The sequence below is a fragment of the Streptomyces sp. NPDC006294 genome (assembly GCF_042870895.1).
Classification (GTDB): Bacteria; Actinomycetota; Actinomycetes; order Streptomycetales; family Streptomycetaceae; genus Streptomyces.
This window is the reverse complement of the sequence record NZ_JBIAHV010000026.1, coordinates 1-57427: the sequence shown is the minus strand read 5'-3', so window position 1 is coordinate 57427 and position 57427 is coordinate 1. Positions and strand designations below refer to the sequence as shown.

General features: G+C 72.6%; 48 protein-coding genes, 1 rRNA gene and 5 pseudogenes (1 of these 54 cut by a window edge). 12 read left to right on the top strand and 42 right to left on the bottom strand.

Annotation, left to right across the window (positions count from 1 at the left end):
* A protein-coding gene (locus tag ACFYOP_RS32390) for a radical SAM/SPASM protein FxsBH, inactivated beta-hydroxylase extension form (protein ID WP_356898950.1) crosses the window boundary here: on the bottom strand, window positions 1-1683 show its 5' portion. It extends 507 nt beyond the left edge of the window; only the first 1683 of its 2190 coding nucleotides appear in the window; it begins with the start codon at window positions 1681-1683; its stop codon lies off the left edge, out of view.
* Between the two features lie 41 nt (window positions 1684-1724).
* On the bottom strand, window positions 1725-1889 hold the full coding sequence (fxsA, locus tag ACFYOP_RS32385; RefSeq protein ID WP_356898951.1) for an FxSxx-COOH cyclophane-containing RiPP peptide: 165 nt from the start codon (window positions 1887-1889) through the stop codon (window positions 1725-1727).
* A 249-nt stretch (window positions 1890-2138) separates the two neighbouring features.
* Here fxsA and ACFYOP_RS32380 point away from each other — a divergent pair, with 249 nt between their 5' ends.
* Entirely contained in the window at window positions 2139-3047 is a 909-nt protein-coding gene (locus ACFYOP_RS32380; protein ID WP_356898952.1) for a DUF4231 domain-containing protein, read from the top strand.
* A gap of 20 nt (window positions 3048-3067) precedes the next feature.
* Here ACFYOP_RS32380 and ACFYOP_RS32375 read toward each other — a convergent pair whose 3' ends face one another.
* The 5 genes from ACFYOP_RS32375 to ACFYOP_RS32355 form a co-directional block, all read right to left on the bottom strand.
* Window positions 3068-3547, bottom strand: a complete 480-nt coding sequence (locus ACFYOP_RS32375) for a hypothetical protein (RefSeq protein ID WP_356898953.1) — start codon at window positions 3545-3547, stop codon at window positions 3068-3070.
* 18 nt (window positions 3548-3565) lie between these two features.
* A complete protein-coding gene (locus tag ACFYOP_RS32370; protein ID WP_356898986.1) occupies window positions 3566-4585 on the bottom strand; it encodes a hypothetical protein in 1020 nt (339 codons plus the stop codon).
* Between the two features lie 293 nt (window positions 4586-4878).
* Complete coding sequence (locus tag ACFYOP_RS32365; protein ID WP_356898954.1) at window positions 4879-5787, bottom strand: S1 family peptidase; 909 nt, start codon at window positions 5785-5787, stop codon at window positions 4879-4881.
* Window positions 5788-6057: 270 nt separating this feature from the next.
* Window positions 6058-6843: a DUF1684 domain-containing protein gene (locus ACFYOP_RS32360; protein ID WP_356898955.1), complete on the bottom strand. Its 786-nt coding sequence runs from the start codon at window positions 6841-6843 to the stop codon at window positions 6058-6060.
* Window positions 6844-7043: 200 nt separating this feature from the next.
* Window positions 7044-8219: a DUF5685 family protein gene (locus ACFYOP_RS32355; RefSeq protein ID WP_356898987.1), complete on the bottom strand. Its 1176-nt coding sequence runs from the start codon at window positions 8217-8219 to the stop codon at window positions 7044-7046.
* Window positions 8220-8497: 278 nt separating this feature from the next.
* On the opposite strand from ACFYOP_RS32355, the gene ACFYOP_RS32350 reads away from it, so the two are divergent.
* Window positions 8498-8929 (top strand): cell division protein SepF, encoded by a 432-nt coding sequence (locus ACFYOP_RS32350; protein ID WP_356898956.1) that lies wholly within the window; start codon window positions 8498-8500, stop codon window positions 8927-8929.
* A gap of 70 nt (window positions 8930-8999) precedes the next feature.
* Here ACFYOP_RS32350 and ACFYOP_RS32345 read toward each other — a convergent pair whose 3' ends face one another.
* Together ACFYOP_RS32345 and ACFYOP_RS32340 are read right to left on the bottom strand one after the other, a co-directional pair.
* Complete coding sequence (locus ACFYOP_RS32345; RefSeq protein WP_356898957.1) at window positions 9000-10190, bottom strand: acyl-CoA dehydrogenase family protein; 1191 nt, start codon at window positions 10188-10190, stop codon at window positions 9000-9002.
* A 123-nt stretch (window positions 10191-10313) separates the two neighbouring features.
* Window positions 10314-12041 carry an MFS transporter gene (locus ACFYOP_RS32340; RefSeq protein ID WP_356898958.1) on the bottom strand — a complete coding sequence of 576 codons (1728 nt, stop codon included), beginning with the start codon at window positions 12039-12041 and terminating at the stop codon, window positions 10314-10316.
* 438 nt (window positions 12042-12479) lie between these two features.
* On the opposite strand from ACFYOP_RS32340, the gene ACFYOP_RS32335 reads away from it, so the two are divergent.
* Window positions 12480-13496 (top strand): phosphatase PAP2 family protein, encoded by a 1017-nt coding sequence (locus tag ACFYOP_RS32335; protein ID WP_356898959.1) that lies wholly within the window; start codon window positions 12480-12482, stop codon window positions 13494-13496.
* A 103-nt stretch (window positions 13497-13599) separates the two neighbouring features.
* On the opposite strand, the gene ACFYOP_RS32330 is transcribed toward ACFYOP_RS32335, so the two are convergent.
* From ACFYOP_RS32330 to ACFYOP_RS32320, 3 genes are all read right to left on the bottom strand, one after another.
* Entirely contained in the window at window positions 13600-13815 is a 216-nt protein-coding gene (locus tag ACFYOP_RS32330; protein WP_356898960.1) for an I78 family peptidase inhibitor, read from the bottom strand.
* Window positions 13816-14106: 291 nt separating this feature from the next.
* The gene (locus ACFYOP_RS32325; RefSeq protein WP_356898961.1) at window positions 14107-15078 is read right to left on the bottom strand and encodes a YafY family protein; all 972 of its coding nucleotides are present in this window, start codon (window positions 15076-15078) and stop codon (window positions 14107-14109) included.
* Between the two features lie 348 nt (window positions 15079-15426).
* Window positions 15427-16719, bottom strand: a complete 1293-nt coding sequence (locus tag ACFYOP_RS32320; RefSeq protein ID WP_356898962.1) for a glycosyltransferase family 4 protein — start codon at window positions 16717-16719, stop codon at window positions 15427-15429.
* Window positions 16720-17023: 304 nt separating this feature from the next.
* Between ACFYOP_RS32320 and ACFYOP_RS32315 the strand changes: the two genes are divergently transcribed.
* Window positions 17024-17800 (top strand): hypothetical protein, encoded by a 777-nt coding sequence (locus ACFYOP_RS32315; protein ID WP_356898963.1) that lies wholly within the window; start codon window positions 17024-17026, stop codon window positions 17798-17800.
* Window positions 17801-18067: 267 nt separating this feature from the next.
* The gene (locus tag ACFYOP_RS32310) at window positions 18068-18373 is read left to right on the top strand and encodes a hypothetical protein (protein WP_356898964.1); all 306 of its coding nucleotides are present in this window, start codon (window positions 18068-18070) and stop codon (window positions 18371-18373) included.
* Between the two features lie 75 nt (window positions 18374-18448).
* On the opposite strand, the gene der is transcribed toward ACFYOP_RS32310, so the two are convergent.
* The 5 genes from der to aroH form a co-directional block, all read right to left on the bottom strand.
* Entirely contained in the window at window positions 18449-19897 is a 1449-nt protein-coding gene (gene der / locus ACFYOP_RS32305; protein ID WP_356898965.1) for a ribosome biogenesis GTPase Der, read from the bottom strand.
* A gap of 58 nt (window positions 19898-19955) precedes the next feature.
* A complete protein-coding gene (locus ACFYOP_RS32300) occupies window positions 19956-20666 on the bottom strand; it encodes a lysophospholipid acyltransferase family protein (protein ID WP_388453749.1) in 711 nt (236 codons plus the stop codon).
* Complete coding sequence (cmk, locus tag ACFYOP_RS32295; protein ID WP_356898966.1) at window positions 20597-21307, bottom strand: (d)CMP kinase; 711 nt, start codon at window positions 21305-21307, stop codon at window positions 20597-20599. Before cmk ends, ACFYOP_RS32300 begins: the two co-directional genes overlap by 70 nt.
* Window positions 21308-21431: 124 nt before the next feature.
* The gene (locus tag ACFYOP_RS32290) at window positions 21432-22517 is read right to left on the bottom strand and encodes a prephenate dehydrogenase (RefSeq protein WP_356898967.1); all 1086 of its coding nucleotides are present in this window, start codon (window positions 22515-22517) and stop codon (window positions 21432-21434) included.
* Window positions 22514-22876 carry a chorismate mutase gene (gene aroH, locus ACFYOP_RS32285; RefSeq protein ID WP_356898968.1) on the bottom strand — a complete coding sequence of 121 codons (363 nt, stop codon included), beginning with the start codon at window positions 22874-22876 and terminating at the stop codon, window positions 22514-22516. The genes ACFYOP_RS32290 and aroH overlap by 4 nt, the downstream gene beginning before the upstream one ends.
* A 29-nt stretch (window positions 22877-22905) precedes the next feature.
* Here aroH and ACFYOP_RS32280 point away from each other — a divergent pair.
* From ACFYOP_RS32280 to ACFYOP_RS32270, 3 genes and pseudogenes are all read left to right on the top strand, one after another.
* Window positions 22906-23136, top strand: a pseudogene (locus tag ACFYOP_RS32280) (hypothetical protein); the annotation flags it as partial.
* A gap of 292 nt (window positions 23137-23428) precedes the next feature.
* Window positions 23429-23863, top strand: a complete 435-nt coding sequence (locus tag ACFYOP_RS32275) for a Rieske (2Fe-2S) protein (RefSeq protein WP_356898969.1) — start codon at window positions 23429-23431, stop codon at window positions 23861-23863.
* A 31-nt stretch (window positions 23864-23894) separates the two neighbouring features.
* Window positions 23895-24575, top strand: a complete 681-nt coding sequence (locus ACFYOP_RS32270) for a DNA polymerase beta superfamily protein (protein ID WP_356898970.1) — start codon at window positions 23895-23897, stop codon at window positions 24573-24575.
* Between the two features lie 16 nt (window positions 24576-24591).
* Here the strand turns inward: ACFYOP_RS32270 and ACFYOP_RS32265 are convergent, their stop codons facing one another.
* The 13 genes and pseudogenes from ACFYOP_RS32265 to ACFYOP_RS32205 form a co-directional block, all read right to left on the bottom strand.
* Window positions 24592-25623, bottom strand: a complete 1032-nt coding sequence (locus ACFYOP_RS32265; protein WP_356898989.1) for an ADP-ribosylglycohydrolase family protein — start codon at window positions 25621-25623, stop codon at window positions 24592-24594.
* Window positions 25620-26357, bottom strand: coding sequence for an NUDIX domain-containing protein (locus tag ACFYOP_RS32260; protein WP_356898990.1), 738 nt, complete (start codon window positions 26355-26357; stop codon window positions 25620-25622). Before ACFYOP_RS32260 ends, ACFYOP_RS32265 begins: the two co-directional genes overlap by 4 nt.
* A 349-nt stretch (window positions 26358-26706) precedes the next feature.
* Window positions 26707-27261 (bottom strand): annotated as a pseudogene (locus ACFYOP_RS32255) (adenylyltransferase/cytidyltransferase family protein); the annotation flags it as partial.
* Window positions 27258-27900: pseudogene (gene pnuC, locus ACFYOP_RS32250) on the bottom strand (nicotinamide riboside transporter PnuC). The pseudogenes pnuC and ACFYOP_RS32255, both read right to left, overlap by 4 nt.
* Before the next feature lie 140 nt (window positions 27901-28040).
* Window positions 28041-29150, bottom strand: a complete 1110-nt coding sequence (locus tag ACFYOP_RS32245) for a pseudouridine synthase (protein ID WP_356898971.1) — start codon at window positions 29148-29150, stop codon at window positions 28041-28043.
* Window positions 29150-29824 carry an SMC-Scp complex subunit ScpB gene (scpB, locus tag ACFYOP_RS32240; protein WP_388453767.1) on the bottom strand — a complete coding sequence of 225 codons (675 nt, stop codon included), beginning with the start codon at window positions 29822-29824 and terminating at the stop codon, window positions 29150-29152. Before scpB ends, ACFYOP_RS32245 begins: the two co-directional genes overlap by 1 nt.
* Window positions 29752-30837 (bottom strand): segregation/condensation protein A, encoded by a 1086-nt coding sequence (locus ACFYOP_RS32235; RefSeq protein ID WP_356898973.1) that lies wholly within the window; start codon window positions 30835-30837, stop codon window positions 29752-29754. The genes scpB and ACFYOP_RS32235 overlap by 73 nt, the downstream gene beginning before the upstream one ends.
* Window positions 30838-30885: 48 nt before the next feature.
* Window positions 30886-31422: a hypothetical protein gene (locus ACFYOP_RS32230; protein ID WP_356898974.1), complete on the bottom strand. Its 537-nt coding sequence runs from the start codon at window positions 31420-31422 to the stop codon at window positions 30886-30888.
* The gene (locus ACFYOP_RS32225) at window positions 31407-32624 is read right to left on the bottom strand and encodes a ParA family protein (RefSeq protein WP_388453744.1); all 1218 of its coding nucleotides are present in this window, start codon (window positions 32622-32624) and stop codon (window positions 31407-31409) included. The genes ACFYOP_RS32230 and ACFYOP_RS32225 overlap by 16 nt, the downstream gene beginning before the upstream one ends.
* Window positions 32625-32962: 338 nt before the next feature.
* A complete protein-coding gene (gene ald, locus ACFYOP_RS32220; RefSeq protein ID WP_356898992.1) occupies window positions 32963-34075 on the bottom strand; it encodes an alanine dehydrogenase in 1113 nt (370 codons plus the stop codon).
* Window positions 34076-34220: 145 nt separating this feature from the next.
* A complete protein-coding gene (locus tag ACFYOP_RS32215; RefSeq protein ID WP_388453764.1) occupies window positions 34221-36260 on the bottom strand; it encodes a tetratricopeptide repeat protein in 2040 nt (679 codons plus the stop codon).
* Window positions 36261-36937: 677 nt separating this feature from the next.
* On the bottom strand, window positions 36938-37564 hold the full coding sequence (locus ACFYOP_RS32210; RefSeq protein WP_356898975.1) for an NUDIX hydrolase: 627 nt from the start codon (window positions 37562-37564) through the stop codon (window positions 36938-36940).
* A gap of 88 nt (window positions 37565-37652) precedes the next feature.
* Entirely contained in the window at window positions 37653-39287 is a 1635-nt protein-coding gene (locus ACFYOP_RS32205; RefSeq protein WP_356898976.1) for a CTP synthase, read from the bottom strand.
* 545 nt (window positions 39288-39832) lie between these two features.
* On the opposite strand from ACFYOP_RS32205, the gene ACFYOP_RS32200 reads away from it, so the two are divergent.
* Window positions 39833-41635 carry a glycoside hydrolase family 15 protein gene (locus tag ACFYOP_RS32200; RefSeq protein WP_356898994.1) on the top strand — a complete coding sequence of 601 codons (1803 nt, stop codon included), beginning with the start codon at window positions 39833-39835 and terminating at the stop codon, window positions 41633-41635.
* A 46-nt stretch (window positions 41636-41681) separates the two neighbouring features.
* On the top strand, window positions 41682-43304 hold the full coding sequence (locus tag ACFYOP_RS32195; protein ID WP_356898977.1) for a PucR family transcriptional regulator: 1623 nt from the start codon (window positions 41682-41684) through the stop codon (window positions 43302-43304).
* 474 nt (window positions 43305-43778) lie between these two features.
* Here ACFYOP_RS32195 and ACFYOP_RS32190 read toward each other — a convergent pair whose 3' ends face one another.
* The 5 genes from ACFYOP_RS32190 to ACFYOP_RS32170 form a co-directional block, all read right to left on the bottom strand.
* Complete coding sequence (locus ACFYOP_RS32190; protein ID WP_356898978.1) at window positions 43779-44849, bottom strand: glycosyltransferase family 4 protein; 1071 nt, start codon at window positions 44847-44849, stop codon at window positions 43779-43781.
* A gap of 127 nt (window positions 44850-44976) precedes the next feature.
* Window positions 44977-46704, bottom strand: coding sequence for a DNA repair protein RecN (gene recN, locus ACFYOP_RS32185; RefSeq protein WP_356898995.1), 1728 nt, complete (start codon window positions 46702-46704; stop codon window positions 44977-44979).
* Window positions 46705-46828: 124 nt separating this feature from the next.
* A complete protein-coding gene (locus ACFYOP_RS32180) occupies window positions 46829-47767 on the bottom strand; it encodes an NAD kinase (protein WP_356898979.1) in 939 nt (312 codons plus the stop codon).
* Complete coding sequence (locus ACFYOP_RS32175; RefSeq protein ID WP_356898980.1) at window positions 47764-48579, bottom strand: TlyA family RNA methyltransferase; 816 nt, start codon at window positions 48577-48579, stop codon at window positions 47764-47766. Before ACFYOP_RS32175 ends, ACFYOP_RS32180 begins: the two co-directional genes overlap by 4 nt.
* Before the next feature lie 7 nt (window positions 48580-48586).
* Window positions 48587-48850, bottom strand: coding sequence for a hypothetical protein (locus ACFYOP_RS32170; protein WP_356898981.1), 264 nt, complete (start codon window positions 48848-48850; stop codon window positions 48587-48589).
* A gap of 42 nt (window positions 48851-48892) precedes the next feature.
* Between ACFYOP_RS32170 and ACFYOP_RS32165 the strand changes: the two genes are divergently transcribed.
* The gene (locus ACFYOP_RS32165; RefSeq protein ID WP_356898982.1) at window positions 48893-49240 is read left to right on the top strand and encodes an SCP2 sterol-binding domain-containing protein; all 348 of its coding nucleotides are present in this window, start codon (window positions 48893-48895) and stop codon (window positions 49238-49240) included.
* A 416-nt stretch (window positions 49241-49656) separates the two neighbouring features.
* On the opposite strand, the pseudogene ACFYOP_RS32160 reads toward ACFYOP_RS32165, so the two are convergent.
* The 4 genes and pseudogenes from ACFYOP_RS32160 to ACFYOP_RS32145 form a co-directional block, all read right to left on the bottom strand.
* Window positions 49657-50457, bottom strand: a pseudogene (locus tag ACFYOP_RS32160) (ABC transporter ATP-binding protein); the annotation flags it as partial.
* Window positions 50458-50522: 65 nt separating this feature from the next.
* Window positions 50523-51560, bottom strand: a complete 1038-nt coding sequence (locus tag ACFYOP_RS32155; protein ID WP_356898983.1) for an iron chelate uptake ABC transporter family permease subunit — start codon at window positions 51558-51560, stop codon at window positions 50523-50525.
* Window positions 51557-52606, bottom strand: a complete 1050-nt coding sequence (locus ACFYOP_RS32150; RefSeq protein ID WP_356898996.1) for an iron chelate uptake ABC transporter family permease subunit — start codon at window positions 52604-52606, stop codon at window positions 51557-51559. The genes ACFYOP_RS32155 and ACFYOP_RS32150 overlap by 4 nt, the downstream gene beginning before the upstream one ends.
* A gap of 64 nt (window positions 52607-52670) precedes the next feature.
* Entirely contained in the window at window positions 52671-53708 is a 1038-nt protein-coding gene (locus tag ACFYOP_RS32145; RefSeq protein ID WP_356898997.1) for an HAD hydrolase-like protein, read from the bottom strand.
* 90 nt (window positions 53709-53798) lie between these two features.
* Between ACFYOP_RS32145 and ACFYOP_RS32140 the strand changes: the two genes are divergently transcribed.
* Complete coding sequence (locus ACFYOP_RS32140; RefSeq protein WP_356898984.1) at window positions 53799-55079, top strand: DUF1015 domain-containing protein; 1281 nt, start codon at window positions 53799-53801, stop codon at window positions 55077-55079.
* A gap of 80 nt (window positions 55080-55159) precedes the next feature.
* On the opposite strand, the gene ACFYOP_RS32135 is transcribed toward ACFYOP_RS32140, so the two are convergent.
* From ACFYOP_RS32135 to rrf, 3 genes and pseudogenes are all read right to left on the bottom strand, one after another.
* Window positions 55160-56059 carry a tetratricopeptide repeat protein gene (locus ACFYOP_RS32135; RefSeq protein ID WP_356898998.1) on the bottom strand — a complete coding sequence of 300 codons (900 nt, stop codon included), beginning with the start codon at window positions 56057-56059 and terminating at the stop codon, window positions 55160-55162.
* A gap of 150 nt (window positions 56060-56209) precedes the next feature.
* Window positions 56210-57112 (bottom strand): annotated as a pseudogene (locus ACFYOP_RS32130) (hypothetical protein); the annotation flags it as partial.
* Window positions 57113-57335: 223 nt separating this feature from the next.
* Window positions 57336-57427: ribosomal RNA gene (rrf, locus tag ACFYOP_RS32125) — 5S ribosomal RNA — on the bottom strand; the annotation flags it as partial.

Below are 57427 nucleotides of genomic sequence, written 5' to 3'. Positions count from 1 at the left end.
GTACGGGTCGAGGTCGTCGAGCACGAGCTGCGGCCAGCCGTCGAGTACGGGCCGGTGCAGGGGCCGCCAGCCGTCCTCGGGCCTGTCCGGGCGCACGCGTGACGTCCCGCGCCCCGGGACACGGACGACCAGTTCCTCCGCGGTGCCGCCTACCTCCGCCTCGCACGGCCCGCCGTCGGCGGACAGCCGCAGTTCGCCCAGGGTGGGCAGGAAGAGCGTGCCGGTGGGGCAGCCGACCCGGACGGGGACGCCGAGCCCACCGCGTACGGCCGCGGCGGCCACATAGGACTCCAGGCGCAGGGCGAGTCCGACCGCGTCGGGGCGCCGTGCCCGCAGGGCTTCCAGGCAGGCGTGGAGCCAGCTGCGGGTGTACGGATGGGCGTAGATCTCGTCCAGGCCGAGCGAGGTCTCGTCGATCGTGGACGCCAGCTCCCAGGCGGCGGACCACCGTTCGCCCCCGCGGCCGTCGAGCTCCTCGTTGAGACCGGCGAGGGCGTAGCGGGTGAGGTCCTGCTGGAGGATGAGCAGCGCCTCCGGGTCGGTCACGGCCGGGGAGGCGGCGGTGTGCGCCGTGCGCCGCTCGATGCCGAGGATCAGCGCCTTGAGGTCGTCGCAGTACACCGAGGTGTTGTCGAAGCCGGAGCCGGTCGCGTACCGGTGGGTGTAGAGCCCGCCGCCGCAGGACCGGACGACCGGGCACTGACGGCATGTCGCGCTCACGCCTTCCAGGCCGAGTTGGCGGGCCACGACGCCGGGGTGGCGGGCCACCTCGTCGAAGGAGTGGCGTAAGACGTCGAAGCCGGTGGCGGCCGCGCCCTCGTAGGCGCTCTTCAGCGAGTCGACCTGCTCCAGGGTGCCGTCGGTCTCGACGACGACGAGGTCGGAGGGGGCGAGCCCGAGGGACTCGGTGAGGCTGGGGCCGCCGGCCAGGGTGGAGAACACGGAGTCGAAGAGCCGCACCGGCACGGGCCTGCCGCGGGCGTCCCAGCGGTCGAAGACGGCGAGGATCCAGTCGGCGTAGGCAGTGGGTGATCCGTCCGGCCGGGCCGGCGGGTCGTCCCAGGTGGCGTGCGGCAGCAGGAAGTCGATCCGCGGCGGCTCGAGCTCGGCGAGGGCGTCGTACACGGCGACCGGGTCGTTGGCCACGTCGATGGTGCACAGCAGGCCCAGATAGAGGTGGCGGTAGCGCTCCTGGCGCAGCAGGTCGACGGCCCGCAGGACGAGCGGATGGCTGGTGCGGCCGTCCGCGTAGCGGCGGTGGCGGTCGTTGGCGCTGCGGTCTCCGTCGAGGGAGATGCCGACCCGGACGTTGAATTCGTCGAACAGGTCGAGATAGCGGCGGCTCAGCTGAATTCCGTTGGTATGGATCCTCAGGTCCAGCGCGGCGACATTGTCGAGGGCCGCGGTGAGCTCCTCGCAGACGCGGCGCAGACGGGCGAGGCCCGCCAGCAGAGGCTCCCCTCCGTGCAGGATCACTGACACGGAGGGCAGGGCATGGCTCTTGGCATGCTCGGCCAGTCGCAGAGCTGTCCAGGAAATCGCTTCGTCAGAGATTGCCTTCGGGCGGGTTCGCCAGCTCTGATCAGCGTGTTCGTAGATGTAGCAGTGATCGCAGGCAAGATCGCACCTGCTGTGGACCTTCACAACGATCTGCTGGAAGGGGACCAGTCGGGGCCCTGTCATTCCACCAGTCTAGGCCCGTGGACAAGGCATCTGAAGCCGTGTCAGAGCGCCGAGTTGAACGTGGTGGCGCGCACGATGCGCTCTTCGGCGGCGGGCAGGACGCGGGCGAGCTTGCGGGCGGCGTCGTCACCGCGCACGTCGATCTGTGCCAGCGGAACGCGATTCTTCTTCGCAGCGGCGAATGAAGGGGAGGAGTGCAGAGTCATTGGGGGCCGTCCTTGATGTTGTGTCCAGCTCAATGCTGTACCAGCGGGGATACCATGCACCGTTGCGATGCCGGCGGCACGACTTTACCCTCATGGCCACTCGCAGCAACTCAAGCCTGGAACACCATGTCAAAAGAGTCGCATCCTATTCTCGCAGGGCACCGGGGAACAAGCGATTCCGCCTAATGTGCGATGTCAAAACCGCAGACGGGGGTGTGCATGAGCGAGCTTTCGAGTCCTTTGCAGAGCATGGTTCTCCACAATGCCGATCTACCGGTTCTCTACCACCGCACGGACGCCGTCGCCGTGTCCCGCCAGCGCGAGGCCGTCACCGGCACCCGGTACCGGCTCCTCCTGCTGGTCGCCGGAGCGGCGCTGGCGGCTCTGCCCACCTCGCTGCGGCTCGGCGGCTCCTTCCAGATCGCCGCGTTCCTCAGCGCTTTGGCGTACGGGGGCGTACTCGCCCTGGGATACCGCGCCACCCGCCGCAGAGCAAAGTCACATTGGCAACTGAACCGCTCCGCGGCCGAGTTCATCAAGTCGCTCTGCTGGCGCTACGCGGTCCACGGCGCGCCCTTCGACTCACGCCTCACGGGGGCGGCGGCCGATGATTTGTTCACCGCCCGTCTGGAGGAAGGTTTACGGGAGTTGGCCAAAGTCGGCTGGGAGGATCCCCGCGCCACGGACGGGGACGCCGCGGCCGGTGACCCGATCACCGCCCCGATGCGCCGGCTGCGGGCCAAGCCCTTCAGCGTCCGCAAGGAGACCTATGTCAGGGACCGGCTGATCGAGCAGCGCAACTGGTACCACCGGCGTACGGAGATGTCCCGGCGCGCGACCGCGCTGTGGTCCGCCTCGATCGCGCTGCTGACGCTCCTCGCCCTGTTCTTCGCCACGCTGCGCACCTTCTCCGTGGCGGACTCCATCCAGGTGCAGGGCGTGCTGTCGGCGGCGGCCGCCGCCTGCCTGGCGTGGAGCGAGATCCGCCGCCATCAGCCGCTGATAGCCGCCCACTCGCTGGTGGAGGAGGACCTGGCGGCCATGCACACCGCCATGGAGACGACGGTCACCGACGCCCAGTGGCCGTCGGCGGTCTACGAGACCGAGCGCATCGTGTCGCCGCAGCACACGGACTGGCTGGTGCGGCACCGCAGTTGACGCCCGACCCGCCCGACCGCTCAGTCGCGTTTCAGCCCTTCGCGCCAGATGACCGTCACGGGCTTTCCGAGGCCCCGGGCATAGCGCACGATGTCGCCGGTGCCGCCGTGGCCCCGGGCCGGGAGGCCGTCCCAGACGGCGAGCAGCCGGTCGCAGTGGTCGGCGATGTAGGCGCCGGCCGCGTAGTACGCCTCGTCGGTCGAGTACGGGAAGGACAGTCTCACCTCCCGGGTGGCCAGGCTCCGCAGCCGGCGGTAGCGGGCCAGTTCCTCGGGGGCGGTGAAGCCCTGCTCGTAGTCGCCGCTGGGGATGACGGCGGTCAGCTCGGCGCCGCAGTCCAGGGCGATGTCCGCGAACATCTGGTCGGCCCCCACGGCAAGGCTCGACAGCGCCTCCAGCGAACCCCGATGCCTGCTGAGCACCGCACGCAGCCCGGCGCTGACATGGCCCAGGGCCTCCGGCGGGATACCCCGGTGGCCGGTCACTCCGATGCGTTTCACGTCGCGCTGCAACCGTTCCTAGTCAGTGAGCAGGAGGGGGACTTGGCCCCATTCCTGCTCACTGCGGACGTCCCGAACGGTGTTGGGTGTCCTGATTGCCCGCGTACGCGCCGCGTCCGGCGGCACGCATCTGGTGCGTGGTCCGGGGATGCGGGGGCGGGGTTCCTCACGCCCGAGGGTGCCCGGGCCGGCCTGGACGGTCCGATGCCCGTGCACATCGCTTGGGTGTGCACGGGGCGGTGTCGTCCGTCGCCGGATCGGGTGCCCTTGGGCGCGTCTGCCGATCGCGGTGCTCGCCGCATCGTGACGGCTGGTCTTGCGGTGGGGGCCGACCATCGGCTTTTGCCAGTGCTGGGCGCCCCACTTACTGGTGTAGGCGGGGTCGACGGCGATGATCGCGATACCGGTGGCATCGGCCATGGAGGCCAGCCGGGCACGCAGGCGCCCGGTGGGCATTCCGGAGATCAGCTGCCGGAACCTTCGCCTGCGGCCGTGTTTCTCTCGCGTTTCCTCGGCCTGGAAGTCGAGGTCCTCGACCGCGACGGCCTTCACCCCGCAGGATCGGGCCCAGTGCTCCAGCCGGTCCTCCAGCACCCGCAAACGCCGCGACTTGGCGTGCCACTCCCGCCGGGAACGGTAACCACCAGGCACCCGCTTCGAGCCCCTCTGCCCGACCGGCAGCGACACCCGATGGCGGATCGTCGTCACACCGGCCTCGAGAGACTTCACGTACACGGCCTGGCCGCGCCGGGCGAGCGCCCACTCATCGTGCGTGGCCTTCGTGACCGACCCCGCCCACCGCGACGACGACACACCCGTCAGACCCCGCTTACGGAGCGCCCACGACTCGCCGCTGTGCCCCAACCCCTCCACGCACCGCACCTTCAGGTCCCGCGAGGCCAGCGAGCCCAAGTGCGCACCCACCAGACGCAGCACCTCCTCGTCCTCGGCAGTGAGGTCCTTCAGCCGGTCACGTACCGCCACACCCGAAGGACCGGTGACCACGAACGGCGCCGCCACCTCCCGCAGACCACCCACAGCAAACACCCCCTCCACGCCGGACCACACACACCCACCACCCGCAAAGGTCACCCATTCGACAGGCGAACCCCCGTCCACCACACCGGACCCCGCACACAGCAGCCCACAGCAACTCACCCACACACGCCGGAACTCACACACACGAAGTCACACCACAGCAGTCCACAACCCCTGCACTGCGGCCGCCCCCGGCCGTCCTGACATCCTCCGAGAAACGGGGCGGCACGTCGAGCCCCCGTCCTGGTGAAGGACGGGGGCCGCCGGACGTCGGTTGCCGGCTTGCGAGGGCGTCAGTAGACGCTCACTCCGTACCGGTTGAGAGCCTCCACCACCGGCTGGAAGAACGTCGTTCCGCCGGTGCGGCAGTTTCCGCTGCCGCCGGAGGTCAGGCCGATGGCCCGGCTGCCGGAGTAGAGCGGGCCGCCGCTGTCGCCGGGCTCCGCGCACACATTGGTGCGGATCAGACCGCGCACGATGTCGCCGCCGCCGTAGTTGACGGTGGCGTTGAGGCCGGTGACGGTGCCGCTGTGGGTGCCCGTCGTGGAGCCGCTGCGGGTCACGGACATGCCGATGGTGGCGTTGGCCGCGCTGGTGATGTCCTGGCTGCCGACGGTGCCGGGGTGGGACAGCGAGGTGTTGGAGTAGCGGACGATGCCGTAGTCGTTGCCCGGGAAGCTGGACCCGGCGGTGGGTCCGATGGGCGTGGAGCGGGAGGAGTTGGTGTACCAGGTGCCCGCACCGTCGGTGCAGTGACCGGCGGTCAGGAAGTAGTAGGTGCTGCCGCTGCGGACGTTGAAGCCCAGGGAGCAGCGCCAGCCGCCGGACGCGTAGATCGCGTCGCCGCCGGAGATGAGCTTGGAGAAGGTGCCGGGGGTGCGTTCGATGCGCAGGGCGCCGGCGTTGGCTCCGGCCTCGCGCCTGATCTCGGCCAGCTCGGCCTTCGAGACGGTGCTGTCGGCCGTGACGACGAGCCGGCCGGTGTCCTGGTCGACGTGCCAGGCGGTGCCCGCCACGTCCGCTTCGAGGACGGCCTCGCCCGCCGCGGCGAGCTGCTGGGTGCTGAAGGTGCGTGCCTCGTCGGCGTTGGCGGTGGGGACGGCCAGAGCTGCGGCAGCTGTGAGGCCGGTGGCGACCGCGAGCAGACGGGTACGTCTGGCGGTGCCGGAGTGGGTGCGGGGGTTGGTGCGCCTGATCCTCACTTGTCATTCCTCCCGAGGAGTGGACGGCCCGTCCGTGGGGGTCTGGGCCTGTGAGGCGCGGCCATGAGCACGTCCGGCATCCGGATCGCCCCGGATATCGGACAGACCGTGCTCCTGGCGAGCGCTGTTCGGGAGTATTCGCGGCGTCAACCAACCCCGCAAGGGTGCCTTTCGGCCGCGGTGCACCCGCATGCCGGACGGCCCCGGCGGCCGCTGCCCGCCGGGGCTGTGCCGGGCCGTCCGGGGCCCGCTCGTCGCGACTGGGACGTGTCAGGCCGTCAGGAGGTTCCGCTCACCTGCCGGGACGGGGAAGGGCAGGGTGTTGCCGGGCGGCGGGAAGGGGCAGATGAAGTGGTCGGCGAACGCGCACGGCGGCAGTTGGGCGCGGTTGAGGTCCACGCTCACCGCCCCGTCGGCGGCCGGCGCCTTCGGCCGCAGGAACCTGAAGGGGTAACTCCCGTCTCCGCTGGTCGCGTCGGCGAAGACGGCCCACAGCGAACCGTCGGCCTGCACCGCGACGCGCAGGGTGTGCTCCTGTCCGTCGACGGCGAAGACGATCTCCCCGCCGAGGCCGAGCCCGCGCTCGCGCCCGTCCGCGTTCTCCACTCGGACGGCGTGGTCCGCCTCGTACGGAATGAAGCGGCCGGGGAGCACCCACCGCGGGTCGTACGGCATGGTCTCGATGCCCGCGAACTCCCGGCGCGCCGGGGAGCCGGGGTCGAAGTCGCGCACCGCCCAGAGCCCCTCGCGGCGCAGGACGACGAGCCGGCGTTCGCCGTGCGCGACCCGTGACTCGGGGATCGGGCCGTGGTCGGCGGTGAGGCGGACCTGGCCGGTGAAGGGCTTGTCGTCGAGGCTGAGCCGGTCCTCGTCGGTGGCGTCGAGGGTGACCTCGTCGCCGTCCGCGGCCCACTGACCGGGGACGGCCGGAATTCGCCCCTCCGGGTAGTCGGAGAGCCAGTGCGTCCCGGTGAGGGACAGCGGCCCGTACGGTCCTGAGATGGTGGCGAGCCGCTGTTCCTGCCAGCGCTGCCGTTTCTGCTCCGCCGTCATCATGCCCGCAACCCTCGCACACCCCGTACGCCGGGCCCCCGCCGCGCCTGGCACGGGGCCGGATGTCGGAGGCGTCGGCGCGGGAGCGCGGCGTGGCCCTGGTCGGCGCACCCGGTCGCCCGGACGCCGCCGCGCGGACCCGGTGACGCCGCCGACAGGTGGGCGCACCCGCGGCGGCGACCGCTCACCACCCTGACGGCGCGTCAGCAGTCGCAGCCGCAGTCCGGACAGTCGCAGTCGCGGCAGCAGCCCTCGCGCTTCTTGCGGGACCAGGGGCCCTCGTACTCCTTGGCGCAGCAGAGCCGGCAGGTGCAGCACAGGCCCACGAAGACCGCGCAGCCCGCCCAGAATCCGCGGCGCGGCGGGCGCTGCGGGCCCGGCCGGCCTCCCGGGGGCGGGGGCGTTCCGCCGGGGCCGCCGCCGCCGTAGGGGCCGGCTGCGTACGGGCCCTGGGGGCCGCCCTGGTACGGGTTGCCGGGCAGGGGCGGCTGCGCCGCGCCCCCGTATCCCTGGTGGGCGCACGTCGTCGTGCCGAAAGCACGGTCCACCGAGGTGCGCAGTTCGTGCGCGAGGAGGACGTGCACCAGCCGGTCGTCGGTGAAGTGCGCGTCGCGCAGCGCCAGGCGGATGCCGTGGAGCGCGTCGTCGGCGAGGCGGCGGGCCTCGGCGAGCGGGGTGCCGGTGGCGGTGAGGGGGTTCCAGGCGCCCGACGCCGCGTCGGCCCGCTGGTCCTCCACGGCGTCCAGCAGATGCGCCAGCCTGCCGAAGAGCCGGCCCGCCTCGGCGAGCGGCGCAGCGTTCTCCGGTCGGCCGGCGAGCACGGCGGTGTGCGCGAAGGCGGCGGCCGTCGCGGTCTCGGTCGGTTCCGTGACGGTCAGGACGGAGCTGCCCGGTCCGGCCAGCGCCTCGATGCCGGCCTGCCGCTCGACCGCGTCGAGCAGCACCGCGGTGTCGAAGCCGAGCGCGGCACCCGCGCGTGCGCCCGCCCGGTCCCAGCCGGCGGACACACGGCGGGCCGCGGCGGCCACCGGCCGGCGGGCCAACACACCGTCGCCGTCGGCGACGTGGTCCCGTACCTTGGCCGACGCCAGGACCAGGGAGACCGCGGCGGCCAGCCGCGCGCCCTCGCCGCGGGCGACGGGCGCGGTCCGCATGGCGCGCAGCGGGCACGGCCCGGCGGTGCGCCGCTGCGCGGGGGTGCGTTCGCCCTGAGCCTCCGTCAGGACCGAGACGATCAGGCCGTCGTAGTTGGTGACGACGCGGGCGAACTGCCCGTGGTCCGCTCCAAGTGCCAGACAGAGTCCGCAGAGATGAGCCGTCCACTCGGTCTTCAGCCCGTCGGTGAGCCGGTGCGAACATGGTCTGACGATTCCGAACACGACGGGCCCCCGCGAGTCGCTGAGATGTGTGGCGGGCATCGTATCGATCAGGTCGTTCACCCGTACGTGCCGAAGGTCACCCATCCGGCCCGACTTTTATATTTTCATCCCTTCACGCCCCCTACCACGGCCGGACCTTGACGAATCGCCACATCTTCTGCACCAGTACCGTCACGAATCCCCTGCGCGGCGACTATCCACTTGGCGTCCGATCCGCATCATGGACGACGATAGGGGATATGCGGAATCACAAGTGACCGCGATGAAAGGAGGCGTCCATGGGATCGGTGCGTAAGGCGAGCGCCTGGCTCGGACTCGTCGAGGACGACGGGCGTTACTACGACGACGACTACGCCGAGGGTGCCGAGACGGGTGACGCGTGGGTCACCGACCCCCGTGTGAAGGTCGCCTCCGAGTCCGCGCAGCAGGAGGGCCGCCGCATCGCGACGGTGTCCCCGGACGGTTTCCGGGACGCCCGCGGCATCGGCGAGCTGTTCCGTTCGGGCGTCCCGGTCATCGTGAACCTCACCTCGATGGAACCGGGCGACGCCAAGCGGGTCGTGGACTTCGCCGCGGGTCTCGCCTTCGGACTGCGCGGTTCGATCGAGCGCGTCGCCACGCGGGTGTTCCTGCTGACCCCCGCCGACACCGAGATCGTCAGCGGGGACCCGGCGGGCCGTTCCCAGGACGGCTTCTTCAACCAGAGCTGAGCACGGCGCCGCCGCCTCCCCACGGCTGCCGCCAGAGCCCGCCGGCCGCCACGGCGGGCCCCGCCGAGCCCTACCGGAACGCGTCGAGGCCGGTGAGCGCCTTGCCCAGCACCAGCTGATGCATCTCGACGGTGCCCTCGTAGGTGAGGACCGACTCGAGGTTGGTCGCGTGCCGCATCACGGGGTACTCGAGCGAGATCCCGTTCGCGCCGAGAATGGTGCGTGACGTGCGGCAGATCTCGATCGCCTCCCGCACGTTGTTGAGCTTTCCGAAGCTGACCTGCTCCGGCCGCAGCTTCCCCGCGTCCATCCGCCTGCCGAGGTGGTGGGCGAGCAGGATCCCCTTGTGCAGTTCGACGGCCATGTCCGCGAGCTTGGCCTGGGTGAGCTGGAAGCCGCCGATCGGCCGGCCGAACTGCTCGCGCGTCTTCGCGTACGAGACGGCCGCCTCGAAGCTGGAGCGTGCGGCGCCCATCGAGCCCCAGACGATTCCGTAGCGCGCGTGGCTCAGGCAGCTGAGCGGGCCGCGCAGGCCGGTGACGTCCGGGAGGACCGCGTCGGCGGGCAGCCGCACCTCGTCCATGACGAGTTCGCTGGTGACCGACGCCCGCAGCGACCACTTGTGCTTGATCTCGGGAGCGGAGAAGCCGGGGGCGTCGGTGGGTACGACGAAACCGCGGATGCCGTCGTCGGTCTGCGCCCAGACCACGGCGACGCCCGCCACGGAGCCGTTGGTGATCCACATCTTGCGGCCGGTGAGCACCCAGTCGCCGCCGTCGCGCTTGGCGTAGGTGCGCATACCGGCCGGGTCGGAGCCGTGGTCGGGCTCGGTCAGACCGAAGCAGCCGATGATCTCGCCGGCGGCCATGCCGGGCAGCCACCGCTGCTTCTGCTCCTCGGAGCCGAAGCGGTGGATCGCGTACATGGCGAGGGAGCCCTGGACGGAGACCAGCGAGCGGATGCCGGAGTCGGCGGCCTCCAGCTCGAGACAGGCCAGCCCGTACTGGACCGCGGTGGCTCCGGCGCAGCCGTAGCCGTCGAGCGACATGCCGAGCGCGCCGATGGAGCCGAGTTCGCGGGCGAGGTCGCGGATGCCGGGGAGCTCGCCGCGCTCGTACCAGTCGGCGATGTGCGGCAGGACGCGGTCGGCGGCCCAGGTGCGGACGGTGTCGCGGATCGCGAGGTCCTCGGTGCCGAGGAGGTCGTCGATGCCGAGCGGGTCGCCGGGATCGAAGGACGGAAGCTTCGAGGCTCTGGACATGACGTGACCTCCGGCGGCTCTCACACTGGGCACTCCCGCGGCCGTCGGGCGGCGAGGAGGGTACGGACGGCTCGGCCCCACAAACTAGCACTGCTAGTCAGCGGCCTCGCCAGACGTTACGGCTCAGTGTGCCGTGCGTCCAGACCCCGCCGCCTCCGCGGCCGCGGGTGTGCGGCCGGCCGGCACGGCGGCCCGGTGCCGCTGCCCGGCGCCGCCGGAGCGCCGGACACCGGAGGCGTCGCTCTCCCGGTCCTTGCCCTCCCGGCTCGCCGGGATCGCCGCCGGATCGGCCTGCTTCTGGCAGCTGTCCACCGTGCCGCACTCCATGGTCCGCGGCAGCCGCAGCGCCGCGGCCGCGCCGAGGAGCAGCAGTCCCGCGCTGACCAGCAACGTGATGTGGAGTCCGTGCACGAAGGCGTTACGGGCGGTGGACCGCAGCACGTCGCCCGCCGGACCGCCGAGCCGCTCGGCGACCTGGTAGGCCTCCCCCAGCGAGTGGGCGGCGGCCGCGCTCGCGGACTGCGGGACGCCGCTCACGGACGACAGCGCGGGGGCGTACGCGGCGTTCATCACGCTGCCGAGCAGGGCGATGCCCATGCCGGCGCCGAGCTGGTAGGAGGTCTCGCCGATCGCGGCGGCCCCGCCCGCCTGCTCGGCCGGGGCCTCGCTGAGCATCGACTCGTACGCGCCGAACAGCGTCGTCTGCAGCCCGAAGCCGAGCAGGACGAACGCGGCGGTCAGCAGCCAGGGGCGGTCCTGCTGTCCCATCACGGTCAGCAGCAGCACGGCGGCGGCGGTCAGCACGAATCCCCAGCCGACCATCCGGCGCGGGCCGAGGCGGTTCAGGGTGTGCGAACCGGTGGCGCCGGCGGCCATGGCGGCGAAGGTCAGGGGCAGCAGCCGCAGACCGGTCTCCAGCGGGGTGAGCCCGAGGACGAGCTGGAGGTACTGGACGGCGATCAGCTCGAGGCCGACCAGCGCCAGCATGGCGAGGACGATGCAGCCGACCGAGGTGGAGAAGGCGGCCCTGGCGAACATCCGCATGTCGATGAGCGGATACGGGCGGCGCTTCTGCCGCCCCACGAACAGCGCCAGCAGCACCACGCCGAGGAGCAGCGGACCGGCCACACCCGGGTGGAGCGGGCCGGAGCCCACGCCCAGCCGCTTCACCCCGAGGACCACGCCCAGCACGCCGCCCGCGGCCATCAGCGCGCCGAGGACGTCCCACGGGCCGTTCCCCGCGCCCCGGGACTCGGGCAGCAGCCAGCGGCCCGCGGGAACGATCAGCGCCATCAGCGGGATGTTGATCAGGAAGACGGAGCCCCACCAGAAGTTCTCGACGAGGAAGCCGCCGACCACGGGTCCGGTGGCGGCGCCCACGGCGGCCACGGCCGTCCATATGCCGATCGCCGTGGCCCGCTCACGCCGGTCGGGGAAGACGGCGCGCAGGATCGAGAGCGTCGCGGGCATGATCATCGCGCCGCCGATCCCGAGCAGGGCGCGGGCGCCGATCAGGACGTCCGGAGTGGGCGCGAAGGCGGCGACCGCGGAGGCGGCGCCGAAGATGCCGTAGCCCAGCAGCAGCACCCGGCGTCTGCCGACCCGGTCGCCGAGGGTGCCGAAGAGGATCAGGAGCGCGGCGCAGACCAGCGGGTAGGCGTCCACGATCCACAGCAGCTCGACACCGCTGGGGCGCAGGTCCTCGGTGACGGCGGGGACCGCGACGTGCAGCACGGTCGCGTCGAGCGCGACGAGCAGCAGGCTCACGCACAGGACGAAGAGGACGACCCAGCGGTTGGCCCCGCCGCCGACGGAGCGCAGGCGTGCGCCGGCCGTGGGCGTCACGGACATGTACGTACCTCCCGGTGAGTCCCTCGCGCGCGGCGGACCGGCCTGGACGGTGGTGCGGGGGTTGTCCCGACCGGGCGGCCCGGCATCGACGGGCGAGTGAGTCGACAGCGTACGCGAGTTCGCGCGCGGTGCACGTGGTCGATCTCTCACCGGATCGGAGGCCCGGGTGTGGTGTACGCCACTCGGCGTGCCGACCGTAGTCGATCTTGGTACGTCTGAACGCGCCGGCAATTCCACACGGTGTTCCGGTGAACCATTCACCGTTCGCAGAACGATGCCTTCCGTGATGACCGTCCGACAAATGCGGGACGAAGGCCACCGGCTTTTCCTGACGGTCCGTGAATGAAACCGGACCTGAGACAAACTCCACATCACATAGGCATCACGAAGAGAGTGGATCGACCTGACCACACACTCACTCGCTGTAACGTCGATTAGGTGCGTACCGACTTCTTTGCCCGGCTGGACCGGGAGCCGGAACCGCCGAAGACAGAGATCCCGCGGATGAGCCGCACACGTCTCGCCCTCTTCGGCGGGACGTCGGCGTTCTATCTGGCCATCGTCGTCGCCGTGCTGGCGTCGACGTGGCTCGTGGCCCTCGACTGGAAGCTGATGCTCTTCCGGCCCTACGAGCAGTGGCCGGAGCAGCACGCCTTTCTCGACTACTTCGTGGTGCTCGGCCAGCGCGGACCGACGGCCGTCATGGTCGCGGCGTGGCTGGGCTGGCGCTCCTGGCGCCAGCACACCCTGCGCCCCCTGCTGGCACTCGGCGCGGCCCTGCTGCTGCTGAACGTCACCGTGGGCGCGGTCAAGATCGGACTCGGCCGGCTCGGCCCCCACTACGCGACGCAGATCGGCTCCGCCGAGCTCTTCGCCGGCGGCGATATATTTCCGTCCGGGCACACCGCCAACGCGGTCGTGACCTGGGGAATCCTGGCCTATCTGGCCACCACCCCGAGGGCGAGGCGCTATCTGTCGGCGCTCTCCGCCGTGGTCTCGCTGGGGGTCGGCCTCACGACCGTGTACCTCGGTACGCACTGGCTGAGCGATGTGCTGCTCGGCTGGGCGGCGGGCCTGCTGATCCTCCTCGGCCTGCCCTGGTGCGAGCCGCTGATCGGCCGCGCGGAGGCGCGGATCCTCGGGGTCCGCGAGCAGTGGCGGGCACGCCGCACCCCGGCGCGCTCGCTGCCCGTCGCGGCGGGCGGACCCCGTCCCGCGACGGCGATGGTCCCGCAGCGCGGGACCGACGAGGCGGACGACCAGGCACGCGAACCGGCGGCCACCGCCGGCGGCACGGCCGCCCGGCCGCCGGCGGGTTCCGTGGCCGGCCCGGCGGCGACCATCAGGACGGCCACGCACGACAGGGCGCGGGCGCACTCACGCTCGGAACGGACCCCGGTGACCCCGTCCGGCAGCAGACGCCCGCCCCATTCGCGGTCGCTGACGGGCGGCTGAGCGGGGCGGGCGGTCCGCCGGCGCGGGAAGCGGACGGAAGAAGGACCCGGTACTCGTCGAGTACCGGGTCCTTCTTCCGTCCGGGCCGTGACGCCGGCCGGGCTCAGCCCTTCCAGCAGCGGATGACCGAGCCGTCCTTCACCTCGAAGTTCAGCCGGCCCGCGACGTACTCCATCGTGATGATCGAGCCGGGCGGCAGCGCTCTGACGGTCGACCAGCCCCTCTCACGGGCCTGCTGCTCGGCTTCGAGGGCGTCGAGGCCGACATACGACTCCGGGGAGTCGTCGGGCTGTGCGGGAGGGCTCGGTATGGGTGCCATGCATCCACCGTAGGCGGCAGCGGACGGTGACGGAAGCGGAGCGGGCGCCGCTCACAGCAGTCCCGTATATCTCACCGGTCACGCTTCTGTCACAGGACATCGACACATCTTCCGTTCGAACTCGTTCACCCGAACGGGCTCTCCTGCGGCGTCCGTACACCATTCGGAGCACCACCGCCGATCATGGCGAATTACATTTCGCATCCCATTCGAATTAATGCCCGGAGCCGGCTCGCGGAACAATTCACACAAGCCGAGAAATTCACCGGTCTTACACAGAATCCACCCGATTCACGAGCTTTCCGGAGTCAGGGCGCGGGACAGCCGGTCGCGCAGCACGCGGATGTGCTCGGCGAGCTCCGGCGGCTCGACGACGTCGAAGTCGACGCCCATCAGCGCCACGTGGATCACCAGCACGTCCAGGTTCGCGGCCCCGGTCCGCAGCAGGCACCGGCCGTCGTCGAGGGCCTCCAGCACTCCGTCGGACGGGCCCACGAACTCGGCCGCGCGCTCGGCCGAGGTGTGCAGCCTGACGACGGCGCGGGCCGGGTACGCACGGGTCGAGACGCCCCGCGAGACGTAGGCCGCGAGATCGTCGGCGGGCGGGGTGCGCGGCGCGAAGCGGGGACCGTGCGGGGGCTTGGGGACGATCCGGTCGGCGCGGAAGGTGCGCCAGTCGTCGCGCTCGACATCCCAGGCGACGAGGTACCAGCGGCGCTCCGTGCACACCAGCCGGTGCGGCTCGACGGTGCGGCGGGTGGCCGAGCCGCCGTGGTCCCGGTACTCGAACCGCAGCCGCTCGCTGTCCCTGCAGGCGTTCGCCAGCTCGGTCAGCACGGCGGCGTCCACCGTCGGACCCCGCTGTCCGCGCAGCATGGGAACGGTGAAGGCGTTGAGCGCGCCCACCCGCCGCCGCAGCCGGTCCGGCAGCACCTGCTCCAGCTTGGCCAGGGCGCGTACGGACGTCTCGCCGATGCCCTCGATGCCCTGGCCGGCCGCCGTGCGCAGCCCGACGGCCACCGCCACGGCCTCCTCGTCGTCCAGGAGCAGCGGTGGCAGCTCGGCGCCCGCGCCCAGCTGGTATCCGCCGCCGGTGCCGGGGCTGGCGTTGACCGGGTAGCCCAGCTCACGCAGCCGGTCCACGTCCCTGCGGACGGTGCGCGGGGTGACGCCGAGCCGGTCGGCCAGGTCGGCGCCGGACCAGTCGCGGTGCGCCTGCAGGAGGGAGAGCAGACGCAGCAGTCGTGCCGAGGTTTCCACCATGGGTCGGAGTCTGCCAGCCGTTGCGGACAGGTGCTGTCCGCAACGGTGCACGATGAGCCGGGCGGGACCGTCCAGCCTGCCGACGGCTCAGCCGGTGCGGTCGGTCCGGCCGCCACGTCGGCCCGGCGGGACCGATCAGCCTGCGGACCGGTCAGCAGGTGCCGGTCCGCTGCCCGGTCAGCCGGGCGGGACCGCTCAGCCAGCGCCTGCGGGTCGGCCGGCCGGTGCCCGTCGGTCCGGCCGCCACGTCGGCCCGGCGGAACCGGTCAGCAGGTGCCGGTCCGTCGCCGGGTCGGCCCGTGCCGGTCGGCCGTGGGCGCGCGGCGGGACCGGGCGCCGGTCGGGCCGCTACTTCCCGCCGGTCTTCCGCCCACTCCGGACCGCGTCCGCGGCGGCGTAACGCAGCGCGTACGCCGCGTCGTACAGCGCGCTGCGCGCGCGGTGCAGCGTCTCGCCCAGCGCACCGCGCGAGCGCCCGCCTCCGCCGCGCGCGAGGAGGTCGGTGAACAGCGCCTCGTGGCGCGCCGCGATCGGGGCCGGGTCGAACCGGGCCGACGCGGCCAGGGCCGCGCGGCCGGTGCGCCGGCGCAGTTCGTCGTCGCCGATCAGCTCCAGCAGCGCGTCGGCGATCGCGTCCACGTCACCGACCGGGACCAGCCGGCCGTCGACCCCGTCCTCGATGATCTCGCGAGGACCGTGCGGGCAGTCGGTGGAGACGACCGGCAGTCCGCAGCGCATCGCCTCGACGATGGTCATGCCGAAGGACTCGGCGCTGGAGGTGACGGCCGCGATCGAGCCCTTGACCCACTCCGCCTCCAACGGGTTCGCGGGCCCCATGAGGAAGACGTGGTCACGCAGCCCGCGTTCGTCGATCAGCGCGCTCAGCGCCTGCTTCTCGTTGCCCGTCGTGTCCCCGCTGCCGTAGATCCGCAGCCGCCAGTCGGGGCGGGCCGCGACCACCTTGGAGAAGGCCTTGACGAGCAGGTCGTACCGCTTGACGCGGGTGAGGCGGCCGGCGGCGACGACCCACTTGCCCGTGGAATCCGCGGGCGGGACGGCGGGCGCCGGCACGCTGTTGGGCACCGCCGCTATGCGTACGCCGGGCAGTTTCATCCGCTCGCGGTAGGCGCGGGCGTCCGCCTCCGTGACGGTGGTGATCGCGTCGAGCACGGTGTAGCGGTGGGCGATCTCGCGGCGCAGGCGGTACCCGTGGCTGTCGAGCGTCAGATGCTCCTGGCCGACGCGCACCACGCCCCGCCGGGTCTGGCGGGCGATGTGCACGTTGAGGCCGGGGCGGGTGCCGATGACCATGTCGGCGTCGAGGGACGCCAGATGGGCGCCGATCCGGGCGTCGGTGAGCCGGCTGTACTGCTTGTGCCGGCCGTCGCCGCGCGGGAAGACCTTCGCCGGCCGCTCGGCCAGCGGGTCGTCGCCGTCGTAGCCGGGGCTCTTCTTCCGCAGGTCCACCAGGTGCCTCAGCGTGACGCCGGCCGGGGCGCCCATGACCGGCTCGTCGCGGTGCCGGAAGACGGAGACGATCTCGACGTCGTGCCGCTCCGCGAGGGTGCGGGCGAGGGTGAACGTCGTCCGGATCGTCCCACCGATGCCATAGGCGTTGTGAAGCAGAAATGAAATGCGCATGCGGTACCGCGCCCCCGTGGTCCTGCGGATCCTCCTGGTCGGGAGGTCTACGCCATGACTCTACTTGGCTGTTGGGAGCGGTACGGAACGGCTGACGACCCACCAGGTGTGGTTCATCTCACCGTCCGGTCGGCGCTTCCGCGGCCGGAGTGCGGGACCCCGGGTCCGGTCGGCGGGGGGCGCGGGGCGGCGCCGTCCGCTCCGATTCGTTGCCGTCGCGGGCGTGACCCCCGCGACGGATCGCCCGTTGAACCTTCGAGCCGGGACCCGCCCGGCCCACCTGATCAAGTCCGAGGAGCCACCCGTGCCGCGCATGCTCGACGTCAGCGAGGACGTACGCGCCGAGATCGGCGACGAAGAAGCCGACCGACTGCTCGCCGGCCTGAACGCCCCGGGCAGCTACGACTGCACCTCCTGCCGCACCCCGGGCGACTCCGAGCAGGAGCGGACCAGCACCGTGCTGTTCGTCGGCGACGAGACCGCCGTGCTCGCCTTCGCCCACGCCACCTGCATCCCCTCGCAGGTCGTGCAGGTCGCGGAGGACCAGCTCCAGGGCGCCGTCCGTTCCATCACCGGCGAGGAGCCGCAGGTCCCGGGCACCGCCCCCCAGCAGGCCGTGCTCGGTGTCACCAGTGGTCTCATCCTCATCGACGGCGACGTGTACCCGGCCCTCGTCGTGGAGCCGACCGCGCCGATCGCCCGCCCGGGCACGGGCGGCAGCGGCGGCGACGACTTCCTGCCCCTCCTGATCGAACAGGGCTTCCTGCCCGTCACCGATGTGAACCAGCGCCCCGCCCCGCTGCCCGGCTGGTCGGTGCTGCTCGCCATGGGCCGGCTGCACGCCGTCCTCCAGCCCGGCACGGGCGGCAACGCGGTCGCCTGGTGGCAGGCGCACCAGCCGCTCCAGGTCACCGAGGGCTGGCGGACGGCCGTCAACAAGACGCAGACGGTCCTGGTGTACGCCGCCCCGGTGGGCTCCATCGGCCAGCAGGCGCGCGAGGACCTGCTGCGCGACGCGCTGGAGAAGGCGGCGGCCGGCGGCCTCCTCGTCGCCGCCGCGATGCCCCTCGCGGGCACCTGAGCCACCCGGACCACGGGAGTGCCCGCCGACCGGCCCGGCGGGCACAGGGCGTACGCCGGGGCCGCTCTCCTGCCCCGGCGTACGTCCCCGCGCGCCCGTGCCCCGGCCCGGTCCGCGCGCGCCCGCGGTGCGCTCGCGCGCTTCCCGTACCGTCCCCCGGAAGAATGCAGCTCGCCGCAGCCCGCATCCGCGACGGGGCGGCGTCGTTGCAGGTACGTGCACTCATACGACCCCTCCCCCCAGCCGTTCCAGAGTCAGATCCCTTCCATGCGCCCCTCCCGCGACGGATCGCCCAGCCCCTCGGAGACGCCGATCTACGACGCGCTGTACTCCGAGTACCTCAGAGGGTTCCGCACGCTGCCGGGTGACCGCAGCGGGGAGGAGGACCTGGATTTCAAAGGGTTCGGGACGGGGATGCGCGGCGGCCGCGGCGGCTTCTTCAGCTACGGGGGCCACACCGGCGGTCAGGCGAACTCCGGCGGCCAGCAGCGCGGTTGGCATCCGCACCAGACCGGCCGGCACGCCGCCCACCAGCCCGCGGCGCTGCCGCCGGCCCCCCGCAGGGGTCTGTGACCCGCACAGCACGACACCGCTGCCCCCGGACCGTGTGCGCGGTCCGGGGGCAGCGGTGTCGACAGCCGGGGGGGCCTACTTCTTGCGGCCGCGCTTCTCCCGCACCCGGACCGAGATGTGGATCGGGGTGCCCTCGAAGCCGAACTCCTCGCGCAGCCGGCGCTCGACGAAGCGGCGGTAGCCGTGCTCGAGAAAGCCGGAGGCGAACAGCACGAACCGCGGCGGCTTGGTGCCGGCCTGCGTGCCGAACAGGATCCGCGGCTGCTTGCCGCCCCGGATCGGGTGCGGATGCGCGGCGACGATCTCGCCGAGGAACGCGTTCAGCCGACCGGTCGGGATGCGGGTCTCCCAGCCCTCGATGGCCGTCTCGATCGCCGGGACCAACCGCTCCATGTGGCGGCCGGTGGTCGCGGAGACATTGACCCGGGGGGCCCAGGCGACCTGCTGCATCTCGGTCTCGATCTCGCGCTCGAGGTAGTAGCGGCGCTCCTCGTCGAGGGTGTCCCACTTGTTGTAGGCGACGACGATCGCGCGGCCGGCCTCGACGGCCATCGTGACGATGCGCTGGTCCTGGACGCTGATGCTCTCGCTCGCGTCGATCAGGATGACCGCGACCTCCGCCTTCTCGACGGCGGCGGCCGTGCGCAGCGAGGCGTAGTAGTCGGCGCCCTGCTGGAGGTGGACGCGCTTGCGGATGCCGGCGGTGTCGACGAACTTCCAGGTCACGCCGCCCAGTTCGATCAGCTCGTCGACCGGGTCGCGGGTGGTGCCCGCGAGCTCGTTGACGACGACGCGGTCCTCGCGGGCGACCTTGTTGAGCAGTGAGGACTTGCCGACGTTCGGACGGCCGATCAGCGCGATGCGGCGGGGGCCGCCGACCGCGGTGCCGAAGGTCTGCGCGGGCGCCTCCGGCAGGGCCTCCAGGACGGCGTCGAGCATGTCGCCCGTGCCGCGGCCGTGCAGCGAGGAGACCGGGTGCGGCTGGCCGAGGCCGAGCGACCACAGGGCCGTCGCGTCGGCCTCGCCGCTCGGTCCGTCGACCTTGTTGGCGCAGAGCACGACGGGCTTGCCCGCCCGGCGCAGCAGCTTGACGACGGCCTCGTCGGTGTCGGTCGCGCCGACCGTGGAGTCGACGACGAAGACGACCGCGTCGGCGGCCTCGATGGCGTACTCGGCCTGGGCGGCGACGGACGCGTCGATGCCGAGGACGTCCTGCTCCCAGCCGCCGGTGTCGACGAGCTTGAAGCGGCGGCCGGCCCACTCCGCCTCGTAGGTGACACGGTCGCGGGTGACGCCCGGCTTGTCCTCCACGACCGCCTCGCGGCGGCCGATGATGCGGTTCACCAGGGTCGACTTGCCGACGTTCGGGCGGCCGACGACGGCGAGGACGGGCAGCGGTCCGTGCCCGGCCTCCTCGATCGCGCCTTCGACGTCCTCGACGTCGAAGCCCTCTTCCGCGGCGAGCTCCATGAACTCCGCGTACTCGGCGTCGCCGAGTGCTCCGTGGTCGTGCTGGTCGTTCATGAAGTCCGTTCCTCGTTCGTCACTGGGCCGCGTCGGCGGCCCATTACTCAAGTCTGGCTCAGCGCCCGGTCAGGCGCTTCGCGTTCTCCAGGTGGGCGGTCAGCCGCTCCTGGATGCGCACGGTCGCCTCGTCGAGCGCCTTGCGCGTACGGCGCCCGCTGCTGTCGCCGGCTTCGAAGGCTTCCCCGAAGACCACGTCGACGCGGCTGCGCAGCGGCGGCAGCGCCTTTATCAGCCGGCCGCGCCGCTCGGTGCTGCCCAGCACCGCGACCGGGACGATCGGGGCGCCGCCGCGCACCGCGAAGTACGCCAGTCCGGCGCGCAGCGACGCGAAGTCGCCCTCGCCCCGGGTGCCCTCGGGGAAGATCCCGAGGACTCCGTCGTTCTCCAGCACACCGAGCGCGTCCGTGATGGCGGTGCGGTCGACGGTCGTACGGTCCACCTTGACCTGTCCGATCCCGGTCAGGAACGGGTCGAGGGGGCCGACGAACGCCTCCTTCTTGATCAGGAAGTGCACGGGCCGGGGCGCGGTGCCCATCAGCATCGGCCCGTCGATGTTGTGCGCGTGGTTCACCGCGAGGATGACCGGACCCGCGGCCGGGACCCGCCACGCGCCGAGGACGCGCGGCCTCCACAGCCCGTACATCAGTCCGATCCCGATGCCCCGCCCGACGGCCGCGCCCTTCTTCGAGGGTACGGTCACCGGGCGGCCCGCTTCTCCGCATCGCCGGCCGCGCTCCGCTTCTCCTCCACCAGGGTCACGACACATTCGATGACCTGCTGGAGCGTGAGGTCCGTGGTGTCGACCTCGACCGCGTCGGCCGCCTTGGCGAGCGGGGAGGTCTTACGGCTGGAATCGGCCGCGTCCCGCCTGATCAGGGCCTCGCGGGTGGCGGTGACGTCGGCGCCCTTGAGCTCGCCGCTGCGGCGGGCGGCCCTGGCCTCGGGCGACGCGGTGAGGAAGATCTTCAGGTCGGCGTCGGGCAGCACGGTCGTGCCGATGTCCCGGCCCTCGACGACGATGCCCTTCTCGGCCGCCCTGGCGATGGAGCGCTGCAGTTCGGTGATGCGCGTGCGGACCTCCGGGACGGCGCTGACCGCGCTGACCTTGGAGGTGACGTCCTGCTCACGGATCGGGCCGGAGGCGTCGAGGCCGTCGACCGTGATCGCCGGCGCCGACGGGTCGGTGCCGGACTCGATCAGCGGCTTGCCGGCGGCGCTCGCGATCGCGTCCGGGTCCGACACGTCGATGCCGTTGGTGATCATCCACCAGGTGATCGCGCGGTACTGCGCACCGGTGTCGAGATAGCTCAGCCCCAGCGCGGAGGCGACGGCCTTGGAGGTGCTCGACTTGCCCGTGCCGGAGGGGCCATCGATGGCGACGATCACGGAGTCCACGGTGTCGGACACCTTCCTGGTTCGCGGGATAAGGGCATGGCAGGGTGCCGGGTCGCCCACCACAAGGTTACCGAGTGCCGACGACCACTTCTGCACCCCCGCTCCCCGGCCCCCGCCGGCCTCGTCCGGCGGCGCGCTACTGCCGGATCGACCAGCCCCGTTCGCGCAGCGCCGCCGTGAGGAGCGGCGCCGCCGTGGGCTCGACCATCAGCTGCACCAGACCGGCCCGCTGGCCCGTCGCGTGCTCGATGCGGACGTCCTCGATGTTGACGCCGGCGCGGCCGGTGTCGGCGAAGATCCGGGCCAGCTCGCCCGGCTCGTCGCTGATCAGCACCGCGACGATCTCGTAGACGGTGGGCGCGGTGCCGTGCTTGCCCGGTACCCGCACCCGGCCGGCGTTGCCGCGGCGCAGGACGTCCTCGATGCCCTCGGCGCCGCCCTGGCGCTTGGACTCGTCGGAGGACTGCAGGGCGCGCAGCGCGCGGACCGTCTCGTCCAGGTCCGCCGCCACCCCGGCGAGCACGTCGGCCACCGGGCCGGGGTTCGCGGAGAGGATCTCCACCCACATCCGGGGATCGGAGGCCGCGATACGGGTCACATCGCGCACTCCCTGGCCGCAGAGCCGCACGGTGGTGTCGTCGGCGTCCTCCAGCCGCGCCGCGACCATGGAGGAGATCAGCTGCGGCGTGTGGGAGACGAGGGCGACAGCCTTGTCGTGGGCGTCCGCGTCCATCACGACGGGGACGGCCTTGCAGAGGGCGACCAGCTCCAGGGCGAGGTTGAGGACCTCGGTGTCGGTGTCCCGGGTGGGGGTCAGCACCCAGGGGCGGCCCTCGAAGAGGTCCGCGGTGCCCGCGAGCGGGCCGGAGCGCTCCTTGCCGGCCATCGGGTGCGTGCCGATGTAGGCGCTCATGTCGATGCCGAGCGCTTCGAGCTCGCGGCGCGGGCCCCCCTTGACGCTGGCCACGTCGAGGTAGCCGCGGGCGACGCCGTCGCGCATGGCGTCGGCGAGCGTGGTGGCGACGTGCGCCGGGGGCACGGCGACGACGGCGAGGTCGACGCGGCCCTCCGGCCGCTCGTCGGTGCCCGCTCCGAGCGCGGCGGCGGTGCGGGCCCGTTCGGCGTCGTGGTCGGCCAGGTACACGGTCACCCCGCGTCCGGCGAGGGCCAGCGCGGCCGACGTGCCGATCAGCCCGGTTCCGATGACGAGCGCGGTTCTCACTGGGCGATGTCCTTGCGGAGGGCGGCCGCCGCGCCGAGGTAGACGTGGCAGATCTCCGACTTGGAGAGATCGGACTCGACGTGCGCGAGTATCCGCACGACGCGCGGCATGGCGCCGGTGATGTCGAGTTCCTGCGCGCAGATCAGGGGGACGTCCACGATGCCGAGCTTGCGCACCGCGGCGGCCGGGAAGTCGCTGTGCAGGTCCGGGGTGGCCGTGAACCAGAGGCTGATCAGATCGTCGGCGACGAGGGCGTTGCGCTCCAGGACGGCGGTGAGCAGCGCGCTGACCTGCTCGTCCATGTGTGCGGCGTCGTCCCGTTCCAGCTGGACGGCTCCGCGGACCGCTCGTACCGCCACGTCGTGCTCCTTAGTGTGTGCCTGCGCCGATGCTTGTGTTTCAGCGTAGTCAGCGCTGGACGCGATGGCGGTGGCGACCGCTCTGCGAGACAGCCGGGGCGGCCGCCTGCGCTACAACCGGGCGCAGGATCCTCCATGTCGTGCCCGCCGGCGAGTGGACCGCCGCCGGGCGGGAGTACGCCCCGGCCTCCCTCGCCGCCGAGGGGTTCGTCCACTGCTCGGCCGACGAGCCGTCCGCCCTCGCCGTCGTCGACGCCCGCTTCCGGGAGGCGCCGGACGTGCTGGTGCTGGTGATCGACGCGGCGCGGCTCGGCGCCGAGGCCCTGGGGAGGGCCCCGGCAGGGCGTTCCCTCATGTGTACGGGCCGGTCGAGCGTACGGCGGTGGAGGCCGTGCCGGCGGTCCACCGGGACGCCGACGGCCGTCCGCGGCAGCTCACGCCCTGGGGCTGACGTGCCGGACATGCCGTACCGGGTTGTTCGTCCGCGCCCTTTCAGGGGCCACGATGCAGGGGCCCCGAGCGGGTCGGGGGTCACGAGCGGAGGAGAGTGCCATGGACACGGGTCGACGGAGGGTCCTGGCCGCGGCTGCGGCCGGAGCGGGCGCTCTGGTGGCGGGCTGCGGGGACGGAGGCGGCGGGGACGGTCCGGCGACGCCGCCGACCGGGACCGGGGAGGACGGCGCGAGCCCTTCCCCGGACGGCGGGGAGCTCGCGAGGACCGGGGACATCCCGGTCGGCGGCGGCAAGGTGTTCACCGACCGGAAGATCGTGGTGACGCAGCCGGAGGCCGGGGAGTTCAAGGCGTTCTCCGCGGTCTGCACCCATCAGGGCTGCACGGTCGCGAACGTCTCCGACGGGACCATCAACTGCCTCTGCCACGGCAGCAAGTTCCGGATCGCGGACGCCTCCGTGGAGAGCGGTCCGGCGACGAAACCGCTGCCGGCGGAACCGATCACGGTCTCCGGGGACTCCCTCCGCACCGGCTGACGTCGCGGGGCCCTCACGTACCCTCTCGCGCATGATCCCCGAGCGACTCGTCCGCGACCACACGGTCTACTCCTGCGTCATGGGGTCGCGGGCCTTCGGGCTGGCCACCGACGGCAGCGACACCGACCGGCGCGGGGTGTTCCTCGCGCCGACTCCGCTGTTCTGGGGCTTCGAGAAGCCGCCCACGCATGTCCAAGGGCCCGCGCCGGAGCAGTTCTCCTGGGAGCTGGAACGCTTCCTGGAGCTGGCCCTGCGGGCCAACCCGAACGTCCTGGAGTGCCTGCACTCCCCCATCGTCGAGCACGTCGACGACACCGGCCGCGAACTCCTCGCCCTGCGCGACGCGTTCCTCTCCCGCCGGGCGCACGAGACGTCTCTGCGGTACGCGAACGGCCGGCGCCGGAAACTGGAGGCGGACGTGCGGCAGCACGGGGCGCCGCGCTGGAAGCACGCCATGCACCTGCTGAGACTGCTGGGCAGCTGCCGCGACCTGCTGCGCACGGGCGAGCTGGTGATCGACGTGGGCGCGGACCGCGAACGCCTGCTGGCGGTCAAGCGGGGCGAGGTGCCGTGGGAACGGGTGGAATCCTGGATGACCCGCCTCGCCAACGAGTCCGACGCGGCGGCGTCCACCTCACCCCTCCCGCCCGCCCCCGACCACGCCCGCGTGGAAGACTTCCTGATCCGCACCCGCCGGGCCTCGGCGCGCTGAGACGCGCGCCGCTGGATCAAGCGTCCCAGAGCGCTCCCAGTGTCACCAGCTCCCCGCGGTACTCGATCCGGTCCGCCCAGGCTCGGGGCCATGCCTTCGAGCCCAGGTGGGCGCCCGCGAAGGCGCCGGCCAGGCAGGCGATCGAGTCGGAGTCGCCCTTGGTGCAGGCGGCCCGGCGCAGGGCGGTCAGGGGCTCCTCGGGGAACATCAGGAAGCACAGCAGGCCGGTGGCGAGCGCCTCCTCCGCGATCCAGCCCTCGCCGGTGGCCAGGCACGGGTCGAGTTCCGGCTCGGGCGAGCGCAGGGCCGCGGCGAGGCGTTCGAGGATCTGGAGGCACTCGTCCCAGCCGCGCGCGATGAACGCCTCGGGCGTCGCGTCGTGCGAGTACGTCCACAGGTCGCCGAGCCAGCGGTGCAGATAGCGGCCGCGGTTCTCGTACGCGTACGAACGCAGCTGGCCCACCAGCCCCGTCGGCTCCGCGCCCTGGGCGAGCAGGTGGACGGCGCGGGCCGTGAGGTCGCTCGCCGCGAGGGCGGTCGGGTGGCCGTGGGTGAGGGCGGCCTGCAACTGGGCCGCGCCGGAGCGCTGTTCCTCGCTCAGGCCGGGTGCGAGCCCCACGGGCGCGACGCGCATGTTGGCCCCGCAGCCCTTCGAGTCGATCTGGCTGGCCTGCTGCCAGGGCCGGTCGCTGTCGAGCTTCTCGCAGGCGACCAGGCAGGTGCGGCCGGGGGCCCGGTTGTTCTCCGGCGAGTGGTACCAGGCGACGAACTCCTCGCGCACCGGCCGGACCAGGCCGGAGGCGACGAGCAGGCCGCGGGACATCGCGGTGCGGATGCCGCGCGCCAGCGCGAGCGTCATCTGGGTGTCGTCGGTGACGATCGCCGGCGTGGGCAGTTCCATCCGCCGCCACGGCCCGCACTTGGCGAGGATGGCCGGCACGTCGTCGAACTCGGTCGGGAAGCCGAGGGCGTCGCCCAGCGCGAGCCCGGTCAGCGCCCCGGTGGCGGCCTGCTTGGTGATGGTCCCGGTGCTCCTTGTGATGGTCATTTCTGCTGCCGTCCCTCCGGTCGCAGGAGTGGTGGATGCAGGACGGAGGCGGCTCCGGCCCGGTAGAGCGCGGCCGGTTTGCCACGGCCGCCGGTACGGCGCGGTTCGCCCTCGACGGCCTCGACGAAGCCGGGGGTGGCGAGGACCTTGCGCCGGAAGTTGGGGCGGTCGAGTTCGACGCCCCAGACGGTCTCGTACACCTGCTGCAGCTCCCCGAGCGTGAACCGGGGCGGGCAGAAGGCGGTGGCGAGACAGGTGTACTCGAGCTTGGCGCCGATGCGCATCTGCGCGTCGGCGAGGATCAGCTCGTGGTCGAAGGCCAGGGGCGCGGCCGAGGCGAGCGGCGTCCAGCGGGCGTGCGCCGCGTCCCCGCCGCCGCGCGGCTCCGGCAGGTCCGGCACGAGCGCGGTGTACGCGACGGAGACGACGCGCATCCTCGGGTCGCGGTCCGGTGCGCTGTACGTCCGCAGCTGTTCCAGGTGGAGGTCGGCCGCGGTCCGCTCCGACAGTCCGGTCTCCTCCGCCAGCTCGCGCCGGGCGGCCGTCTCCGCGGACTCCTTGGGCAGCAGGAACCCGCCGGGCAGCGCCCACGCGCCGCGGTAGGGCTCCTGGCCGCGTTCCACGAGCAGGACGTGCAGCCGGCTCTCCCTGACCGTGAAGACGGCCAGGTCGACGGTGACGGCGAACGGTTCGAAGGCGTACGGGTCGTAGCCCTCGGGGCGGGTGTCGCTCATCGTTTCTCCGGAAGTGGGGGCGCGAGGTCCAGCCCTCGCCGATCAGTGCGTCCACGGCCGCCACGGCGGTGGCGAGCCGCTGTTCGTGCGGTCCGGTGAGCTCGACGGTGCGGCGGCCGGTGCGGGCCGGCTCCTGGCGGAAGCGTCCGGTCATCCAGGGCCGCAGGTGTTCGCCGTCGCGCAGGCCGTCGTCCTCCTCGAGCTCCGCCTGGCGGCGGGCGATCAGCGGGAACTCGTCCGGCGTGAACGCGACCTCGTCCCAGCCGGCGCCGGGCCGCAGCCGCCGCAGCGCGGCCGGCTTGAGTTCGCTGAACTCCCGCCCGTACTCGGGCACGCAGCGGGTCCGCGTCCACACGCCGCCGCGCCGCCGGTAGTGCTCTGCGAGCGCCCAGGCCATCGTGGTGGTGCCGGTGGACTCGGCGCCGAGGACGACCACCCGGCGGGCGAGCGCGGCCCGCACCGGCGGCTCCAGGAAGTCCCAGCAGCCGACGGGGTCCTTGCGCACGGCCGTCCCGGACACCGGGAAGACCGCGCGGTCGGGGTCGACGCAGACGGACTCGGCGCCGAAGCGGCGGCCGAGCTCCTCCCCGTACGCCTCCGCGGTGAAGACGGCGTCCACCCGCTCCGGGACGGCGGCGCGGAAGACGGCCATGTGCGCGTCCCACACATCGGGGTCGTTCGCGTCCACCGGGATGTCGTCCATGGTGCCCACGACCCGTACGCCGGGGTGCACTTCGCGCATCCAGGCCACCCGGCCGGCCAGCGGGACCGACTCGACGGCCGCGGCGCACACGAGGACGGTGAGCCGCTCGCAGCGGTCGGCGGCGGTCCGTACGAGATGGTGGTGGCCGGCGTGCGGCGGATCGAACTTGCCGAGGACCAGGCCGTGTCCGTAGCGCCTCATACGGGCACCGCCTCGCGGCGGGCCGCCAGGTCGCGCGACCAGTTCAGCAGGCCGGCGACGCACAGCGCCATGAAGCCGATGTAGAGCAGGGACGTGAGATACAGCTCCTTGTGGGCGTACAGCGGTACGTAGACCAGGTCGGCGGCGATCCACAGCCACCACGACTCCAGGCGCTTGCGGCACTGCCCGTACGTCGCCATCAGCGACAGGGCGGTCGTCAGCGCGTCCCAGAAGGGGACGGTGGAGTCGGTGGCGCGGTCGAGGAGGACGGTGAGCGCGAGGGTCGCCACCACCCCCGCCGCGAGCAGCCAGGTCCATTCGGTGCGGGTGGTGCGTCGCACCGGCAGGACGGAAGAGCCTGGTCCACCCCCGTGGGTCCAGGTCCACCAGCCGTACGCGGCGAGGGTGATGAAGACGACCTGCAGGCCGGCGTCGGCGTACAGGCCCGCCTGGGTGAAGAGAAGGACGAAGAGGACGTTGTCGGCGATGCCGATCGGCCAGTTGGCGATGTGCCGGCGGGCGACGAGCCACACACAGAGCGCCGCTGCCGAAGCCGAGGAATTCGGTCCAGCTCACCGGGGTGTCGAGCACGGTGTACAACGGCTGCTGCAGCGGCCCGAGGATGTCGGTGAGACTCACGCCGCCCCCTTAATAGTCATAGTGACTATAAAGCGTCGACGGCGGTCGCCACAAGGCCGTGGGACGACACAAGGGCCCGCGACCTGAGCAGGTCGCGGGCCTCACTGTGCGCTTGTGCGGGTTTCTGCCGTTACGGGCTGTTACAGGCCGACTTCCTTCATCAGCATGCCGACCTCGGTGTTGGTCAGTCGGCGCAGCCAGCCGGACTTCTGGTCGCCGAGTGTGATCGGACCGAAGGCGGTCCGCACCAGCTTGTCGACCGGGAAGCCCGCCTCGGAGAGCATCCGGCGCACGATGTGCTTGCGGCCCTCGTGGAGGGTGACCTCGACGAGGTAGTTCTTGCCGGTGTTCTCCACGACACGAAAGTGGTCCGCGCGGGCGTAGCCGTCCTCGAGCTGGATGCCGTCCTTGAGGCGCTTGCCGAGTTCACGCGGCAGCGGGCCCTGGATGGCGGCCAGGTAGGTCTTCTTCACCCCGTACTTGGGGTGCGTGAGGCGGTGGGCCAGCTCACCGTGGTTGGTGAGCAGGATGATGCCCTCGGTCTCCGTGTCGAGCCGGCCGACGTGGAAGAGCCGGGTCTCACGGTTGTTGACGTAGTCGCCGAGGCACTGGCGCCCGTCGGGGTCCTCCATGGTGGAGACGACGCCCGCGGGCTTGTTCAGCGCGAAGAAGAGGTGCGACTGGGTCGCGACGGTCAGACCGTCGACCTTGATCTCGTCCTTCTCCGGGTCGACGCGGACGCCCTGCTCGATCACGACCTTGCCGTTGACCTCGACCCGGCCCGCGTCGATCAGCTCCTCGCAGGCCCGGCGCGAACCCATGCCGGCCCGGGCCAGCACCTTCTGGAGCCGCTCGCCTTCCTGGTCGCCGAAGGTCTTCGGGGTCTTGAGCAGCGGCTTGTCCGCGTAACGCTCCCGGTTGCGCTCCTCGGAGCGCGCGTCGTACTCGCGCGAACGCGCGGGTGCGGTGCGGCCGCCGCCGCGCTGCGGCGACTGCCTGGGGCCGCCCTTGGCGCCACCGCGGGCCGCGTCGCCGCGTCCCTTCTTCGGCGCCTCCGGGGAGCCGGCCACGTCGTAGCGGCGCTCCTCGGGACGCGGCTTGCCCGCGCGCTTCTGCTGGTCGTCTCGGCTGTTGCCGGCGCCGCGGTGGTTGCCGCGCCCGCCGCCACCGCTGCTGCCGCGGCCGCCGCTGTTGCCACCACGGCTCCCGCCGTTGTTTCCGCTGCTGTTCCTGCCGCTGCTGCTTCGCATCAAATTTCCGTCTTGTCGTCTGCGTCGTCACCATCCGGTGCATCCGGATCGAACGACGGAACCCCTTCCAGCGTCTCCGCCTCGATCGCGTCCGCCTCCGGTAGGAAGGGCGCGAGCTCCGGAAGCTCGTCCAGGCCACGCAGGCCCGTCCGCTCCAGGAAGTAGTTCGTCGTCCTGTACAGGATCGCACCTGTTTCGGGTTCCGTGCCCGCCTCCTCCACGAGACCCCTCTGGAGGAGCGTGCGCATCACGCCGTCACAGTTCACTCCGCGCACCGCGGAGACCCGCGACCGGCTCACCGGCTGCCGGTACGCGACCACCGCGAGGGTCTCCAGCGCGGCCTGGGTGAGCCGCGCGTGCTGCCCGTCGAGCACGAAGCGCTCGACGACGGAGGCGTGCTCCGGGCGGCTGTAGAACCGCCAGCCGCCGGCCACGAGCCGCAGCTCGAAGCCGCGGCCCTGCACGGTGTACTCGTCCGCGAGCTCGCGCAGCGCGTCGGCGACGGCCCTGCGGGGCCGCTCCAGCACCTTGGCGAGGTGCTCCTCCGTCGCGGGCTCGTCCACGATCATGAGCACTGCTTCGAGGGCGGGCTTGAGGTCGCTCACGGCTTCTCCTCCACCACTTGATCGAACTCGTCCGTCACGGTCACCTCGCCGGCCGCCTCCGCGGCCCAGACCACCGTCAGCTCCCCCAGGGCGTCCTCCTGGTCGAGCGCCACGGCCTTCTCCCGGTACAGCTCCAGCAGGGCGAGGAACCGGGCGACGACGGTCAGGGTGTCCGGAGCGCCCTCCGTCAGCTCCCGGAAGGAGGCCCTGCCGCGCGCCTTGAGCATGGCGACGACGACCTCCGCCTGCTCCCGGACGCTCACCAGCGGCGCGTGAATGTGGTCCACGTACACCTGCGGCTTCGGGCGGGGCTGCATCGCCTTCACCGCGAGCTTGGCGAAGCCCTCCGCGCCGATGCCGATGACGACCTCCGGCAGCAGCTCGGCGAGGTGCGGCTCCAGCCCGACGGTACGGGGGAACCGCCGCGCCTCCTCGTCCAGCCTCCGGTCGAAGATCTCGGCGATCTGCTTGTACGCGCGGTACTGCAGGAGCCGCGCGAAGAGCAGGTCCCGCGCTTCGAGCAGCGCGAGATCGGCCTCGTCCTCCACCTCGGCGGCGGGCAGCAGCCGCGCGGCCTTGAGATCGAGCAGCGTCGCGGCGACGACGAGGAACTCGGTGGTCTGATCAAGATCCCAGTCGGGCCCCATGGCCCTGATGTAGGTCATGAACTCGTCGGTGACCTTGGAGAGGGCGACCTCTGTGACGTCGAGCTTGTGCTTGGAGATGAGCTGCAACAACAGGTCGAACGGCCCCTCGAAGTTGACGAGCCTGACCCTGAACCCTCCTTCGACGCCACCGGCGTCCGCGCCGTCGGGTGCCGACGCCGCGTCGCCGGGCGGCGTGTCCGGCACGGCGTCCGGGGGCTCGCCCCCGGATTCGGGAAGGGGCGGGATCGGGGAAGCCACCTCGACCGGCCCCAGCGCGTCCGCGCCGCCGCCCGGCACGGGGTCCGGGGGCTCGCCCCCGGGCTCGGGGAAGGGCGGGATCGGGGGAGCCGGCTGCGCCGGCGGACGCGGCGCGCCCGGGCCCCGGCCCAGGGCGCGGCGGCGGGGCTGGGGCGGCGGGTCGGCGTTCGCGGGCATGTGGGTCCAGGGAGCGGGAGGGACTGGGCGCGCCCGCAGGCTACCCGGTCAGCGACCCCGCAGGCGTCTCACCAGGATGCTCGCGTCGCCACGCTGTTCGAGGTCCGCGAGGACCACCGCGACCGCCTCGCGGACGATCCGGCCGCGGTCGACGGCCAGGCCGTGCTCGCCGCGCAGCACCAGCCGGGCGTGTTCGAGGTCCATCAGCTCCTCGGCGGAGACGTAGACCGTGATCTTCTCGTCGTGGCGTTCCCGCCCGCTGGGCCGGCGGTTCGCGCCGCGCCCGCGACGCCGCGGCGGGGCGCCGGCGGCCTCCGGCGCGGGACGGGCCTTGGCCGACGGGCCGCCGCCGTCCGCGCCCCGGCTGCGCCCTTCCTCGGAGGTCTCCGCGTCCGTCGCGGAGTGCTCCTCGGAGGAGGCGGACGCCTCCCCCGGCTGCTCCCCCTGCGCCGGCACCCGCGGCTCACCGCCGCCGGCATTCGCATTCGCGTTCGCCTGCTTGCGCGGGGACGACGCCTGCAGCGCCATGCCCCCGGTCGTACGGAACAGCTCGTCGGCCCCGGGCAGACTCACTCGGCGTGACACCGGGCGAGCACCTCCCTGGCGAGCTGGCGGTACGCGGCGGCGCCCACGGAGTTCGACGCGTACGTCGTGATGGGCTCACCGGCGACGGTGGTCTCCGGGAAGCGGACGGTGCGCCCGATGACCGTGTGGTAGACGTGGTCGTCGAACGCCTCCACGACCCGCGCCAGCACCTCGCGGCTGTGCACGGTCCGCGAGTCGTACATCGTCGCGAGGATGCCGTCGAGCTCGAGGTCGGGGTTGAGCCGCTCCTGGACCTTCTCGATCGTCTCGGTCAGCAGTGCGACACCGCGGAGCGCGAAGAACTCGCACTCGAGCGGCACTATCACCTTGTGCGCCGCGGTCAGCGCGTTGACCGTGAGCAGGCCGAGCGAGGGCTGACAGTCGATCACGATGTAGTCGTAGTCCGACATCAGCGGCTTCAGCGCGCGCTGCAGCGTGGATTCGCGTGCGACCTCGCTCACCAACTGCACTTCCGCGGCCGACAGGTCGATGTTGCTCGGCAGCAGGTCCATGTTGGGCACGGCCGTCTTCAGGAGGACCTCGTCCGCCGACATGCCCCGCTCCATGAGCAGGTTGTAGACGGTGAGGTCGAGCTCCATCGGGTTGACGCCGAGGCCCACGGACAGCGCGCCCTGCGGGTCGAAGTCGACGAGCAGCACCCGCCGCCCGTACTCGGCGAGCGCGGCGCCCAGGTTGATGGTCGACGTCGTCTTGCCGACGCCGCCCTTCTGGTTGCACATCGCGATGATCTTCGCGGGGCCGTGGTCGGTCAGCGGGCCCGGGATCGGGAAGTACGGCAGCGGACGCCCGGTCGGGCCGATCCTCTCGCGCCGCTGGCGGGCAGCGTCGGGCGCGAGGGTGGCCGCGTACTCGGGGTCGGGCTCGTACTCGGCGTCGGGGTCGTAGAAGTGCCCCTCGGGGACTTCCTCGTAGGCGGCGAAGTGGGTGGACTCTCGGCCACTCTCGTTGCCGGCCATGGCGTTCACGTGTTGGCCGTCCATCGTCTTCATCGTGTGGGCTGTCGTCATGTGCGTCGGGTGCCGGCGCTGGTGCGTGGCGAAGGGGCGGACAGCGACGGAGCCGACAGCCTCGAGACCGGACGACGGGTCCTGACCCGCCGATGGGGGCGCCACCACGCCCTCAGGGCGTAGGGGGACCGTTCCTGGTTGACCACCCCCGGGAGTAAATGTCGACTCATTCACAAGTCGTCTTACCTCCTTGGACGGTGACCAGGATTTATCGATAGGTCAGCGTGGCACCATGCCGACGGTTTGCGACTCTATGGCGTGTCACCGGTCCGCAGCAACACAATCCGTCGGACCCGGCCCGATGTGTCGGCAATCGAACACCCCTCTGTCAAGGGCGCACGGGGTCTCGTCCGTGCCTCCGCCGACACGTTTCAGGGGTGTGCGAATCGGTTAAAGGGTTACGTTCGTGGCGAGTTGAGCGACCGCCGCAAAGCGGGCGTACACGAGTCCGGCCGGACCTCGCTCGGCAAGGTCCGGCCGGACTCGTGATGTTGACGACGCGGGTTGACCGGTCAGCCGAGCAGCGTGCTCAGCTCGACGCTCTCGAGGCCGTGCGCTTCGGCAACCTCGCGGTAAACCACCTTGCCGTCATGGGTGTTGAGACCCTTGGCGAGCGCGGCGTCACGGCGCAGTGCCTCGACCCAGCCGTTGTTGGCGAGCGACACGATGTAGGGAAGCGTGGCGTTGGTCAGCGCGTAGGTCGACGTGTTCGGCACCGCGCCCGGCATGTTGGCGACGCAGTAGAAGACCGAGTTGTGGATGTTGAACGTCGGCTCGGCGTGGGTGGTCGGACGCGAGTCCTCGAAGCAGCCACCCTGATCGATCGCAATGTCGACAAGTACACTTCCAGGCTTCATCTTGGCGACGAGCTCGTTGGTGACCAGCTTCGGCGCCTTGGCGCCGGGGATGAGGACGGCGCCGATGACGAGGTCGGCCTCGACGACGGCCTTCTCGAGCTCGAAGGCGTTGGAGACGATCGTCTGCACCTTGGTGCCGAAGATCTTGTCCGCCTCGCGGAGCTTGTTGATGTCCTTGTCGAGCAGGGTCACGTGGAAGCCCATGCCGACGGCGATCTGCGTGGCGTTCCAGCCGGAGACGCCGCCGCCGATGACCACGGCCCGGCCGGCCTGGGTGCCGGGGACGCCGCCCGGGAGCACGCCGCGGCCGCCGGCCGAGCGCATCAGGTGGTACGCGCCGACCTGCGGGGCCAGTCGGCCCGCGACCTCGGACATCGGAGCGAGCAGCGGCAGCGCGCGGTTCGCCTCGACCGTCTCGTAGGCGATCGCCGTGGTGCCGGACTCCAGCAGGGCGTCGGTGCACTCGCGGGAGGCGGCGAGGTGCAGGTAGGTGAAGAGCGTCTGGTCCTTGCGGAGGCGGTGGTACTCCTCCGCGATCGGCTCCTTGACCTTCAGCAGCAGGTCGGCGGTGGCCCAGACCTCGTCGGCGGTGGCCAGGATCTCCGCGCCCGCGGCGACGTACTCGTCATCCGTGATCGAGGAGCCGACACCGGCATTCTGCTCGACGAAGACCTGGTGTCCGTTGCGCACGAGCTCGTGCACCCCGGCCGGGGTGATGGCCACGCGGAACTCGTTGTTCTTGACCTCGCGGGGGATGCCGACCTTCACGTCGATCACGGTCCTTGACTTCAGGGGATATATCGGTCGATGACACGCGTACCCGGCTGCGTACAGGCATACCGGGACACACCACGGGAAGCCGCGGTGTTGCCAGTCTAATGAAGGATTTCCCGCTGTCTAGCCTTGCAAAGCTTTAATCTTTGAGCGCAGTGCCACGGATTTCGTAGGTTGAATCCTCTGTTCCGAGCATTCTTTCCGCGGCGGCGCGGTGCAGCCGGGCCGCCGCGGGGTCGCCGAGCCGGTCCAGGGTGTCGGCGAGCCGGAGCTGCAGCGCGGCATGGAGGCGTACGTCACCCGCCCGGCGCGCCAGCTCGATCGCCTCCTGGCAGGTGCGCAGGCACTCCTCCGGCCGCCCCGCGTACTCCTGGACCCGGGCCGCCTCGCTCAGCGCCCTTGCCTGGGACGGCAGATCGCCGGCCCTGCGGTACCCGGCGACCGCCGCCCGCCAGCTCCGCAGCGCCTCCCCGTACCGTCCCGCGTAGGTGTGCACCGCGCCCAGCCGCCCGTACAGCCGCGCCTCGTCGGCGCGCTCGCCGCGGGCCTGGCGCTGCGCGAGGGCCCTGCCGTACCAGTCGGCCGCCCGCTGCCAGTCGCCCAGCTCCTGGTACGCGCCGCCTACGGATTCCATCGCGCGGCCCGTCGCGTACGGGTCGTTCGCGGCGCGGCCGGCGTCGAGCGCGGCCCGGTAGCGGGCCAGGGCGTCCGCGGTGCGCCCGGTCTGCGCGTCGAGATCGGCGAGGTTGAGCAGCGCGGCGGCCTGTTCGCGGTGGAGCCCGCGGCGCTCGGCGACGTCCAGCACCAACTGGTGCAGCCCGTACAGCTCGGGGGCGGCCGCCTCGGTGCCCCAGTGCGCCGCCAGGGCCCTGACCAGGGCCGCGACCAGCCGGCGGGCCAGGGTGTCCAGCTCGCCGTCGTCGACGACGAGCCGCGCGGACGCCAGCAGCTCGGCCCGGCTCGCCCGAAGCCACTCCCCGGCCGCCGCCGCGGAGTCGAAGCGCAGGGCGCGCGGCAGGGCGGCCAGCTTCTTACGGGCCGGGGAGCCGAGGGGTTCGGTGGTCGCCCGGCATGCCTGGAGCCGCCGCACGGTCCGCTCCAGCATCCTGGCGCGCGCGAGCTGCACCTCGGCCGGGCGGTCCGTCGATTCCATCAGCGAGCGCAGCAGCGGCGCGAGCGCGCCCGGCACCTCGAACGACGCCCCCGCCCGGCGCACCAGCCCGAGCCCGGCGAAGCTCTCGAGGGTGTCCTGGGCGGCCGACACGGAGCAGCCGGCCAGCGCGGAGGCGGTGTGCGCGTCGGCCCGTCCGGCGGGGGCGAGCGCCAGCAGCCGCAGCGTCCGCGCGGCGGACTGCGGAAGCGACTCGTACGCCAGCCGGAACGCCCTGGCCAGCGGCCTGTCGCCGGTGGAGTGCTCGTCGCCGGGCGGCAGCGCGCGCAGCCGCTTGGCGGCGTCGGCCACGGACGCCCCTGGGCGGGCGGCCAGCCAGCCGCCGACCAGCACGAGCGCGGTGGGCTGGCCGCCGCACTCCTCGGCGACCGCCTCCGCGGCCTGCGGGTCCACCGTGATCCGCACCGATCCGGTGAAGGTGGTGAGCAGGTCGATCGCGGACTTCGCGTCCAGGCCGCCGAGGGTGCACGGCCGTACGCCGTGGATGCCGGTGAGCGGGCCCCGGGAGACGGCCACCACCAGGCAGTCGGGGTTCTGCGGCAGCAGCAGGTCGACCTGTTCGGCCTCGGTGACGTCATCGACGAGGAGCAGCATCCGGCGTACGGCCAGGGCCTCGCGCACCATCTCGGTCAGCTCGTCGTCGCCCGCGCCGGGCGGTGAGGCGATACGCAGCTTGTCGAGCAGCCCGCGCGCCGCCTCCTCCATGGGGACCGGCCGGCCGGCCGGCTCGGTCAGCCGGACCCGCAGGACGCCGTCCGGGAAGCGGTCGCCGATCGTACGGACGAGCTGCTCCGCCAGCGCGGTGCGTCCCGCGCCCGGACGCCCGGCGATCAGCAGCACGCGTGCGCGGGGGGCCTTGCGGCCGGCGAGCGTGTCGAGTCCGGCCCGCTCGATGTCGGCGACGAGGGCCTTGAGCTCCCGCTGCCGTCCGAAGAACACCCTCTCCTCAGGGTGCCCGCCGCGCTCCGCCCCGCCGGCGCGGCGGGTGTCCCGCCCTCGCGCGCCGATGGCCGGCGGCGCGACGGGCGGCGCGACGGGCGGTCGCGGCGCGGCGTCGAGCGAGCCGGGGGCGGCCGTCTCCGGCGGGTCCGCCGCATCCGCCCGCGCGGCGGCGTCCCCCTCGCCGGCGTCTGGCGCCGGGCCCGTGTCCTCGCCGTGCGCGCCGTGCGCGCCGTGCGCGCCGTCGACACCGGTGTCCCCAGCGGTCCCGCTCGTACCGGCGCCGGCCTCGCCACCGTCCTCGCGCGGGGCCGGAGACGCGGGCCCCGGCTCGGCGGAGTCCTCCGGTACGGACCCGTTCGCGGCCTCCGATCCTGCCGGGGTGTCAGCCGAGCCCGCGGCCGGCGACGGCGCGGTGCCGAGGGCGTCCGCTGCGCCGGAACGGGTCCGTCCGGTGGTGTCGGGCCGGTGGTCGGCGTGTGAACGGGCTCTGGCGACGGCCGGCCGGGACACCGCTTCGCCGGCGGTCGCCGTCTCCGCGTCGGCCGGCCGGTCGGGGCCGTCCAAGTCCAGCGCCTGATCCGTCACGGGCCACGCTCCAGTCCGCCGTGCGAGCCGAGCCCGGCGGGGCTCCGCACGGGCGGTTCGAGCGTAGTTCAGGCACCACGGCGATCCGTGCGGAGCAGGGCGGAGGCGTCGCTCGATCGGATCAACAGATCGTCACATCAGGCACGCCTTCGGGGTATTCAGGCCTCGAACGGCCGCGCCGGCCACGGCGCCTCCGCGGGACGCAGCGCGTCGAACCCGTCGCCGCCGCGCGCCGCGACCGCGGACAGCACGCCGACGACCAGGCAGGTGTTGTGGAGGTCGCCGGCGAGCACCCCGCTCACCAGCTCCTCCAGCGGCACCCGCGCCAGCTCCATGTCGGCCTCCTCCTCCGAGACCTCGAAGCGCTCGCCCTCCGCCTCCGAGAGCTCGCGGGCGAGGAAGATCCGCACGGCCTCGTCGCAGCCGCCGGGCGTGGTGTAGACGTCGGTGAGCACCCGCCAGTCCTCTGCCTTGACGTGCGCCTCCTCGTACAGCTCGCGCTGCGCGGCGTGCAGCGGGTTCTCCCCCGGCACGTCGAGCAGTCCGGCCGGGATCTCCCACAGCCGCTGGCGCACCGGGTGGCGGTACTGGCGGAGCACCAGGACCCGGCCCGCGTCGTCGAGGGCGAGCACGGCGACGGAGCCCGGGTGGACCTGGTAGTCGCGCCCCACGACCCTGCCGTCGGGCATGACGACGTCATCGGTGCGGACGCTGGTCTTGTTGCCCCGGAACGGCGTCGAGGTCGCGGTGACCTGCCAGTGCTCGGGCGTGTCCTTGATGGCCATCGAAAAGCGTCCTTCCAACCGCAGAACGGAAACCGGGGCACGGAACCCTTCGCAGGTCCGTACCCCGGTCAACCGTATCGCCTGTGCGTCAGCGTCCCGACTTGCGCTCCACGGCCGCCTTCACCAGACCGGCGAACAGCGGGTGCGGACGCGTCGGACGCGAACGCAGCTCCGGGTGCGCCTGGGTGGCGACGAGGTACGGGTGCACCTCGCGCGGGTACTCGACGTACTCGACGAGCTTGTTGTCGGGGGACGTGCCCGAGAAGAGGATGCCCGCCTTCTTCTCCAGCTCCGCCCGGTAGGCGTTGTTCACCTCGTAGCGGTGGCGGTGGCGCTCCTCGACGTACTGCTCGTCGCCGTAGACCTCGCGCACGATCGAGCCCTCCGCGAGCTTCGCCGGGTACAGGCCGAGCCGCATCGTGCCGCCCAGGTCGCCCGCGCCCTCCACGTAGGCGAGCTGCTCCTCCATGGTGGAGATCACCGGGTGGGAGGTGGCCGCGTCGAACTCGGTGGAGTTGGCGTCGGGGATCTCGGCCAGGTTGCGCGCGGCCTCGATCACGATGCACTGCAGGCCCAGACAGAGGCCGAGCAGCGGGATCTTGTTCTCGCGGGCGTACTTGATCGCGCCGACCTTGCCGTCCACGCCGCGCTCACCGAAGCCGCCGGGGATGACGATCGCGTCGACGTCGCCGAGCTGCTTCTGCGCGCCCGCCGGCGTCCGGCACTCGTCGGAGGTGACCCACTTGACCTTGACGCGGGCCCTGTTGGCGAAACCGCCGGCGCGCATCGCCTCGGTGACCGACAGATACGCGTCGGGCAGGTCGATGTACTTGCCGACGAGCGCGACGCTGACCTCGTGGTCCGGCTTGTGGACCCGGTCGAGCAGGTCCTCCCACACCGTCCAGTCCACGTCGCGGAACGGCAGGTCGAGCTTGCGCACGACGTACGCGTCGAGGCCCTCGGTGTGCAGCACCTTGGGGATGTCGTAGATCGACTTGGCGTCGATGGCGGCGACGACCGCGGCCTCGTCGACGTCACACATCAGCGAGATCTTGCGCTTGATCGCGGTCGGCACCTCACGGTCGGCGCGCAGCACGATCGCGTCGGGCTGGATGCCGATGTTGCGCAGCGCGGCGACGGAGTGCTGCGTCGGCTTGGTCTTCAGCTCGCCGGACGGGCCGATGTAGGGCAGCAGCGAGATGTGCACGACGAAGACGTTGTCCCGGCCGACCTCGTGGCGCACCTGGCGGACGGTCTCCAGGAACGGCAGCGACTCGATGTCGCCGACCGTGCCGCCGACCTCGGTGATGACGACGTCGACGTCGTCGGTCGCCATCCGGCGGATCCGGGACTTGATCTCGTTGGTGATGTGCGGGATGACCTGCACGGTGTCGCCCAGGTACTCGCCGCGCCGCTCCTTGGCGATGACCTGCGAGTAGACCTGGCCGGTGGTGACGTTGGCCGAGCCGTCGAGGTCGACGTCGAGGAAGCGCTCGTAGTGGCCGATGTCCAGGTCGGTCTCGGCGCCGTCGTTGGTGACGAAGACCTCACCGTGCTGGAACGGGTTCATCGTGCCGGGGTCTACGTTGAGGTACGGGTCGAGCTTCTGCATCGTGACCCGCAGGCCGCGCGCCTTGAGCAGCTGGCCCAGGCTGGAGGCCGTGAGGCCCTTGCCGAGGGAGGAGGCGACACCCCCGGTGACGAAGATGTGCTTGGTCGTCATGGCTGTGCTGTTTCGAAAAGCAGCGGGCGGCATCGCCAAGAGGGGGCTCCCGTGGTCGCTAAGTGAGGTGCGTGTCGGCCGCCGACCCGGATCCGGGGGTGCCGTCGCTGCGGTTTCGGTGCCTTGCGGCCACCGGTCCACGGGGTACCAGGGTATCAGCGCCATGGAGGGGTCGCCTCCGGCCACGCCTCCGCACGCGGCCGGAGGGTGCGCGGAGGTACCGTGACGACAGGTGTGGGAGCCGCTCATCGCAGAAGACCGTCCGCTCAGCCGTTCGGCGCACCCATGTTGCCGGGACACCCACACAGATCACCGGCGTGCGTCGTATCCTGCTCGGACACTCGCTGCCGAGCCGGACGTGTGAACGGCCTCCATCCCCTGACCGTCACGCGGACATCGGCGCCCCCACCAGGCAGTGGCATCGCCTCCCGCGTGGTGTTTTTGGGGTAGCCACGGCTCGTCGACGACTCTTGACCCCAAGGAAACCGCAGAAACCGCAGCAAGCGCCCCGCGGGGCGGACGTGGCCGTTCGACTGGAGATGCACGTGGCCGGGCGCATCGAGGATTACGCACTCATCGGAGACATGCAGACCGCAGCGCTGGTCTGCCGGGACGGCACGGTCGACTGGCTGTGCCTGCCCCGCTTCGACTCCCAGGCCATCTTCGCCGGGCTGCTGGGCACCGAGGAGCACGGCTTCTGGCGGCTGGGGCCGGCGTACGGCACCCATTCCCAGGCGCCGGCCGCGACCCGCCGCGAGTACCGCGGCGACTCCCTGATCCTGGAATCGGAGTGGGACACCCCGCGCGGCACCGTCCGCGTGACCGATTTCATGCCGCCCCGTGACGGCGCCCCGCAGTTGATCCGGATCGTGGAGGGCGTCTCCGGCCGGGTGCCGATGCGTTCCGCCCTGCGGATGCGCTTCAGCTACGGACGGATCGTGCCGTGGGTCCACAAGGTGGACAACCGCACGGTCGGCGTCGCGGGCCCCGACTCGGTGTGGCTCGACGCCGACACGGACACGTACGGCAAAGACCTCACGACCTACTCGGACTTCACCGTCGGCCCCGGCGACCGGCTCACCTTCACGCTCAGCTGGCAGCCCTCCCACAAGGAGCCGCCGGCCCTCCCGGACCCGGCGGGCTCCCTGGAGGCGACCGTCGAGTTCTGGCGCGACTGGATCGACCACTGCACGTACCACGGCCCCTACCGGGAGGCCGTGGTCCGCTCGCTGATCACGCTGAAGGCCCTGACGTACGCCCCGACCGGCGGCATCGTCGCCGCGCCGACCACCTCCCTCCCGGAGGAGATCGGCGGCGTCCGCAACTGGGACTACCGCTACACCTGGCTGCGGGACGCGGCGATCACCCTCTCCTCGCTGCTGCGCACCGGCTACCGCGAAGAGGCCCGTGCCTGGCGCGAGTGGCTGCTGCGCGCCGTCGCCGGCGACCCGGAGAACCTGCAGATCATGTACGGCATCGCGGGCGAGCGCGAGCTCGGCGAGGCGGAGCTCGACTGGCTGCCCGGCTACGAGAACTCGGGACCGGTGCGCGTCGGCAACGGCGCGGCGCACCAGCTCCAGCTCGACGTGTACGGCGAGGTCACCGAGGCCCTGCACCTCGCGCACATGACGGGCCTGGCCCGCAACGACTACGCGTCCCTGCTCCAGCTCAAGCTGATCCGCTACCTGGAGAAGCACTGGGACCAGCCCGACGAGGGCATCTGGGAGGTCCGCGGGCCACGCCGCCACTTCGTGCACTCGAAGGTGATGGCGTGGGTCGCCGTCGACCGCACGATCAAGCTGATCGAGTCCGGCGACGCGGACGGGCCGCTGGAGCGCTGGATCGAACTGCGCGACGAGATCCACCGGGACGTCTGCGAGAAGGGCTACGACCCCGAGCGCAACACCTTCACCCAGTCGTACGGCTCGAAGGAGCTGGACGCGTCCCTGCTGCTGATCCCGCAGATGGGCTTCCTGCCGCCCGACGACAAGCGCGTCATCGGCACCATCGAGGCGATCCAGCGCGAGCTGTCCACCGACGACGGTTTCATCCTGCGGTACCCGACGGAGGGCGCGGACGAGGGCGTCGACGGTCTGCCCGGCGACGAGGGCGCGTTCCTGGCGTGCTCGTTCTGGATGGCGGACGACCTGGCGATGATCGGACGGGTGGACGAGGCGCGGCGGCTGTTCGAGAAGCTGCTGTCGCTCCGCAACGACCTCGGTCTCCTCGCGGAGGAGTGGGACCCGCGACTCCAGCGCCAGGTGGGCAACTTCCCGCAGGCGTTCAGCCACGTGCCGCTGATCGACACCGCCCTGCGGCTGACCGCATCCGGGGCGTACGGCGGTTAGGCCCGCTGTTGGCCTGGGAACTGGCTCGCCGGTAGCGTCCACAGCCATGGAAACGCAGGGCGGCATCACCGTACGGCGGGCGCTCGAGCTGCCCGGCCTCCGCAGCGGGCTCCCGGAGGTCCTCGCGGGGGCCGACCGGCTGGAGCGCGCCGTGCGCTGGGTGCACGCCGGCGAGGTGCCGAACATCGCCTCGCTGCTCAAGGGCGGCGAGCTGCTGCTGACCACCGGTCTCGGCCTGGGCACCCGCCCGGCCGAGCAGCGTGCCTTCGTGCACCGGCTCGCCGAACGCGGCATCGCGGCGCTCGTCGTCGAGCTCGGGCCCCGGTTCTCCCGGCTGCCGGCCTCGATCGTGGAGGCCGCACGGGCGGCCGGGCTGCCGCTGGTCCAACTGCACCGCGAGGTGCCGTTCGTGACGGTGACCGAAGAGATCCACACCGAGATCGTCAACGGCCACTACGCCCTGCTCCAGCAGGCGGAGGAGGTCCACCGCCGCTGCACCGAGGCCCTCCTCGGCGGGGGCGGCGTGCCCGAAGTGCTCGGCATCCTCGCGTCCTTCACCGGCGACCCGGTGTTCCTCGAGACGCCCGACGGCCGGCTGCTGTACGCCGCCGACCTGCCGGGCGCCGAGTCCGCGCCGGCCGACCCCCTCCAGGTGTGGGAGGGCCTGCGCGGCGGCCGTCAGGACGGGCCGCCGGCGAACGCCGTCCTCGTCGACGTGCCCGGCGGCGGCCGCGGGGCCGGTGCGGTCCGGGCCCGGCTGGTGCTGCTGGCCGTCTCCTCCCCGCTGCTGCCCGTGCACCGGATGGCGGCGGAGCGGGCGGCGGGCATCCTCGCCGTCGTCCTCATGCAGGCCCGCCAGGAGGAGGAGCTCGCGGCCCGCGGCCGCGGCGACTTCCTCACCGACCTGGCGGAGGGCCGCATCGCCCCGGACGCCGCGCCCGCGCAGGCCCGCGTCCTCGGCTTCAAGCCGGGCGCCGGGCCGCTGCTGCCGGTCGTCATGCGGCTCGCGGCCGAACTGACGCCGACGGGCAACTGGGCGGTGCTCGCCCGCGCCGTGTCCGAGGAGCTGTCGTCGCTCGGGGTGCCCGTACTCCTCGGCGTACGGCCCGTGGAGGGCCGGGTGCCGCTCCTCGTCGGCCTGCGCGCCGAGACCGACCGGGCCGCCGTCGCCGACCGGGTCGCGGACGCGCTGCGCGCCGGTGTGGCCCGCGCGGGGCTCGAACGGGCGGGCGCGCACCCTCCGGTGGTCGTGGTCGCCGCGGCGGGCGGCTGGGCCGCGACGGGCGCGGCGCTCCGGCACGCCTCGGAGACGGCGACCGCGGCGCAGGGCCTGGACGACCGACCCTGGTACGACGCCCGCCGCCTCGACATCGACCTGCTGCTGTGGCGACTGCGCGAACACCCGGACCTGGCGGCGTTCGTCGACCGCGCCATCGGGCCGCTGCGGGCCCATGACGCGGCGTCAAGGCCGCCGCTGCTGCCCACGCTCGAGACGTATCTGGCCCACGCGGGGCGCAAGGCCGAGACCGCGCGGGAGCTGCATCTGAACCGTCAGACGCTGTACAACCGGCTGGCGCGGATCGGGGAGCTGCTGGGCACGGACCTGGAGGACCCGGAGACGGTCCTGGCGCTGAGCGTGGCGCTGCGGGCGCGCCGCCACGCCCGCTGACGGGGGCGCGCCCCCTCCGGTCCGTTGCGCCTGCGGCGGGCCTGTTCCCCACCCCGCCCCCTTCCCGCTGTACCGATGTGCGGCTCCGCCGCGTGGGGGGCAAGCCCCGGCCCCCGTGCCGGCGGTCCGGGCCCCGCCCGGACCCGGTACCGCGCTCCGCGCGGTGGCCTCAAACGCCGGCCGGGCTGGAGTTGCCCGGCCACTCCAGCCCGCCGGCGATTGAGACACGGGGCTCGGAGCGGAGCCCCGAGAAGACCGGCAGGCTCAGAGCCCCGCCGGATGGGGCGACTTCAGCCCCGCCGGCGATTGAGACGCGGGGCTCGGGGCAGCACCCCGACGAGACCGCCACTCCTAGCCCCGCCCGGGGGCACCTCCCACGGCCGCCAGGCCGTAGGGGGAGATTGAGGCGCGGGGCTCGGGGCGGAGCCCCGACGGGGCCGGTCGGGCCGAGAGGCAGCCGCGCCTCCGGGCGCGTCACGTGTGGGACGTCAGTTCGTCGTAGACGCTCAGGATCTGCGCCACCGTCTCGTCCTCCGTCGGCCACGTCCCGGCCTGCGCCCGCCCCGCCGCCGACAGCCGGGCACGTCGCGCCGGGTCGGCCAGGAGGCGGGTCACGGCCGACGACAGGGCGACGGAGTCCCCGTACGGCACCAGTTCCGCCGCGTCGCCTACGAGTTCCGGGACGCCGCCGACCGCCGTGGCGACCAGGGGTACGCCCAGGCGCAGCGCCTCCTGGGCGAGCAGGGAGCGGGCCTCCCAGCGGGAGGGGAGGACGGCCACGTCCGCGGCGGCCAGCAGTTCGGGGATGTCGTCGCGGCGGCCCAGCAACCGGACCTGGAGGTCCTCGTCCGTGATGCGCCGCCGGAGCGCCTCCCGGGCCGGGCCCTCGCCCGCGATCATCAGCAGGGGCGCCGGGTCCTGGCCGCTCCAGGCGCGGGCGGCGTCGAGCAGGGTGCCGTAGCCCCGGTGGCGTTCGAGCGCGCCGACGGCGAGCAGCAACGGGCGTTCGACGACGCCCAGTTCGGCGCGGAGCTTGCCGCCTTCGCCGGTCGGGGCGGACGGCGCGGCCGGGGCCGTCACGGGCGCGAGCCTGGCGTCGCGCGCGCCGCTCGCCCTGGCCCGGTCGACCAGTTCGGAGCAGGTGCCGAGGACGACCGTGGCGGACCGTGCGGCCCTGCGCTCCAGCAGCCCCAGGACCGCGGCCCGGGCGCCGCCCGCGTCGTGGGTCCTGGTGTGCCAGGTGACGACGAGCGGGACGCGGGCGCGCCGGGCGGCGCCGAGGGCCTGCGCGGCGCGTACGGCGGCGTGCAGCCCGTGCGCGTGCACCACGTCCGCCCCGGCGCACGCCGCGCGCAACGCTGCGATCGTCGCCGGCGCGAAGTCCGCGCCGGCGCCGGAGAAGTCGTAGACGTGATCGATCTCGGCGGGGGCGCACACCGTCACCCGCACGCCCCGTGCCGCCAGCCCCGAGGCCAGCGACCTGACGTGCGCGCCGCTGCCCGCACTGCCGCCGCCCAGCACTTGGACCGTACGCAGCTGTGTCACGCGCCAAGGATGCCAGCCCGTACGGACGTTCCGGGACCGTCCGGGTGTCGTGCCTGTGTACAGGACCGGGGCCGACTGACCGGGATCACTCACATGGGTGAACCCGGTCCCCGGGAGGGCGGCGGGCCTACCCGTCGGCGCGTGCCGTCGCGAGCAGTTCCTCCGCGTGGGCCCGGGCCGTCTCCGAGTTCTCCTGCCCGGCCAGCATCCGGGACAGCTCCCGCACCCGGTCCTCGCCCTCCAGGACGGTCACGCCGCTCCGGGTCACCGCGCCGTCGTCGGTCTTCTCGACCAGCAACTGGCGGTCGGCGAACGCCGCGACCTGCGGCAGATGCGTCACCACGACGACCTGCGCCGACTTGGCCAGCTTGGCGAGCCTGCGCCCGATCTCGACGGCGGCCTTGCCGCCGACGCCCGCGTCCACCTCGTCGAAGAGGTACGTCGGCACGGGGTCGGTCCCGGCGAAGACGACCTCCACGGCGAGCATCACCCGGGAGAGCTCACCGCCCGAGGCGCCCTTGGCGATCGGCCGCGCCGGGGCCCCGGGGTGCGGGGCGAGCAGCAGCTCGACCTCGTCTGCGCCGTGCGGCCCGTACGCCACCGGCCGCCCGCCGACCTCGACGCCCTCCGGATCCTCGGTCTGGCGGATCGCGAACGACACCCGGGCGTGCGGCATCGCCAGCGAGGCCAGCTCCCGGGTCACCGCCTCCGCGAAGCGTGCCGCGGCCTCGGTGCGGGCGTCCGTCAACGCCTGTGCCAGTCCGGACAGTTCGTCGCGCAGGGCGTCCCGCTCGGCGGTGAGCCCGCCGATCCGGTCGTCGTCGCTCTCGAGCTCGGTGAGCCGGCCGGCGCCCTGCTCCGCCCAGGCGAGCACGGCGGCCGCGTCGCCGTCGTACCCGCCGTACTTGCGGATGAGCTGTGTCAGCGCGGCCCGGCGTTCCTCCACGGCGGCGAGCCGCAGCGGGTCGGCGTCGAGGTTGTCGGCGTATCCGGCCAGCTCGCCGGCCACGTCACCGAGCAGGATGGAGATCTCGCCGATCCGGTCGGCGAGAGCGGCGAGCGCCGGGTCGTGGGCGCGTACGGCGTCCAGCGCCCGTCCCGCACCGGCGACGAGCGTCGTGGCGTCCACGACCTCCGGGTCCTCCGGATTGCCCGCGAGGGCGGCGTGCGCGACGGACGCGGCGGACGCGAGCGCCTCCGCGTGGCCGAGCCGCTCCGCCTCCGCGGCGAGCTCCACGTCCTCCCCGGCACGCGGCTCGACGGCGGCGACCTCGCCGAGCCCGAAGCGCAGCAGGTCCGCCTCCTGGGCCCGCTCGCGCGCCCGGGTGGTCAGCTCCTCCAGTTCGACGCTGACGGCGCGCAGCCGCCGGTACGCGGCCGCGTACTTGGCGTGCGGGCCGGACACGGCGGCGCCCGCGTACCGGTCGAGGGCCTCCCGCTGCCGGGCGGGTCTCAGCAGGCCCTGCTGGTCCGTCTGGCCGTGCACGGCGACGAGTTCGTCGGCGAGTTCGGACAGCATGCCCACCGGCACGGAGCGCCCGCCGAGATGGGCGCGCGAGCGCCCCTCCGCGGAAACGGTCCGGCTGATCAGCAGTGTGCCGTCGTCGAGCTCGGCCCCGGCCTCCTCCGCGCGGATCGCGGCCGCGGAGTCGGGGGACACCCTGATCCGCCCCTCGACCACGGCCGACTTCGCGCCGATCCGCACCAGCGCGGGGTCGGCGCGCCCGCCGAGCAGCAGCCCCAGGCTGGTGACGACCATCGTCTTGCCGGCGCCCGTCTCGCCGGTCACCGCCGTGAAACCGGGTGACAGCTCGACAACCGCATCGTCGATGACCCCGAGTGACCGTATCCGCATCTCCTCCAACACGGACACGACCATACGAGGTCCGGCGGCCGGTGTGCGACGGACCCCGGCGTCGGATTCACTCTCCCGGGCAATCCGCGGCCCGCGCACCGGCCCGCACCGCCCCCGCGCCCGCCTAGTCCGGTGCGCCGCGCCAGCCGGAGACGGGGAGGGCGAACTTGGCCACGAGCCGGTCCGTGAACGACGCGTGGTGCAGCCGGGCCAGGCGTACCGGCACGGCGCCCCGCCGCACCTCCACACGCGCCGCGTGCGGCAGTTCGACGGTCCGGCGGCCGTCGCACCACAGCACCCCGTGCGGGGTGTGCGGCTGCACCTCGACCGCCAGCACCGACTTCGGCGAGGTCACCAGCGGCTTGGCGAACAGCGCGTGCGCGCTGATCGGCACCATCAGGAGCGCCTCCACCTCGGGCCAGACCACCGGCCCGCCGGCCGAGAAGGCGTACGCCGTCGAACCGGTCGGGGTCGCGCACACGATGCCGTCGCAGCCGAAGCCGGTGGCCGGCCGGCCGTCGATCTCGAGGACGACCTCGAGCATCCGCTCGGGCGAGACCTTCTGCACGGCGGCCTCGTTCAGCGCCCAGTCCCGGTGCACGATGTCGCCGTTGCTGCGTACGACGACGTCGATGGTCATCCGTTCCTCGACCTCGTAGGCGCGCGTCACGACCCGGTCGACGACCTTGTCGAGGTCGTCGCGCTCGGCCTCCGCGAGGAAGCCGACGCGCCCGAGGTTGACGCCGAGCATCGGCACGCCCGACGCGCGGGCGAACTCGGCGCCGCGCAGCAGCGTCCCGTCGCCGCCGAGGACGATCAGCAACTCGCAGCCGTCGAGCACCTCTGGGGTCGCGTCGGTCACGGTCTCGACCGCCGACGGCAGCGGCAAGTCGACGGCCTCCGCCGCCAGCACGCGTACGCCGATGCCGCTGCGCACCAGCCCCTGGACGACGAGCTCGGCGCTGCGGATCGCCGCGGGCCGTCCCGTGTGGGCGAGCAGGAAAACAGTGCGTCTCGAAGTGTTGCCGCCTGTGCCCGGTGTCGTTCCTGATGTCGTGGTCAACGAGGTCCCTCCGCCACTGCGCGGTCGACGTCCGCCGGATCGAGCTCGGGCGCGCCGGCCCGGAGCCACAGAAAGTATTCGACGTTGCCGGAGGGTCCCGGCAGGGGGCTCGCGGTCACGCCGCACACCCCGAGCCCGAGCCCCGCCGCCCGCTGCGCGACGGCCCGCACGGCCTCGGCCCGCAGTTCGGGACTGCGCACCACTCCGCCGCTGCCGAGGCGCTCCTTGCCGACCTCGAACTGCGGCTTGACCATGAGCACGAGGTCCGCGTCGGGCGCGCTGCAGTTCACCAGCGCGGGCAGTACGAGCCCGAGCGGGATGAACGACAGATCACCCACCACCAGGTCCACCGGCACTCCGTCGATCGTCTCCAACGTCATTTCTCGTACGTTGGTACGGTCCTTGACGGTGACGCGTTCATCACTCTGCAGGGACCAGGCGAGCTGCCCGTAGCCGACGTCCACGGCGACGACGTGCGCGACGCCGGCGCGCAGCAGCACATCGGTGAAGCCTCCGGTCGACGCACCGGCGTCCAGCGCCCGCCGGCCCTTCACCTGAAGACCGAGCGGCGTGAACGCGGCGAGCGCGCCCGCGAGCTTGTGGCCGCCGCGCGACACGTAGTCCGGGTCGCTGTCGTCGGCCGTGACGACGATCGCGGCGCTCGTCTCCACCTGGGTGGCGGACTTGGTCGCCGTGTTGCGGCCGACGGTCACCCGTCCCGCGGCGATCAGCTGGCTGGCGTGCTCGCGCGAGCGCGCGAGCTTCCGGCGTACCAGCTCTGCGTCGAGACGGCGGCGGGCGACTCCAGCCACGTGCGGTTCAGCTCCTGTGGTCGTGCGGTTCCGGCCGGGGCCCCGGACGGGTGTCCAGCGCGGTCAGCGCGTCCCTGAGCCCTCGGTGTACATCCTCGTACACCTCGAGGTGTCCGTCCGCGGCCAGGTGGTCGACATCGGCCAGTCGCCCGAGCAGCGCGTCGACGGCGGCGTCACCGGTGGGGACGCGGGGCACGCCGAGCGGTGCCGGATCGACGGGGTCGACGAGGTCCGCGGGCTCCGGCTCCGGCTCCGGCATCGAGTCGCTCATGCCCAGACGCTACCGCGAAGCCCTGCGGTACCGTCGCTGCCGATGGCCACCACGCAGGAGTGCCTCTGCGCGCTCGACAAACTTTCGGACAACCTGGCGAACTCGAACGGCGACGTACGCAGTGCCGCGGCGCTCGACCGTTCCGTCAGCTGCCACATCACGGACCTGGACGTCACGTTCGCCGGCCGTCTGGTGAACGGCCGGATCGACGTGACGGACACCACGCAGGGCCCGCCGCGGGACAGGGCCCAGATCCGGCTGGCGATGGCCGGGGACGACCTGGTGGCACTGGTGGACGGCTCCCTGAACTTCACGAAGGCGTGGGCGTCGGGCCGGGTCCGCCTGGAGGCGGGCGTCCGCGACCTCCTCCGCCTGCGCAAGCTCTTGTAGCCGGAAGGGCCGGGCTTGTCACTTGCCGGTCTTGTCGGGGCTCTGCCCCGAGCCACGCGCCTCAATCGCCGGCGAGGCTGAAGTTGGCCGCCCGGCGAGCCTGATGCCGCGCAGCGATACCGGTCCGGCCGGCACACCCAGCGCGTCGCCCGGGGTCCGGGAGCCCTGGGGCAGCGCCCCGACACTCAGGCGCGGGGGCCGACCCGCCCCCGGCCGGCACACCCGGCCTCGTCGGCGCTTGAGGCGCGGGGGTCCGGGGGCGGACCCCCCGAAACGGGGTCCGGGGCGGAGCCCCGGTTGCGGGAAGGGGCGGGGAGGGGAACAGGCCCCGCGCAGCGGCCCCGTGCCGGAGCCGGTACCGCCCCCGAGGGCGCGCCCCCGGCACGCCCCGCCCCGTTACCCCACCCCCGCTCCGTTCCCCTCCGCGCCGCCGGAATCACCAGCGGCGTCCCCGACTCCGGGTCCTCGATGATCTGGCTCTTCACGCCGAAGACCTGTTCCACCAGCTCCGCCGTGACCACCTCCGCCGGCGGCCCCTCCGCCACCACCCTGCCGTCGCGCAGCGCGACGAGGTGCGTGGCGTAGCGCGCGGCCTGGTTGAGGTCGTGCAGGACCGCGACCAGCGTGCGGCCCTGCGTCTCATGCAGCTCGGCGCACAGGTCGAGCACCTCAAGCTGGTGCTGGATGTCCAGATACGTCGTCGGCTCGTCGAGCAGCAGCAGCGGGGTCTGCTGCGCGAGGGCCATCGCGATCCAGACCCGCTGACGCTGCCCGCCGGACAGCTCGTCGACGTAGCGGTCCGCCAGCTCCCCGACCCGCGTCGCGGCCATCGACTCCTCGACGACGCGTTCGTCGTCCGGCGACCACTGGCGCAGCAGCCCTTGGTGCGGGTAGCGCCCGCGCGCCACGAGGTCGGCGACCGTGATCCCGTCCGGGGCGATCGACGACTGCGGCAGCAGTCCCAGGGTCTTCGCGACCTTCTTGGCGGGCAGCGAGTGGATGGCCTGCCCGTCCAGCAGCACCTGCCCCCGCGTCGGCCGGAGCATCCGCGAGAGCGCACGCAGCAGCGTGGACTTGCCGCACGCGTTGGGTCCCACGATCACGGTGAAGGAGTTGTCGGGTATCTCGACCGACAGGTCCTCCGCGATGACCCGCTGGTCGTAGCCGAGGGTGACCGATTCCGCCGTGAGCCGCTGGGGCCGGCGCTTGCGCTGCATCGTCGTCGTACTCCTGGGATCTGTGAGGTGCGGAACGCACTGCGAGGCGGCGGCCGATCCGGGCGTCATATCCGGCCCGCCCTGCGCTCGGTGACGAGCAGCCAGAGCAGGTATCCGCCGCCGAGCACCGCGGTGACGACGCCGACCGGCAGCATCCGGTCGCCGAAGGCGTTGGTGGCGATCCAGTCCGCGACGAGCAGCAGGGCCGCGCCCATGACGGCGGCGGCCGCCAGGTTCGGTCCCGGTGAGCGGGTGAGGCGGCGCGCCAGCTGCGGAGCACTGAGCGCCACGAAGGCGATGGGCCCGGCGGCGGCCGTGGCGACGGCCATGAACAGCACGCCGGAGCCCATGAGGACGACCCGGGTGCGTTCGACCGGCACGCCCAGCGCGTATGCCGCGTCGTCGCCCATCTCCAGCATCCGCAGGGGCCGTCCGTGCGCGAGGACGACCGGCATGAGGACCGCGCACATGCCGGCCAGCGGCCACACCTGCACCCAGTCGCGCCCGTCGAGCGACCCGGTCATCCAGAGCGTGGCCCGGGTGGCGTCCACCAGATTGGCCTTGGTGATCAGGAAGTGGATCACCGCGGTGAGCATGGCGGCGACGCCGATGCCGACGAGCACCAGCCGGAAGCCCTGCACCCCGCGCTTCCACGCGAGGGTGTAGACGGCGACGCCGGTGACCAGCCCGCCCGCGATCGCGCCGCCCGCCACGGCGAGCGAGCCGCCGCCGAAGAGCACGATCACGGTGAGCGCGCCGGCGGTCGACCCCTGCGAGAAGCCGATGACGTCCGGGCTGCCGAGCGGATTGCGGGACAGGGACTGGAAGACGGCGCCGCTGAGGGCGAGCGACGCGCCGACGAGCAGCGCCACGAGCACCCGCGGCAGCCGTACGTCCTGGACGATGAACTCCTGGGCGGCCGTGCCGTTTCCGAGGAGCGTGCCGACCACGTCGCCGAACGACATCGGGAAGTCGCCGCTGCCGATGAGGACGACCGCGACGGACGCCGCGACGGCGGCGAGCAGCAGGACGACGCCGGCCGCGCGGGAGTCGACGCGTACGGAGAAGCCGCCGGGCGTGCGCAGTGCTTTCACGGCCTTCACAGCTGGGCCATCCTCTTGCGGCGGACGAGTTGGATGAAGACCGGCCCGCCGATCAGCGCGGTGACGATGCCCACCTGGAGTTCGGAGGGCCGGGTGACGACCCTGCCCACGACGTCGGCCCCGAGCAGCAGCACGGGCGACAGGACGGCGGCGTACGGGATGATCCACCGCATGTCGGGGCCGGTGATGGCACGGACGAGATGCGGGATCATCAGCCCGATGAAGACGATCGGCCCGCAGGCCGCGGTCGCCGCCCCGCACAGCAGGGTGATGGCGGCCATCGACAGGACGCGGGTCCGGGTGAGGCGCGCGCCCAGGGAGCGGGCGGTGTCGTCGCCCATCTCCATGGCGTTCAGCGGCCGGGCCAGCAGTATGGAGAGCACCAGACCGACGGCGACGAACGGCGCGATCTTCCCGATGGTCTCCATGTCGGCGGAGGCGAGCGAGCCGACGGTCCAGAAACGCAGCCGGTCGAGCGCGGCGGCGTCGAGGAGTTGGACGGCGTTGATGTAGCCGTACAGGGCCGCGGTGGCGGCCGTGCCGGCGAGCGCGAGCCGTACGGGGGTGGCGCCGCGGCTGCCGCCGAGGACGTACACGGCGGCGGAGACCAGCGCGGCGCCGAGGAAGGCGAACCACACGTAGCCGGTGAGGGATGTGACGCCGAGGAAGCTGATGGCGGACACGACGGCCGCCGACGCTCCCGCGCTCACGCCCAACAGGCCGGGTTCGGCCAGCGGGTTGCGGGTCAGCGCCTGCATCACGGCGCCGGCGACGCCGAGGGCCGCTCCGACGACGAACCCGAGCACGGTGCGCGGCAGGCGGACATCCCTGATGATCACGTCGTTGCCGGTGCCGGTGTGGTGGAACAGCCCGTGCCACACGTCTGCGACCGGTACGGACTTGGCGCCCAGGGCGATGCTCGCGACGCAGATCAGCAGCAGGACGCCGCACGACACCAACAGCCCCGCGGCGCGCAGGGCATGCCGTTTCGGGGTGGCGGGTGCGGTTACGGGCTCCGCGCTCCGTTTGGGGGGACTGTCGACCAACACGAGGTTAGGTTAGCCTACCCTCGCCACGGTCGATCGACGGGGTGGCGGCCCCGGCCCGGCCCTACAACCCCAGCCGGGCCAGCGCTTTTCCGGCGTCGAGCGTGTGGGAACCGTCGCCCGCGCTCGTCCACGCGGCCCCGCACAGGGCGCGCAGCCCGTCCAGCGGCTCACCGTCGCCGTCGAGCGTCAGCGCCTCACCCCGCACCGAGGCCGTCCAGCCTCCGCAGCCGAACACGCCGTCCGTCTCCGCCACTTCGGGCTGCCCCGTCAGCATCCCCCGCAGATCCGCGTCCACATAGGTCGGCCGGTGCCGCGGCTCCGCGGCGAGCAGCTGCGCCGCGTCGGTGACACCGGTCAGCACGAGCAGCGAGTCGACTCCCCCGTTGAACGCCCCCTCGATGTCCGTGTCCAGCCGGTCCCCCACGACCAGCGGCCGCTTCGCCCCGGTACGCAGGATCGTCTCCTTGTGCATCGGCGGCAGCGGCTTGCCCGCGATCTGCGGCTCCGCGCCGGTCGCGATCCGTACGACCTCGACGGCCGCGCCGTTGCCCGGTGCGATGCCCCGCGGACCCGGGATCGTCAGGTCGGTGTTGGACGCGAACCACGGCACGCCCCGCGCGATCGCGTAACAGGCCTCCGCGAACCGGCCCCAGGGAAGATCGGGCCCTCCGTACCCCTGCACGACCGCCGCCGGGTCGTCGTCCGCCGACTCGACCGGCTCGAGACCGCGCTCGCGCAACGCGACCCGCAGCCCGTCGCCGCCGATGACCAGCACCCGCGACCCGGGCGGCACCTGCTCGGAGATCAGCCGGGCCACCGCCTGCGCGGAGTTGATCACGTCGCCGGCCTCCGTCGGGATGCCGAGCTCGGTCAGATGCCCGGCCACGACGTCGGGGGCCCGCAGCGCGTTGTTCGTGACGTACGCCAGATGCATGCCCTGCTCGCGGGCCGTCGCCAGCGACTCGACGGCGTACGCGATGGCCTCACCGCCCGCGTACACCACCCCGTCCAGGTCGAGCAGGGCGGTGTCGTACGCCTCGCTCAGCGCCCGCGCGCTGCCGCGCGGCCTGTTCGTGCCCTGCCGGCCCTGCTGGCTCATCCGCTTCCGCTCCTCGCTCTGGCTGCGTCCCGCCGCCGGGTCCGCTCCCCCGATCATCGCGCATCCATGTCCCACGCTTACGATGCCCTGATGAACAACGATGGTTCTGCGGCCAATGGCGGTCTGCATCTGATCCCGTTCCGTGGACTGCGCTACGTCCCCGAGCGGGTGGGCAGCCTCGCCGCAGTGACCTCACCGCCGTACGACGTGGTCGTCAGACCCGACGGCCTGCACCATCTGGAGTCGGCGGACCCGTACAACATCGTGCGGCTGATCCTGCCCCAGGCACGCACCACCGAGGATCCCCACAGCCGGGCCGCGGAGACCCTGGAACGCTGGCTGGCGGAAGGCGTCCTGGCGGCGGACGAGAAGCCCGCCCTGTACGTGTACGAGCAGCGCAGGGGCGACGTGCTGCAACGGGGTGTCATCGGGGCACTGGCCCTCTCCGAACCGGCCGCCGGCGTGGTCCTGCCGCACGAGGACGTCATGCCGGACATCGTCGCCGACCGCGCCGACCTGATGCGCACCACCGCCGCGAACCTGGAACCGCTGCTCCTCACCTACCGCAGCACCGGCAACGCGGTGGGCACCACGGCCGTCATCGAGCGCACCGTCCAGCATGCACCACTCCTGTCCACCACCACGGAGGACGGCTTCAGCCACCGTCTGTGGTGCGTCACGGACCCGGACGAAGTCGCCGAAGTTCAGGACGATCTGATGCGGCACCAGGCGATGATCGCCGACGGCCACCACCGCTGGGCGACCTATCTGCGGCTCCGTGCCGAACACCCGGCGCCCGGCCCCTGGAACTACGGTCTGGTGCTGCTCATCGACACCGCGCGCTATCCCCTCCAGGTACGGGCGATCCACCGGCTGCTGCATCGCCTCCCGGTCAGCGAGGCGCTCGCCGCCCTGACCGGCGTATGCCGCGTCCGCGACCTCGACGTGCCGCTCCCCCAGGCCCTCGACGCCCTCGCCGGCGCGGCCGCCGAGGGCAACGCGTTCCTGCTCGCCGGAGCCGGCCGCTTCCACCTCGTCGACCGGCCGGACGCCGAACTGCTCCGCCGCACGGTGCCGGCCGACCGACCGGAGGCCTGGCGCACGCTGGACGCGACGGTGCTGCACGCCACACTCCTCGAACACGTCTGGCGCACCCCGGACGCCCCGGAGCACATCACCTACATCCACGACGCCCAGGCGGCCGTCACCAAGGCGGAGCGGATCGGGGGAACGGCGGTGCTGATGCATCCGGTGAATGAGGAGGTCGTACGGGAACTGGCGCTTGAGGGCGTCACGATGCCGCGCAAGTCGACGTCGTTCGGGCCGAAGCCGGCGACGGGGCTGGTCCTCAGGAGCCTCGCGCTGGAGTGAGGCCGCGGTCCGAGGCCGGACATGAGTGAGGGCGGCACCCGTGGACCGGGTGCCGCCCTCCTTCATGTGCCGTCGGTCGACTACGCGTCGTCGCCGGGCCGCTCGTCCGTCTCAGGCTCGGCGTCGGCGGACGCGGCGGCGGCCTTGTCGTCCGTCGCGGCTTCCGCCTTGTCGTCCGCCTCGTCGGCCGCGGCGTCGTCCGGCTTGTCGTCCACAGCGTCGGCCTTGTCGGCCGCAGCGTCAGCCTTCACGTCGCCGAGTACGTCGTGGGCGTCGTGCTCGTCGTGCTCGTCGCTGAGGGCGTCGACGAACTCGACGCCGTCCATCTCGGCAAGCCGGTCGGACGCGTCGGTGGCGCCGTCCTTGTCGGCCTCGATCGTCTTCGCGAACCACTCACGGGCCTCGTCCTCCCGGCCCGCGGCGAGAAGCGCGTCGGCGTACGCGTAGCGCAGGCGCGCCGTCCAGGGCTGCATGGAGTTGGAGGCGAGCTCGGGGCTCTGCAGGGTCACGATGGCGGCATCGAGCTGCCCCATGTCCCGACGGGCTCCGGCGGCGACGAGACGCATCTCGACCTGGCTCGCCTTGTCCAGCTTCTGCACCTCCGGCTCGCCGGCCATCGCCAGCGCCCGCTCGGGCCGGCCCAGCCCGCGCTCGCAGTCCGCCATGACAGGCCACAGCTCCACGGTCCCGGTCATCCGACGGGCCGCGCGGAACTCGGCCAGCGCCTCGGAGTACTTCTGCGACGCGTACGCGGCGAAGCCGGCGGCCTCGCGCACGGCGGCGACACGGGAGGCGAGCCGCAGCGCGATGCGCGAGTAGGCGTAGGCCTGCTCGGGGTCCTCGTCGATCAGGTTCGCGACCATGACGAGGTTCCGTGCGACGTCCTCTGCGAGACCCTTCGGGAGGCTCTGCAGTTCCTGGCGGACGTCCTTGTCGATCTCGTCGCCCGTGACGTCGTCCGGGATGGGAAGCCGCTTGATGGGCTCACGGTCGGGACGGTCACGGTCGTCGCGCCGGCCGCCGTAGCCGCCGCGGTCTCCACCCCGGTCGTCACGGGAACCTCGGTAGCCGCCACGGTCGCGGTCACGGTCCCGGTCGTCGCGACGGGGGCCGCGGGAGTCACCGCGGTCGTTGTCGCGCCGGCCGTAGGTGCTGCCACCGGACCGGTCGTCGCGACGGAAGCCACCGCCGCCGGCACCGCCACCGCTGGGACGACCACCACGGTCATCACCCCGCCGGTCATCACGACGGTCATCACGCCTGTCGTCACGGCGGAATCCGCCCTGACGGTCATCACGCCGGTCGTCGCGACGGTCGTCCCTGCGGTCGTCGCGACGGAAGCCACCCGGACGCTCGTCACGACGGTCATCACGCGGACCCCGGAACCCACCACGGTCGTCATCACGGCGGAACCCACCCTGACGGTCGTCCCGACGCGGGAACCCACTCTGACCCGACCGGTCATCGCGACGGAAGCCACCGCCGCCGGCACCGCCACCGCCGGGACGACCACCACGGTCATCACCCCGCCGGTCATCACGACGGTCATCACGCCTGTCGTCACGGGGACCCCGGAATCCGCCACGGTCGTCCTCACGACGCGGGCCCCGGTACCCACCACGGTCGTTGTCACGCGCGAAGCCGGGCCGGTCACCGGAACGGTCGTCGCGACGGAAGCCGCCCTGGCGGTCGTCACGGCGGAAGCCACCGCCGCCACCGCCACCCGGGCGAGGCGAGTACGAGCCACCGCCACTGGGACGGCCACCGCGGTCACCACCTCGGTCGTCGCGGGGACCGCGGTATCCACCACGGTCGTCCTCGCGACGCGGACCGCGATCACGGTCGTCACGAGAACCACCGGTCGCCGGACGACCGCCACGGTCGTCACGACGGAAACCGCTCGTCGCCGGACGACCACCCCGGTCGTCGCGGGCACCGCCGCCGGGCGGGCGACCGCCGCGGTCGTCGCGGGAGCCTCGGAAGCCACCGCGGTCACCGCGGTCGTTGTCACGACGGGGACCACGGTCCCTGTCGTCGCGACCGCCGCGGAAGCCGCCCCTGTCACCACCGTCCTTGCGACGCGGTTCGCGTTCCGGACGATCGTCGGAAGAGTTGGGGGACATCGGCGTGACTCCTGTCATCGGGTACTACAGTCATTCTCGCGCAGCCGGCCATCGGCCGCGCTTCGTCATTCTGGGAAAAGCAAAAAGGACCCTTGGTCCAGCGTGAACGCTGGACCAAGGGTCCTGAAAGATTGTTCGGCGGCGTCCTACTCTCCCACAGGGTCCCCCCTGCAGTACCATCGGCGCTGAAAGGCTTAGCTTCCGGGTTCGGAATGTAACCGGGCG

Bases quoted from the DNA above. Each gene is read 5' to 3' on its own strand.
- ACFYOP_RS32195 (WP_356898977.1), top strand. From the start codon at position 41,682: ATGGAAACGCAGGGCGGCATCACCGTACGGCGGGCGCTCGAGCTGCCC.
- ACFYOP_RS32235 (WP_356898973.1), bottom strand. From the start codon at position 30,837: ATGCCCGCGAACGCCGACCCGCCGCCCCAGCCCCGCCGCCGCGCCCTG.
- ACFYOP_RS32260 (WP_356898990.1), bottom strand. From the start codon at position 26,357: ATGAGCGACACCCGCCCCGAGGGCTACGACCCGTACGCCTTCGAACCG.
- ACFYOP_RS32310 (WP_356898964.1), top strand. From the start codon at position 18,068: ATGCGCCCCTCCCGCGACGGATCGCCCAGCCCCTCGGAGACGCCGATC.
- ACFYOP_RS32345 (WP_356898957.1), bottom strand. From the start codon at position 10,190: ATGTCCAGAGCCTCGAAGCTTCCGTCCTTCGATCCCGGCGACCCGCTC.
- ACFYOP_RS32270 (WP_356898970.1), top strand. From the start codon at position 23,895: ATGATCCCCGAGCGACTCGTCCGCGACCACACGGTCTACTCCTGCGTC.
- ACFYOP_RS32245 (WP_356898971.1), bottom strand. From the start codon at position 29,150: ATGCGAAGCAGCAGCGGCAGGAACAGCAGCGGAAACAACGGCGGGAGC.
- ACFYOP_RS32265 (WP_356898989.1), bottom strand. From the start codon at position 25,623: ATGACCATCACAAGGAGCACCGGGACCATCACCAAGCAGGCCGCCACC.
- ACFYOP_RS32340 (WP_356898958.1), bottom strand. From the start codon at position 12,041: ATGTCCGTGACGCCCACGGCCGGCGCACGCCTGCGCTCCGTCGGCGGC.
- ACFYOP_RS32165 (WP_356898982.1), top strand. From the start codon at position 48,893: ATGGCCACCACGCAGGAGTGCCTCTGCGCGCTCGACAAACTTTCGGAC.
- ACFYOP_RS32170 (WP_356898981.1), bottom strand. From the start codon at position 48,850: ATGAGCGACTCGATGCCGGAGCCGGAGCCGGAGCCCGCGGACCTCGTC.
- ACFYOP_RS32360 (WP_356898955.1), bottom strand. From the start codon at position 6,843: ATGATGACGGCGGAGCAGAAACGGCAGCGCTGGCAGGAACAGCGGCTC.
- recN (WP_356898995.1), bottom strand. From the start codon at position 46,704: ATGCGGATACGGTCACTCGGGGTCATCGACGATGCGGTTGTCGAGCTG.
- ACFYOP_RS32320 (WP_356898962.1), bottom strand. From the start codon at position 16,719: ATGCGCATTTCATTTCTGCTTCACAACGCCTATGGCATCGGTGGGACG.
- ACFYOP_RS32140 (WP_356898984.1), top strand. From the start codon at position 53,799: ATGAACAACGATGGTTCTGCGGCCAATGGCGGTCTGCATCTGATCCCG.
- ACFYOP_RS32275 (WP_356898969.1), top strand. From the start codon at position 23,429: ATGGACACGGGTCGACGGAGGGTCCTGGCCGCGGCTGCGGCCGGAGCG.
- ACFYOP_RS32380 (WP_356898952.1), top strand. From the start codon at position 2,139: ATGGTTCTCCACAATGCCGATCTACCGGTTCTCTACCACCGCACGGAC.
- ACFYOP_RS32300 (WP_388453749.1), bottom strand. From the start codon at position 20,666: ATGTGTCGTGACCCTGGTGGAGGAGAAGCGGAGCGCGGCCGGCGATGC.
- ACFYOP_RS32330 (WP_356898960.1), bottom strand. From the start codon at position 13,815: ATGGCACCCATACCGAGCCCTCCCGCACAGCCCGACGACTCCCCGGAG.
- fxsA (WP_356898951.1), bottom strand. From the start codon at position 1,889: ATGACTCTGCACTCCTCCCCTTCATTCGCCGCTGCGAAGAAGAATCGC.
- ACFYOP_RS32205 (WP_356898976.1), bottom strand. From the start codon at position 39,287: ATGACGACCAAGCACATCTTCGTCACCGGGGGTGTCGCCTCCTCCCTC.
- der (WP_356898965.1), bottom strand. From the start codon at position 19,897: ATGAACGACCAGCACGACCACGGAGCACTCGGCGACGCCGAGTACGCG.
- ACFYOP_RS32145 (WP_356898997.1), bottom strand. From the start codon at position 53,708: ATGAGCCAGCAGGGCCGGCAGGGCACGAACAGGCCGCGCGGCAGCGCG.
- ACFYOP_RS32325 (WP_356898961.1), bottom strand. From the start codon at position 15,078: ATGGTGGAAACCTCGGCACGACTGCTGCGTCTGCTCTCCCTCCTGCAG.
- ACFYOP_RS32210 (WP_356898975.1), bottom strand. From the start codon at position 37,564: ATGGCCATCAAGGACACGCCCGAGCACTGGCAGGTCACCGCGACCTCG.
- ACFYOP_RS32350 (WP_356898956.1), top strand. From the start codon at position 8,498: ATGGGATCGGTGCGTAAGGCGAGCGCCTGGCTCGGACTCGTCGAGGAC.